This window comes from bacterium (assembly GCA_035295165.1).
Taxonomy (GTDB): Bacteria; Sysuimicrobiota; Sysuimicrobiia; order Sysuimicrobiales; family Segetimicrobiaceae; genus JAJPIA01.
Genome location: DATGJN010000031.1, coordinates 1 through 40,708, shown reverse-complemented (window position 1 = coordinate 40,708; position 40,708 = coordinate 1). Strand labels below are relative to the sequence as shown.

Below are 40,708 nucleotides of genomic sequence, written 5' to 3'. Positions count from 1 at the left end.
ACAGCCGTGACGTGCGGCGGGCGATCTCGGGCGGCACGGTGGTCACATGCGACGAACAGGATCGCATTCACGACGACGGCCTGGTCGTCTGGCAGGGCGGCCGGATCATCTATGTGGGACGCCGCGACGGGTACACGCGGTCGCCAGACGAGCAGTGGCTCGACGCCTCCGGACACTACGTCCTGCCCGGACTGATCAATCTCCCTCTGTGACAGAGGTTTCCATCCGCTAAATCGATGGCGTCTATAGCACAGTCTCCACGGGCAGTTCTTTAGTAGTCTGGAGGATCATGTTCAGATCGGGCGGTTCTGATCGGGGGGTGGGACATGCCGTCGGACGACACGTTCACCGACGAACAGCGTGCGGGCGCTGAGTATCGAGGTGGACATGCTCGGTTGCTGGCAGGGCCAGGCACTGGCAAGACTCAGGTAATGACGCATCGCGCACAAATCCTCGTGCGAGACGCAGGAATCAACCCCGAAGAAATCCTAATCCTGACTTTCACGCGCGCCGCTGCAGCTGAGTTGCGCTCACGGCTGCGTAACAATCTTGGGGCCGACGTACCCCTGCCTCGAGTCTCAACGCTGCATGGCTTTGCGCTCCGGCAGCTACTCAGGAACTCCGAGCACGCCGCGGTCCCGCAGCCGATTCGTATCGCCGACGACTACGAACAGAGGTGGGTGATCGAAGAAGATCTCGCGCAAATTCTTGAACTCAAGATCCGCGATGTCCAGCACCTCTTCCATCTGCTCTCGAACGACTGGGAGTCACTGAGGGCCGATGTCCCGGAGTGGGGTGCCGCGTTTGAGCGAGACCATCCCCGGTTCCTGGGCGCGTGGCGGGAGCATCGCGCAGTGTTCGGTTACACGCTACGCGGTGAGCTCGTCTATCAGCTCAAGAACGCGCTCGAACAGCGTGATATCCGGATCGATCGGCCAACGGAGTTGCTGGTAGATGAGTATCAAGATCTTAATGCTTGCGATCAAGCTATCGTCCGCCGACTGGCGGCGATGGGCGCACACGTATATTCGGCAGGCGACGATGACCAAAGCATCTATGGATTTCGGTTCGCAGATCCTACGGGAATACGAAGATTCACGGAGGACTTCGAGGGAGCCGCTCCCTTGACACTGCGCGTCTGTCACCGATGTGCGCGCAACATCCTTCGCGCGGCGCTTCACGTCGCGCGACAAGACCCCGACCGCCTTGAAAAAGAGCTCGTGCCCCGAGAAGGTGCGGAGGAAGGCGACGTGCGCTTGTACCGTTTTTCAGATAATAGTCAGGAGACGCGAGCCACCGTTACGTTATGCGAGAGGCTGATCGCAAACGGCGTCAGACCCCGCGACATTCTGATTTTGTTTCGGTCGGACCGTAATGGCGTGTTTTCGGAGCCGATCCGTGAAGCTCTGGCAGCCCGCGGCATCCCCGTGCTCACGAAAACGGATCCTCTCGCTGCCCTTAACAGCCCAAAACATCCCGGTCGCCAGTTCGTTGCCACGTTGCGTCTGATTAGCGATCCCACAGATAGCCTCGGCTGGCGGACGTTGTTGAAAGAACGGCCGAACGGCATCGGAGACGAGACGCTGATGCGAATGTACCAATACGCCCGCACACAGGGACGACGCTTTGGACAGGTACTCGATGAAATTGGTCCAGTTGTGAGATCGAAGGCGGGAGCCGTCGCGACGGAAGTGGCTACAATCAGAACGTTGGTGATGGGCCTTCCCCACCTCTCGGGAGAGAGTGATGATCTTGGCGCCGCCTTGACGGAGATCGCGGCATCAACAATCGATGACGCAAACATGCGGGAGGAAGTCCTCACGATCTTTCGGACGCTTGTCAGTGAAACAGAACCTGACTCATTGGACACCCTACTCAAAGTCCTTGGCACGTCGCTAGGCGAGGACACTGAACGTGACGCCCCAGTTTCCGATGCAGTGTCCCTCATGACTATGCACCAAGCGAAGGGACTCACGGCGGAAGCTGTATTCATCGTCGCCGCCGAGAACGAATCGGTACCTGGACACGCGGAGACGAAGGCGGAAGCAGATGACGCGCGACGACTGCTCTATGTTTCAATGACCCGCGCCCGACGATTCCTGTACATGACATTCTGCAATGATCGACGAGGCCCGCAAGCCTACACCGGGCCGACGTCAGGCAAGACAACGCGACATCTTACACCATTCCTCACGGATCTGCCAAACGTACCGATTGCATTGTGGCACGATGACTGATGCTCCCAGAGTACAATGGCAGCGGGCAAGGGAGGCGATTGCGGCAAACGTCTCGGCACCAGTCCGCGTGTCGGCGCGCACCTCATCCGTGAGACACGCGCCGAGAAACGGTGGTCGTCAACATGGGGAGAGATGATGCGTCGTCTGCCGCTTGCGTTGCTTACCGCCTTGTACCTGGTTCTTGTCGGAGACGCGCCCAGGCGAGCCCGTTCTGTTTCGCCAGCGACTGGCAGGCCGGGATCTAAGAGTCGAAGTAGCATACACTCATGCGCGCCTTCGCCCGATACAGTCGACATGGACTACTCAGGCGCCAAATCATGGCTGTCCTGCTCAACATTCCCTTCGAGGCGGTCGAGATCATCGTGGAACCTGACGGGTCGTCCGGTGGTGGAGCGATCGTCTATGGACCGGAAGGCTCACGGAGATTCCGGGGCAGCCGAGGGGACTCCGCGTTCGTGGATGGGCTCGACGCGCATCTCCGAGTCTATCTGGCCGGGAAGATCGCCGAGGATCTCGCCGCGGAGCAGCAGGCAGCGGGACCGAGGACACCTCCCCCTTCGTGGCTCGCGGGGATGGAGGGCGATCGCCAGAACATTGTGCGGATGCTCGATGCCCTGCATCCGCGCGACGAGGCGGCCCAGCATTGCCGCTGTGACGTCGCCATCGCTTCGTGCCGCGACCAACTGCGCGCCTTCTGGTCGGCGGTCGAGGCGGTTGCGACGGCCTTAGTCCAGCAGCGCCGCGTGATCTCCAGCCAGGTCCGCGCAATCGTCCGTGCTCGGGGCGGTAAATCCTAGCGTCCACCCGCTCGACAGAACGCACGCCCACTGCGCTCAGGCTCGCGCGCTCGGCCCCCGCCGCGGGATGGGCAGATCGGGACGAAAAATCGGGTCAAGGACGCCTGCGTGCGCACACCGTGTCAAGGTTCCCTCTCCCACGCCCTCACCTTCCCCGCCCGCGCATCTCATGCCATGACGAGATCAACGAGAGCGGGTCCGGACGTGTACACACACAAACCTGTCAAAATCTCAACACGAGCCAGACAACCCCACACCCCCTCCTAAGGTTCCCCCGCAATGTTATCATGACCGCGATCAATTTGCACCGGAGGTGTCGCATGAGCGTGCCCACCCATTCGTTAGGGGACACAGCCATCGAGGAGTGCACGCGCGTGCACCGCGAGCCGCGCCGGGAGCGCAAGAACCGGATCGAACGGAAGGTGGTCGAGCTGCTCGAAACACAGGGCTGGCGGCTCGCTTTCCGAGGCTGGTCGGACTTCTGCGGCTGGTGGAGCGTCAAGGGCGGCCGGTTCGCCTGCTTCGTCGTCCGCGCCAAACGCTCGCACCGGCTCAGACGTGAGCAAAAGCGGATCCTCTACACCCTTGCCAAGTTAGGGATCGACTGTTACCTCGTCGACCTCGACGAGGACGACGACGGCACGGCCCGGATTGTCTACGAGAAACTCGGCCCCCGCTCCGAGCATCTCGATTAGGGCTAACCACCCGGGTAGAATCGTCGGGTTCGACCACGGAGGGGTAGGCGTCGGGTGTTCACGGTAGCACTAGAACATTCCGCGTACGATCCCGCCGTCGACTTGAGTCGTCGTCCCCGTTATAAACTCCGCCGCATCGGACACGAGAAACGCGACCAGGTTTGCGACGTCCGTTGGCTGTCCCATCCTGCCAAGCGGAACTCTACTAATGCGCCTGGCCATCGCCTCCTCAAAACTGATGCCCTGGCGCGCCGCACCTTGTCGCGTAAGCTCATTGCTGGTTTCCGTGAGAATGGAGCCGGGGCACACGTTGTTAACTCGGATGCCAAGCGGTGCAAGCTCATCGGCAAGCGTCTTGGCTAGTCCCAACAGCCCCATGCGCACTGAATTTGCCAAGAGCACCCCTTCGAGCGGCTGTTTGACACTAATGCTCAGGATGTTGACGATCGCGCCCGCTCCAGCCGCCTTCAGGTACGGCAGCGCGGCACGTGTGACGCGCACGTTGCTGAGAAATCCCAGCTCAAAATAGTGTTGATAGTCCGCGTCAGAGAGGTCCGCGAATCTACCGTGTCGAGGCCCGCCCGATAGGTTCACCAAGGTGTTTAGCCCGCCCAATGCTTCCACCGACTCGGAGACAAAGGACTCAATCACCGCGCCGCGACACAGGTCCACCGTCTGACAGAACGGGCGCACGCCACCTCGCGCCTCGATCGCGTCGGCGACCTCTCCAAGCAAGTCTGTGGAACGGGCGCAGATCGCTAGCTGCGCCCCTAGCGACGCAAGGGTCTCGGCAATCGCGCGTCCCAGCCCCTTGCTGGCGCCAGTGACGATTACCTTCCTATCGCGCAGGCTCACGACCACGCTTGCTCCCTCCTAATGTCGCGCCCTCGTAGGATCCACGCCCCGTATGATCGCCCGGCCGCCGGCGACACCGCACCACGCAGCCTCAGTGAACCCTGTACTTTTCCACCTTGGCCCAATCCACTTCGATTCCAAGACCGGGGGTCTCAGTCAGTTCGATCGTTGCGGCGTAGGCGTCGACCGGTTCGATCACAACATCGTCTACCGCCCGAGCTAGCGGAGAGCCATGGCATCCTCTTACCAGGTTGGGCACGACAGCGGCAAGCTGGTGCACCGCGGACAGCCCAATCCCTGACGGAGTGGAACTTCCGGATTGAACGCCCAGGCCCGCGGCTTCGCACACAACCATGATCTGCCGGCTCATCGTGATGCCCCCGAGCATTGGCACCTTTACGTGGACGGCATCGGCGGCGCCGAGCTCAGCGATGCGGAGCACGTCCGCAGCGTGACCGACGCTCTCCTCTAGCATGATCCCCACGGGCGCGCTGTTTCGCAGCCGCGCAAGATCCGCGAGCTGATGGCGAGGCAGAGGCTGTTCCACCCAGTCGACCCCGAGCTCCTTGAATTGCGGAAGGGCCTCCATCGCGGACTTGAACGTGTAGGCTTCGGTCAGATCAAGCTTCAGGCTGATCCCTGGGCCACAGGCCTCCCTGACCGCACGCACGGCCGTGACGTCTCGGCGCCAACCAGACGGATGTCCGCATTTGACTTCTATCTGCCGGCAGCCCTTCCTGACAGCCTGCAGAGCAAACTCGGCCGCCGCCCGCGGCTCCATGAAACCGATCCCGAATCCGGGCCCTTCGACATCGATGCGCGTACGTAGGGCTCCGCCAAGCAATCGCCATAGCGGGAGCCGAAGGGCCTTTCCGACGACATCATAGAGAGCGAGGTCGATGCCGGCCTTCGCAGAATAGTGACCGTTCACAATCTGGTTCATCTTCTGCCAGATCACCGCAATGTCGAACGGGTTCATGCCGATCAATACTGGCGCGAGATAGTGTCGGAGCACGTCTGCGTGCGCTTCGCGTACGGTCGAGTTCCACTTGGGTTCACTGACCGCCTCGCCGACGCCATCGATGCCCTCGTCGGTACGGATCCGCACTATTACGTTGTCCAACGCCGAGAGGGTCAGCGTCGCGATGTGGTGGAGCTCACGATTGGGGATCTGGTAAGGGATGACTTCCACGTCCACAATGCGCATTACCCGACACTCTCCTCATGCGCGGTCAGCGTTAAGTGGCTTTCGAGTTCGGTGGCAATACCGGACACGATCTGTGCAACGAGCCACCCTGTCACCGGCGCAAAAGCGAGCCCGTCGCCCCCGTGCCCACACGCCAATACGAGGCCCGCCGGCTTGCGCACGCGTGCAACGATGGGCCGTTTCAGGAGGCTGTACGGGCGCAACCCGACCGTCTGCGCATTTATAGGCAGGGTCGCTACCCCCGGCATGTATCGGGCCACCTCGTCCAGTAGCCGCTCACGGGCACGCACGGTCGGTGTACAGTCAAACTCCGCCCACTCTCTTGTGGAGCCGATCTTGATGCGTCCGTCGGGTTCTTGCCCGACGACCAACCCCGCGGAAAACCCGTCTGCGCTGGTCCCGGAGTCGACTTTGTTCATCAGATACCGGCCGGACAGCACGCGCCCGCGAAGACAGGGGCCAACGGGATCGGTAAACAGGAGTTCTCCCTTCTGCGGTCGCATCGGCACGCTTACCCCAAGCTTGGCGACAAGCTGTCGGGTCCACGGGCCGGCGGCTATCACCGCCTCATCGCAGGGTGTGTCGCCGAACGGAGTGCGCACCGCCCTGATGCCGTCCGCGGCGACGTCGAAGCCAACGACGGACGTCCCAGTGTGGAAAACCGCACCGAGCCGCGTCGCTCCCGCTGCGATGGCCTGACAGGTCTCGCGAGGTGGAGCTTCCGCGTCCTGGGGCGCATACGTCGCCCCCTGGACATCGTCGGCTACACCGGCAATCCGCGATGCGACTTCGGCTTTGGTGAGGAGATCGATATGAACGTCCTGCGCCTGAAGCCACGCCACCCGATCGAGTAGGAACCGTTCCTCCTCCGCATCTCGAAAGAGGACATAGCTGCCGTCGACCCGGTAAGGGATCTCGAGATCGCGTTTCAGTTCCCCGAACAGCGCTTTGCTTCGCAGATTCAGCTCCAACAGAAACGGCGAGCCCTTGGTCTGATCGAGCACCGCCGAGCCGGACGCGGCCGTGGTTTCCCCACCGATCTCTCCGGTGTCGAACACCGTGACCCTATGTCCGGCGCGTGCCAGGTAATATGCACATGCCGCACCGACGATCCCAGCGCCGACGACCACCACCCGGCGACCGCTGCGCGACATCAGAGCCCTCGCACTGCGCCCGACGCCCGTCCGCGAGGTGTTACGCTGGGCCGGACGGCGGCAGGCCGATCGGCCTTTTGCGCAGCGCGCCGTGCCTCGCGCGTGAGACCCGGCCGGTTGCTCACCCACCGATCCCAGTAGCGGTTCATGTCGTCCGCAACTCTCTGCAAATGGTCGACCATGGCCTGGCGGGCGGCCCACGGATCGTGCGCGCGGATCGCCGTCAGAATGGCCTGGTGATCCACGATGCGCCGACTTCCGACGGCCGTGCGCATCGCGGCCGTGAGCAGATTGTAGCGCTGGTGATCCCGCAGTAGGCGCACCAGCGAAAACAGCACCCGATTCTGCGATGCCCTGGCGATTTCGTGGTGAAAGGAAACGTCCTCCGCGAGACCCAACTCCCCACGATTGATGCTGGCGGCGTGCTTCGCCAACAGTTCGTCCATCTTGCGGATAGCAGAGGCCGACGCGTGCACCGCGGCGAGCGCCGCGATCTCTCCCTCGATCACACGGCGCGCCGACAGAAACTCTAGCAAGTGCGCCCGGTCGCCGCGTCGCAGTAGGTTGAGCAACGCATCGCCTGAACTCTGCAAGCGCGCGTCGGCGTTGAGCTGCCCCAACAAGGCGAGCCCGCGACTGGTGAGCACGCGTCCTTCAACACCATGCCGTTCCACCAGCCCCTCGAATTGAAGTTCTTGTAACCTTCGCCCGACCGTAGGGATGCTGACGGAGAGACCGCGCCTCCGCAGCGCAAAGTTGATGGCACCTTGGCCAATCGGCCGGGGGCTGGCGGCGATGACCTGGAGAATCGCCTGATTGAGTTTCGCCGAGCGGCGGTCCAGCATCGGTGAACTCCGTGCGAGGCTCATGATTCGCCGGCACCCGCGAACGTTTGCACCAACGCTCGGGTGAGCTCGCGAACGTCGCTCGCCACAGCCCGTGGCCGTTCGCCGCCCTTCTCCTCCACGGCCTTCATGACCGCCTGCTTGAGAATCCACCGCAACGCCACCGGGTACGCCGCGATCGCTTCGATCAACGCGGAGTAGGCCGCATCGCCCCACGTTTCTTCGAACGCCGCCCGTTCGTCCCCATAGTTGAAGGCTTGCACGCTAAACCGCGCCTCGTCCCGGAGCGAGGCCCGCAACCGCTCGGTCGCGTCCTCGTCGACCCGGCCGTCGACCACGATGACGCCGTAGTTGTCTCGGGCTACCTCTGCGGACACGAGGCCAGCTGACACATCCGACAGCACGGCGTCAGAGCGCCGTTCAAGCGGGCTCCCGAACCCTCCTCCGCCTTGCGAGCGGAAGGTGACCGTATCCTGAGAATTTAACAACAGCTCGTCAATCATGTGAATCCGCCGCTCGCCCGGGGTATCCTGGTTTACGATCGCGATGCCCAACGAGCCCGGGAACCCTCCCAGCCGCCCCCACGGTCGGAACCGACTTCGCTCCTGGCCGCGCGCGGTCAGGATGGTCTCGGGAGCAAAGACGCGAATTCGTAGCTCGTTCCCGCAGCCGCCCCGGTACTGCCCCACGCCCCCGGAATCTGGTCGCAACCCGTAGCGCTCGACAAGAATCGGCATCTCCGTCTCGATCGTCTCTGAGGGAATGTTGCGAAGAAATCCCCCGCCAAAGTCGTTGCCGTCGATGCCGTCCTTCCAGGGGCGCGCCCCCGATCCACCGGTAATTGGCTGTACGACACCGACCTTGCGGACGCCGGTTTTCACGTCAAGCGTTGAAAGCAGCACGATACAAACCTGCCCAGCGCCCGCGACGGGTAGCTTGTCCGGGGACGCCTGGCTCAACGTCGCGAGCGTGACATCGAGCACGCGGTTCATCGTCGCCGCGCGCACACCGCACGCTGCCCCTGCCTCGGGATTCAACAGGTTACCCGTCGGAATCTGTTGACGCATCGGTCGGACCAACCCGCTATTGTACGGCAATCCGGGGTCCAGGGTGTGGAAGAATCGTGTAATGGTCGGGCTCAGCATAAAGTGACCCGGAGCGTTGAAGCTCGGCATGTTGATCGCACCGCGCACTTGGTGATCGGTCCCCGTGAAATCAAGATGCAGCTCGTCCCCCTGCACGGTCATCCGCAGTCGAATGCGGATCGGCCGGTCAGAAAAACCGTCGCTCTCCATGTAGTCCCAGGCTTCGTACGTGCCGTCGGGGATCTCACGGATCAGCTCGCGACTCCTCCGCTCCGCATAGTCCAAGACCTGCCCGATCCCTTTGGACACGGCGTCTAGTCCGTACCGGTCGACGAGCTCGTGCACACGCCGCTCTGCCGTGTTCAGCCCGGCAAACATCGCCCGGAAATCGCCCCAGTTCTGGTCCGGGATCCGGCAGTTGTCCAGAATCAGATCGAGCAGCTGTTGGTTCAGCTGGCCGCGCTCGACCAACTTGATCGGGCGAAGCCGCAGGCCTTCTTGGTAGACGTCATAACACGCCGGCGTCACACTCCCAGGCACCTTGCCGCCCACGTCACTAAAGTGAATGAAGGTCGACACGAAACATAGGAGTTGTCCTCCGGCAAAAATGGGTTTCACCAAGTAGATGTCCGCCAGGTGCGTCACCATGCCTTTAGTCGAATATGGGTCGTTGGTGACCACCACATCGCCTTCTTGCCAATTCTCAATCGCCTCGACCACGGCCCGACACGGCATGCCGACACCCAAGGCGACCGCGACCTTCAAGGGCATGGCGAAGACCTCACCCTCAGGCGTGAAGAGCACGGCGCCGAAGTCCTGGGTTTCCTTGACGAAGACGGTGTACCCTGTCCGAAAAATCACCGACGCCGTCTCGTCGATGATGGCCTGCACCCGATTGCGAAACACCTCGAGAAATACCCCGTCACGGGCCATGCGTCCATTACCTCCTTCGCAATCCGCAGATCGATTCGAGGTGCCCCGCCGCCCGCGCAGTCGTGCGCGCAATCACGGAGAGAACCTGAGCTCGGTCGAACGCACCAAGTCGTGCAGCACCTCGTCCACTTGAGCGCGGCTGTCGACGCCCCCACCTTCGCGACTGTGCAGGCGCTCGACAAGCTGGGCACGCAGAAACCCACGCATGGGAACCGGATACTGTGCGAGCGATTGGATGATGAGCGTCTGGAGCTTGTCCGGCCACCGCCGCTCGTATGTCTCGCGTTCCTCGCCAATGTCGAACTCGTCGACGTGCCGCACCCGCGCGGCCCGCTCGAGCTGCGTCGCGTGACCATCGACACGCCCGTCGTGCATCACCACGCCATAGTCTGCAAGTGCCGCCCGCTCGGACACGAGTTCGGCCTCCACGTCAAACAGCACCCGCGCGGGATCGCGCTCGAGTGGGTCGCCGTATCCGCCGCCGCCCGGCGTCATAAACTCGACCACGTCGCCGGGTTGCAGGAGGAGCTCGTCAATCTTTCCTAGTTGGACTGGCTCGCCGCCCGCTCGCCGGAGCGCGACTTCGAACAGTGTGCCCGGTCTTCCGCCAAGACGCCCCCAGGGCCGGAACAGCTGTCGCTCCATTCCCCGCGCCGTCATCACCGTGTCCGGGGTGAAGATGCGGACGAACAGTTCGGATCCGCAGCCACCGCGATACCGCCCCGCGCCGCCGGACCCCGGCCGAAGGCCGTAGCGCTCGACCAGCACAGGCATATCGGTCTCGAGGACCTCGGTGGGGATGTTCACAGTGAACCCGTTGTGAAAGTCGATTCCGTCAATGCCGTCTTTCGTCGGCCGCGCCCCCGAACCACCCACGAGCGGCTGAACGACGCCAACCTTGATCTTTCCGGCGGCGGCATCCGGCGTCATGAGGAGCACGATACAGCCCTGACCGGCGCCCGCCGATGGGATCATGTCCGGCGCGGCCTGCGCCAACGTGGCCATCGTGACATCCAAGACCCTGCACATCGTCGCAGCGCGGACGCCGGTTGCCGCGGGCTCCACGGGATTCAGCAGGCTGCCGACCGGCGCGTGGCAGCATATCGGACGTACCAAGCCGCTATTGAAGGGAATGTCCGGACGCAGCGTGCGAAAGAACCGCACGAACGAGTTCACCAGCTGGTAATGGCGCTTCTCCCCGCAGGTGGGGAGGTTGAACGCCGCCCGTACCTGATGAGCGGTCCCGCTGAAGTCGACCTCGATCCGATCCTCCTTGACCTCCATGCGGGCGCGAATGCGAATCATCTCTTGGCGCCCGGTATCCGCCTCAAGGTAGTCCCACGACTCGTAGACTCCGTCCGGAATGGCGCGGATGAGCTCGCGTGCCTGCGCTTCGGCGTAATCGAGTAGGTCTGAAATCCCGTTCTCCAGGGCCGCTGACCCGTATCGTCCCACCAGTTCTGCGACGCGTTCCTGCGCGATCTGCAACGCCGCCAGCAGGGCCCTGAGGTCTCCCCAGTTTTGATCCGGGATCCGGCAGTTACGGAGCAGCAGCGACACGATGTCCTTGTTCAATGCGCCTGCCCGAAACAGCTTGAGGGGCGGAATCCGCAGGCCCTCTTGAAAAATGTCATAGCTCGTGGGGGAGATGCTCCCGGGAACCTTACCGCCCACATCGGATGAGTGGATGAACGCAAGTGCGTGGCACAGACACCGCCCGTCCACGAAAATCGGCCTGATCAGAAAGATGTCCGTTAGGTGTGTGGACATGCCGTTCGTCGAATACGGATCGTTGGTGATGATGATGTCGCCCGGTTCGAGATCATCGACGGCGGACACGGCACGGTGCACCGGGCGACCGATGCCGAGCGTGGTGCCGATGTTGACCGGAGCCGCGAATACCTCGCCGGCGCAACTCGCGAGGGCCGTCGCAAAGTCCTGGGTCTCCTTCACAAAGACCGTATAGCCCGTCCGGGCCACGACCGACGCCATCTCTTCGGCGATGGATTGGACGCGGTGCTTGAGCACCTCGAGGAAGACCCGATCGGTACCCATTCAGACGCTCGTTCCGATCAAGTTGCCGTGGCGGTCGGCGGTGACCACGAACCCCGGGGGCACAAACGTGGTCGTATCGTACTGCTCGACGATCGCCGGCCCTTCGAACGAAGCGTCCGGTGCGAGGTCGCTGCGATCGAAGACCCGCGCCACCCATGGTTTGTGATCGAACTGGATCTCCCGCGACGCGGTCGATCCCTTGCGCCCCCCTGGTCGATACGATTGACGGTCCCAAGACAGACGAGGCTTGGGTACCACGCCCACCACCGTGCTACGAATGTTGACCAGCTCAACGGTCGCATCGGCGTCCGAATACCCGTAGATCGCGAGATACCGGGCATGAAACGCCTCGAGGACCTCGCGCAGGTCGCCGATTTTCGAGGGCAGCGCGACGTTGATCTCGAACGCCTGGCCAAGATAACGCATGTCCGCCGTGCGCAGGAGATAGTGTTGAGCTGTCAGCTCGCCGCCGCGCACCTCTGAGAGGAACCAACTCTTGGCGCGTTTCTCGAGTTCGAGAAACTCCCCTTCCAACTGGTCGGCCGTGGTCTCATGTGTGTTGCGATAGACCGTCTTCACGAAATCGCTCCGGATGTCGGCGACCACACCGCCGAGTGCACACAACGTCCCGGGGCTGGGCGGAATGATCACCTGACGCACGCCGAGTTCCCGCGCCAGCATGAAGATGTGCGTCGGTCCCGCGCCGCCATGGGCCAACAGGGTGAAATCTCGCGGATCGAACCCTTTTCGCGCCATCAGGGGGGAGAACTGCGCGTACATCTTGGCCGTCGTCACCTCGAGGATGCTCTCCGCCGTACTGACCGGGCTGAGCTCCAACTGGACTCCCAACCGGGTCAGCGCACGATGGGCGAGATCCGGCTGCAGCGGCATCTCCCCGCCAAGGAATCTCGACGGATCGATCAAGCCGAGCGTCACGTACGCGTCCGTGACGGTAGGGTGCTGCCCGCCCCGCCCGTAGCACGCTGGTCCGGGTTCGGAGCCAGCGCTCTGCGGGCCGACTTTCAACACCTGTGCCGAGTCTACCCACGCAATCGATCCGCCGCCGGCGCCGATCGACGAGATGTCGACCGCCGTCATGATGACCGGAAAGTCTCCCACCTGATTTTCGGTCGAGAATTCAACCTCGCGGTTGATCACCGCCACGTCGGCGCTGGTGCCACCCATATCAAGGGTGATCAGGCGTTCGAACCCAGCAAGCTTCCCGATATAAGCGGCGCCAATGACCCCGGCCGCGGGGCCGGAGAGGAGGGTCGACGCCGCCGAAAGGGCGGCGGTGTCGGCGGTCATCATGCCGCCGTTTGACCGCGTGACGAAGAACTTGGTCGTTAACCCCTTATCGCGCAAGCCCTGCTGCAATCGGGCCAAATACCCTTCCATCCTGCGGCCGATGTACGCGGTGAACACCGTCACGAGCGCCCGCTCATATTCCCGTTGCTGCGACAGCACTTCGTGGGACGCCGACGCAAACAGTTGCGGGAACTCCTCCCGGATGAGCGCCACCGCTTGCCGCTCGTGCTCTGCGTTCTTGTAGGAATGCAAGAAGCACACCGCGATGGCTTGGATTCCCTGGCCCACGAGGCGTTGCACCGCGGCCCGAACCTCGGCCGGATCGAGCTTCGCATAGACTCTTCCGTCGCCGAGCAGTCGCTCACCGATCTCGGCGACCCATTTCCGAGGGACCAGCGGGATCGCCTTGTCGCCGTAGAAGTTGGTTGTGCTCGGTAGGCGCAAGCGGCCGATCTCCAGCACATCCCGGAATCCTTTCGTCACGAGGAGACCCGTGGGAACGCCCGATCGCTCGATGATCGTGTTCGTTGCGAGCGTCGTCCCGTGAACGAACTGACGGACCGAGGACACCGGGACGCCTCCACGACGGCAAATCGCGTCGATGCCTTGGAGGATGGCAGTGGCCGGCTCGGCCGGCGTGGTCGGCAGCTTGAGCGTGTGTACGCGACCGTCGTGCTCGTCCACCAGGGTCAAGTCTGTAAACGTCCCTCCCACATCGACGCCTAACCGATAACTCTTATCCACCCTCTCGCCTCCTCGTGCTGCCGGACGTGCGCCGCCCCGCCGCGCGTGCATTCATTGAGCCCCGAAGCGGTACATGAGGTGCGCCAGCATCAGAACCGTCTCCCGAAAGTCGCTCAGCCGCAGGCTCTCGTCGGGAGCGTGCGAACGAGACTTCCAGTACCCGGCCCCAATGCTCACGACCGGCACCTTGAGCAGCGGCGCCAGATCATGACGTGGGCCCGTGCCGGCGGACGTGGGAGACACGATCACCGTCCGTCCGGTCGATTCCTCGACGACCTCTTGAGACAATCGCACGAACGGGTCCGAGAGATCGGTGCGCCAAGGGAACTCGGCGGCGAGCACGGTCAGCGAGATGTCCGTGTATCCGAGGACGTCCAGGTGTTTTCGCACGCTGCGCGCCACCTCGTGTGGATCCTGATCCGGGACGAGGCGAAAGTCGACTTTCGCATGCGCCGCGCGCGGAAGAACGGTTTTTTGCCCTTCCTGAGTGTACCCGCCCCAGATTCCGCAGATCGTGCACGTGGGCGCGAAAAACAGTTGCCGAACCGCGTTCGGTCCATCGACTTCCCCGAGCAGTCGTGCCGGTTCGAACTGGCGGCGGACATCCTCCACAACATCCAGCGGAATCCGCTGGACCGCCTCCGTCTCCTCAGCGGTGGGGCGCCGAACACGATCGTAGTGCCCCGGGATGAGCACCGTGCCGCGCTCGTCTTTGAACGTATGCAACGCGTGGACCAAGCGAAAGGGAGCCCCTTCCACCAACGCCCCAAACATGGAGTGAAGATCGACGTGGCCGACGCAAGCCTCGAGTTCAAGGTAGCAGATGCCCTTGCATCCGCACACCATGTGCAACCGCTCGGTCGAGTCCCGCTCCGCGTACTCCCACACGCACGCATCGGCCGCCAAGAGCTTCGCGTGGGCGCGCACCACGGCACCGAAATTGACACTTCCGATCTCTTCCTCACCCTCGATGACAAACTTGATCCGGCAGGGGAGTCCCCCATCAACTGCCGTGATGGCCCGGATCGCAGCGATGCGAGTGAGCAGATCCCCCTTGTTGTCGGCGACGCCCCGCCCCAGCAGCAACCCATCACGCTGGGTCAGGTCGAAGGGTGGAACCGTCCACTCGTCAACCGGGTCGGCCGGTTGCACGTCGTAGTGGTCGTAGAAGAGCAGTGTCTTGGCTGACCGTCCGGCAAATTCAGCGGCGACGACGGGGTTCGCGCCGCCATGCTCTAACACGGTCACGGCTCCCCCGGCTGCACGCAAGAGAGCCGCCACGGCTTCGGCGGCCTCACGGATCCCTCTCCGCTGCGCCGCCACGGACGGGATAGCAACCAGCCGCCGAAGATCTTCGAGCGTGGTAGGCAGATCACGATCCACGTGTGCTTCGAGTGTCGCTCTTGCGGTCACCGTTCACCTCCGATCCGTCGGTCTCCACGAAGTGGCGTATGGGCACTGCGCACTGCGCCTCAAGCGGTCGCGCCCGAGTCCGGCTCCGGCTCTCTGTTCCCCAGCACCTGCGGCAATTCGCGGGGTTTCAGCAGCACGACGAGCATCACCGCAACCGCAAGCGCAATCACAATCAGGAAGACGGACAGCGCAGCGATGACCGGGTCCTGATAGTGCTCGAGGTAATAGAACATCGCCACGGGGAGCACGATGTTGTGGGTCTTCACAAGGAAAATGGAGGTCTCGACTTCGTCCCAGGAGGTGATGAACGCAAAGAATGCGCTGACAATGAGTCCGGTCCGGATTTGGGGGAGCACGACACGAAAGAATGTTTCCACGGGCGTCGCGCCCAGGTCCATCGCCGCCTCCTCCAACACGCGGTCGGCGCCGATCAGGCTCGCGGAAAGCACGGAGATCACGAACGGCAGTGCGACCATGACGTGTGCCATAACCACGCTGTCCAGGCCCCCGAAACGATGCAGGAGCACGACGTAGATAAGTATCCCGACCCCGAGGGCAATCCGCGGCACGATCAACGGCGCAAGAAACATCGCCCGAACCAGCTCCCGCCCGAAGAACCGATACCGCACGAGCGCCAACGCGGCAAGGGTGCCCACCATCAGACTGACGGCCATGGTCGCTAGGGCGACGATCAGCGAGTTCAGAGCCGCATGAGTCAGATCGTCTTGGTGAAATAACTTTACAAACCACTTCGTGGAAAGCCCCGGCGGGGGAAAGACACCGTACGGCGCGCTGCTGAACGCGTACACAACAATCAACGCGATCGGTGCCAGCACGAAGAGAAGCACGAGTGCCAACCAGAGGAACTGCGCCGTCGCGACATAGTCCACCGCCCTTGGTCTCATGTCCGGGACACATCCGCACGCTCGTAGATCTGTCGCGTCAACCGATTGGTGAGGATCAGGATGGACACGATCAGCCCGAGCGTGATGAAAACCACGACCGACGCAAATGACAGATTAACGCCCTCGACGTCTCGGAAAATCAGACCACTTAACACTTGCACCCTGCCGCCTCCCATAAAAAACGGCGTCACGAACGCGCTGATGGTGAGAGTGAAAACGATCTGACAGCCGCTGATGATGCCTGGGAGTGTGAGCGGAAGCGTGACCCGTCGGAACGTGACCCAACGACTCGCGCCCAGATCGCCCGCAGCCTGCTTCAAGTCCGGGTCCAGCTGAGTCATCACGCTAAGAATGGGAAAGACCATGAACGGCAGCAGAATGTGGACCATCGCAATCAGAATGCCGGTCATGTTGAAAATAAGCGAAACAGGATCGCGCACGATCCCTAGTCGCAGCAGCGCAAAATTGAGCAGCCCCTGTTTGGACAGAAGTAACAGCCACCCGTAAGTGCGCACAACCACACTCACCAGGATAGGAGACACCAGTACGACATAAATCATCACGAGAATGCCCGGGCGGCGGATGCGTGTGATTGCCTGCGCGACCGGGTACCCTACGATGAGCGTCAGCCCGGTGACCAGCAAGGCCAGCGTGAGCGTTGTCCGGACGACGTGCCAGTAGAACTCATCCGTCACGAACTTCTGCCATCCGGCGAGCGTGAACCGCGGCGTCTCGCTCAGGAACGGATACACGCTGAGCACCAGCAAGACCGCCATGGCGACCCAGAAAATCCCGAGAGTCAGGGTCATGGCCGGCATCAGCAGCGGCACCTGTACGAACCGCTGTCGGAGATGTCGCAGGTGGCGGGATCCTCCAGCCGTCGTCACCGCGGTGCCCTTGCCCTACTCGCGAAGCAGCACGGCGCTCTCGCGCGCCCAACCGATCTGCAATTTCGCCCCAGGGCTCAACCCGTCCGCCTGGTCGCTGTGAACCTCCGCCGTCACGACGCACGACGCGGCGATCCGCACCCGACACCGGATGATCGCCCCCATGAAGATGACTTCCTGCACCGTCCCCTCCCAGCGATTAGGATAGTAGTCAGCTGCGCGCCCGATCTTGACGTGTTCCGGGCGGATGGACAGCGCAAGTGCCGTGCCAGAACTGGCCGGTGCATCGGCAGCACCCACGAGCACGCGAAGAGAGTGACAGTCTACCCGGAGCATTCCGTCGGCCTCCGCACCGATGACACGCGCTTCGAGCACGTTCGCTTCACCGATAAACGTTGCGACGAAGCGGGTCCGTGGTCGGGCATAGATCTCGTAGCTGGTACCGATCTGTTCCACTCGGCCGCCGCGCATCACCGCGATCCGATCGGACATTACTAAAGCCTCGCCTTGATCATGCGTGACATATATGAAAGTCGTACCGAGCCGGTGTTGTAGCGCCTTCAACTCGCTCTGCATCTGAAGGCGTAGCTTGAGATCAAGAGCGCCGAGCGGTTCATCCAACAACAGAACCGCAGGTTCGTTGATAAGGGCGCGCGCGATGGCAACCCGCTGTTTCTGTCCTCCCGACAGATGTCGGATACTCCGGTCTCCCAAACCTACGAGATCGACGAGTCCCAGGACCGCCGCCACCTTGCGGTGGACATCCCGCGCGGGGGTACGCCGGACACGCAACCCGAACGCGATGTTTTCGAACACGCTGAGATGAGGGAACAGCGCCAGTTGTTGAAACACCATGTTCGTCGACCGGCGGTACGGAGGAACACCGGTGGCCATGCACCCGCGAAGAAAGACATCACCCTCCGAAGGGAACTCAAATCCACCGATGATGCGAAGCGTCGTCGTCTTTCCGCAGCCCGACGGGCCGAGGATGGAAAAAAACTCTCCTCTACGGATTTGCAAGGATACGTGATCTACCGCGAGCACGGCGCCAAACCGCTTTGTCAGGTCGCGCACCTCAACGTCTATCTCCGCCGGCATGCTCGGACGGGCGGGCGACACACCCCCGCGAGAGGATGGCTCGGTCAAACCAGGTCCCGTCGGGCCGTGCTCAATGCATCTTGGCGACGACTTCCTTGTCCCATCGCTCTCGCCACATGGTGTCGCTCGCCGCGACGGTAACCCAGTCGAGCTGAATCGCCCGGGCGGCTTCCTTCGGATCGAAGATGCTGAGGCCACGCAGGCTCGGAGGCGCGATGTTCTTGATTGTGGTTGGCGCGTGGTAGGTCTCCGCGGCCCATCGCGACAACCATCTGTCCGACAGCATCACGTTGATCACGTCCTCGGCGATGCGTTTCTGCGCCGGGGTAACGCCCTTGACGATGACGAAGTACAAGGGAATCGCGATCCCGCCCTCTTTAGGGATGACAAATTCGATCGGCGCTCCCTGTTGCTTCCAGACCTCCACGTTGGCGCCGTCCTGCGCGGCAAGCCAAGCATCTCCGTTGACCAACATGTTCCGCAAGTCGTCGTTTCCGTTGTAGAAGGCGGCAAACTGATCGGCGTGTTCCGACCAGAGTTTGAACCCCGGGTCGATGTTCTTTTCGCTTCCGCCGTTCATGCGTGCCGCCATCACCAATCCGTTGTAGTACCAGAGATATTTGATCGTGGTAACCTTGCCTTTGAAGCGCGGGTTCCACAGGTCCGCCCACGACGTCGGCGGCTCCTTGACGAACCGCGTGCTGTACGCCAGCCCCACCGGCGAGAGACAAAACGCCACGCCGCGATCACCCGGCCGCCGGTACGCCGGTAGGATGTTCTTCAAGTTCGGGACGTTGGCGGGGTCGAGGCTTTCCCACAAACCGTCGCGGTCGCCCTGGGTTGTCCACTGGACGTTCTGATAACCAAAATGCACCAGCGGTTGATTGGGGGTCAGCTTGTACGCGCTGAGCATCTTCGGGTAGATCTCGTAGTTCTGCCCCTCGAGCACCTCGATCGTGACATCGGGATGGCTTTCGTTGTAGGAGCGGGCGACTTCGTGCGCGACGGCGGGCAAGGTGCCGCCCGACCAGACAAACATCGTGAGTTGCTGGTGGGGCGCCGCCGACGTCTGGCGCAGGCCGATCGTAGCCCCCGCAATCTGTGCCAGGGCAAACACGCCAAGTCCGGCGGCGGACCGAAGCACCTCTCGCCGCGTTACGGAATTCGTCAGCCTCCTAGCCACAAGGCAACCCTCCCGACGGTTGGCGTAATGAGATCACGGTACACCACGGCCCGACCAAGATGACGTATGAGACACGACTCCCATGTTGCCGCTTTAATGTCGATCACGAAGCCGATCTCCTGTAGAGGAACGGGCGCCTCCGATCGATAATCAATCATCTGTGATGATCGACATCGTAACAAGTCTCACTAGACGTGTCAATGATTTTGCCCCGCGCGGCGTCGCGCCACGCCGAGCCCGATGGGGCCGATTCGATCTCCGTGCGCATCCTCGGCCCCGGTGCACGACCATTGGATGGGGAAAGCACACCAAGAACGTTTTGCGCTTCTCCTACATCACCCTGAAGGTGACCCATGAGCTACCTTAGCCGGGGTGTGTTTCAGGACCGACTCACACGCATTCGGGCAGCGCTCGACGATGCCGATCTCGCGGCTCTCGTCGTCGTTACGCCGGAAAACTTCCTGTACGTCTCCGGATACTTTCTCGATGTACAACCGTGGGAACGTCCGGTCGCCGCGATCCTGCCGCGAGACACCGATCCGTTCTTGATCATGCACGAGCTATCCACCAACGGTGTCCGCCACGCGAAGGATCACGCGTCGATGTGGATTCCCGACGTCCAGTTCTACGTGGAACACCACCGGATGGAGCAACGCACGTACGTGACGCCGCAGTGGCCACAAATGGTGGCGGATCTCTTGCGGAAGAAGGGCATCCAGCGCGGACGCGTCGGCGTAGATCGTCTCGGCGGACCGATCAGCAGCGTACCAGAACTGCTACCGGCGATTCACTTGGTACCGGCTGCTGGAATCCTGAACGAGATGAGGCTCGTCAAGTGCGAGGAGGAACTCGTCCTGATACGGCAGGCCGCGGAGCTGAGCGACTGGGGACAGACGCGGTACCGCGAGCACCTGGCGCCGGGGCGCGCACTTGCAGAAATCGACACGCTCGTTGCGCATGAGATGGCGAAGGAGGCGATTCGACGTTACCCCGAGTATAAGGTGGAGATTCGAGTGTTCGGCCGAACCGGGGCCCGTTCCGCCTGTCCGCATGGCATCGCCGGAGACTATGGCCAGGTTATTGAGGCCGGCGATGGACTCATCAATATCATCCTTCCGCAGCTCAACGGATACGTCTGCGAAAACGAGCGCACGTTTTTTGTTGGCAGGCCGAACCGCGCACAGGCCAGGGCGTTCGAGGCGATGGTCGACGCACAAGCGGCCGCGACTCTCGCATTTGTGGCCGGATACCCGACAAGCGAGGCAGACGCTGCCGCGACCCGGGTCCTGGAACAACGCGGGTTCGGCCACGCGATCTTCCACCGTACCGGGCACGGCATAGGCCTCGCTGGCCACGAGTACCCCGATGACATCGCCTTTAACCACCGCCCCTTGGCGGAGCATCAGGTCTTCAGTTGCGAACCGGCAGTCTACCTGTACGGTCTCGGTGGCTTCCGACATGACGACACCATCATAGTGGGAAAGACCGCGGCAGAGGTCACGACCACCTTCCCCCGAGACCTGGAAGCCGTGACCGTAGCAATCGCCCCATGACCATCGAGATTCACGCCACGAGGTGATCCCGTGACGCTGCCGGTCGTCTGTCTGTTCGCAACGGGCGGCACCATCGCGTCCACAACCGCCGACGGGGGGCGCGGATACCGCCCCGCACTCAGGGCCGATGAACTGCTGAATCGCATCCCCGAACATTCGCAGATCACCCGTCTAGAGATCATCGATTTTAGCCGTGTGGCAAGCGAGGATTTGACGCCCACGATGGCCCTGGAGTTGTGCGGGCAAGTGAACATCGCGATGCGCCGCGCAGAGGTGGCCGCAGCGGTTGTTACGCATGGGACCGGCACCCTGGAAGACACCTGTTTCCTCGCGGATCTTTTCATCCGGGGTGACAAGCCGTTCATTGGTACGGGGGCGATGTTCAGCGCCTCCGCCTCCAACTGGGATGGCGGACGCAACTTACTCGATTCACTCCTGGCCGCCGTAGCACCCGCCTCTCGTGGAAAGGGCGTCTTGCTGTGCATGAACGGCGAGCTACACGCGGCGCGAGACGCAGTGAAAATGCACGCTTCCAGCCCCAGCGCTTTCGAGTCTCCGGGCAGCGGCCCAATCGGTTGTGTGGACGATGGACAGGTCGTCTACTACCGGTCGCCGACACGACGGTATGCCTTCCCATCCGAATCAATCGACCTCCGCGTAGAAGTCGTGAAAATCGTGCAGGGATCCGAAGACCGTCTGCTACGCGCCGCCCTCGCACTCGGGATCCGTGGCTTGGTAATCGAAGGTCTCGGAGGACGTGGCACCGTTCCTGCGTGGCTGATACCGGCAATCCGGGAAGCACGCGCGCAAGGCGTGGTCGTAGTCTTGTGCACGCGTTCCCCGCGAGGACGAGTCGCATTCACCACGTCGGCGAGAATGGTCGAATTGGGTGATATCGGCGTGATTTCCGGAGGCGATCTGCCCGCCCACAAGGCACGACTGCTGCTGATGGCGGCACTCGCGCAAACGAGTGACGAGAACAGCGTTCGAACGATCTTTTCGAACGTCGCGCCGTAGACGCAAGAACTCGTCCCATGCCCTGGGGGTGAAAAACGTCCCCAAGCGCAGCCTGTGGTCTCAGACCTGCCTTAGCTCTCAAGATAATGGGCCTGATTTTCTCTCCTGGAGCCCCTGGTGGAAGGAGTGGTGGATTTTTGGGGCCCACCAGTTTGCGAGGAGGGAATCCGCCTTGGATGAGCTACCCGGGGTGGGGGATCGGGTTCATCCGTGGAGGGCCGCGGCTGCGGGAGCGGCACGCCGGCGACCGGACCGAGCGCGGCGATTCGAGCCCACCGTCCGCGATCGCGTACCGCGCGGGACCGGTGCTGCCGCCGTGAATGATGCTGCTGAGATCAAGGTATGGGTGGAGCTGCGGCTCGGAGAAATCCTGACGGAGACCGTGAAGCATGGCGGACACAACAAGAAAGCAGAGTCGGGCCACACGACTCTGCCCAAGGACATCTCTCGTGACCAGTCATCGACTTGGCAGAGACTTGCGTCGGTTGGGGAGCGCGAAGTCGGACGGCGCCGAAGCGGACGGGCGAGGATGGTGCGGTAGGTATCCAGATACCGGGTCAAAGGTTCGACGCGGAAATCCTCGCCCGCCACGGCGAGCAGACGGGGCAAGGCGGGTATCGTAGCAGCGATCCGTGAACCCGGCGGGCCACGTTCACCCGTCCAGCGGGGCTGATAGGCTGCGGTTAGGCTGTACACGGCGGTTCAGGCGAACCGGCGATCGCGCGCAAACCCTTGAAAACATTGGTGGAGACGACGGGATTCGAACCCGTGACCCCCTGCTTGCAAAGCAAGCCGCATCCCCCTCTTCTCCGGACCGTATCTGACGCGGCCTGCCGACGCGCGACCCCTTGCTTCGCACAATCCACCTCCTCTCTCCATCTATTTAAGACAGGCGCGGTTTCGTCCAGTTGGTGAGAGTTCCCTTCAAATGGATGGGACGTCCCCCGAGGTTCGGCCTCGAAAGGTCAGCAGGAGATTTTCCGCCCAGGTGGTAGTAAGGTCGGGACAAAACAGCCTCGACGGTGTTGCCGCAGCCAGGGCGTTCACCGGAGGTCGCTCAACGCGGATCGGGAGAGAAGGCCCGCGCGAGTACGGCTGGACCCGACGAAAAGGCTGATAGTCGGGACCGTTCAACGGGACGCATTTAGGAGCAGGCTTCACCGGAGGGGTCAACGGAGTTGGCCCGGTGTCACCGGAGGCGGCTCCGTGCGGTAGCCAGCGCGGACTGAGGGTCTCTTGATGGGGCGCCACCCCGTCAAGGGGCCTTTTTGCTTTCTTGGGGTTCTGCACAAGCGCAAAAGGAGGGTGAGCCGATGAATCACGACGACTCCGCGCAAGGCACCGCTGAACAGGAGGCAACCCCACAGGAGATCACGCGGGCCGCACAGTTTGCGGAGGAGACCCGAAAAGCAACGGTGCTGTTCCATGACCCCGACGATCTCGGCTATGCGGTATGTCCACTCGGCGAACGCACCTCGGCAAACTACGCGATCACGTCTACGGCGTTCGAACGCTGGCTCGTATCGCGGTACCTGGACCTCTACAAAGTCGTGCCGAGTGAAGCCGAGGTACGCAGAGTCGTGCGCCTCTGCGACGCCCTCGCACTTCACCAAGGCCCGCGCAAACAGGTGCACCTGCGGATCGCGGAAACACCGCGCGCAATCTATCTCGACCTCTGCGATAAGCGGTGGCGGGCGGTCAAAATCGAAGCAACTGGATGGCGTGTCGTCACTTTGCCGAGGGTGCACTTCCGCCGTGCGCAGGGTATGTTGCCGCTGCCCGTACCGAGGCGGGGCGGTGATTTAACCGACCTACGGCGGCTCCTCAACTTCACACAGCCACACGAATGGACCCTCGCCATGTCCTGGGAGTTCGCCACCGTACAGAACCACGCGTCGTTCCCCGTGCTCTGTCTCCACGGCGAACCAGGTAGCGGCAAGACAACGGCAGGCCTCATGCTTCGAAACCTCGTCGATCCCAACACCGCTCAACTAGCGGCGCCGCCGACAACAACGCGGGATGTGATGATTCGGGCGCACAACGCCTGGATCGTCGGCTGGGACAACCTCAGCGAGATCTCCGTGAAACTCTCCGACACGATCTGCCGGCTTGCGACCGGCGCCGGTTTTGCGAAGCGGCGGCTATACACAGATACCGATGAAACCGTATTTACCTACCGCCGGCCAGTGCTGCTCACCTCGATTACGGACGTGGCGACACGCGGCGACTTGCTCGACCGGGCGATCATGCTGCACCTCGCGACGATTCCGAAAGAGCAGCGCCGCAGCGAGTCCGAGTTACTGGACCAATATCGGACACTCCGCCCCGCGCTGCTAGGCGCGATGTTGACGGTGATCGCGGGTGCGCTGCGCGATCTCCCCGACATTCGACTCGACGAACTGCCTCGCATGGCCGACTACTTCCGCTGGGTGATCGCCGCCGCGCGGAGCATGGGGTGGACCCGTGAGGCAGTTACGGACGCCGAGACAAAAAACCGCGCGGAGATTAATGCGATGGCCCTGGAAGCGTCGATCCTTACATCACCCCTCGTCACGCTCCTCGAACAAGCCGAGCGCGGCGCGTATAAGGGGCAGACCCGTGGATTGCGCACGGACAATCAGGGCGTTCTCTTCTGCCCTGCCACCCTGCTGCGCGATACGCTTCGCAAGATGGTCGACGAGGCCGACCGCAGTCATAAGGTCCTGAAGTCGCTCCGCGCAATGCACGACGAGATCGTGCGGATCCAAGGCAACCTCCGCAAGATTGGTGTCATCGTCGAGCGCAATCGCACGTCGAAGGAGCGCGGGTATCGCATCCGGCGCGGGCGATCAGCGTGACGCTTGTGACGCTTGTGACACATGGGTTCGCCACGAGAAGTTGTGCCGCGAAAGACTATCGGCCCGTTAAGGTCCCGCGCACAGCAGTGTCACAAGTGTCACAACCGTCATGGGCGGAAGTGCCACGTGGCAGTCTGACGACCGCTCGATCAGCGGACCGGCGCAGGGGGCATCAGCAGTTTCAAAACAAAGCCTAGCGGTGTGGTACAATCACGCCCGCACACCGCTCGGGGAGGATAACATGGGCGCGAATGTCAACAATCGTTCATTCCAGATCTCATCCGTGATCCTATTCGTGGGTTTCATTTTAACGGCACTCAGGAACTGGGATACGGGGTGGATCATTGCGGCCGCTACGCTTGTTCTCGCCGTGATCGCCTATACGCAACTTCGGGGGCTGCAAAACACGGCAACGGGGGATTTCGTGTTCCGCTTCAACGAGGCGTTCTACTTCTCGGACAAGGACAAGAAGCAAAACCAACAACTGATCGAGGCGTTAGACAAGACGCCGCCTGACGCGATCTTCGCCCAAGACGCCATCGGGCACACCTCTCCGCACGACCGCGCGTTTTGGGATGCTGTCACCGCCTTTCGCCGAAAGGAACACGCGGAAGGCGACGGCAAGTTCGACGCCTACCATGTCGATAGTTACCTTGGGTATCTTGACGCGCTCGGCACGTACTGGCAGGAGGGAATGCTGGACTTCGACGTGATCTCGGACGTGTTCGGTCATTACGCGCTCATTGCGTTCCGAAATGGCGAGATCACCGCGTATGTTGATTGGTGCCGAGCCGAGTACCAGAATACGGAGTACTATCGCCCCGCCCAAGATTTCTATGACGAGGATAAGAGAGTGTCCGAGAAGCACAAGCCCTCCTAAGCGGTGGGTGTAGACGATCACCGAGATGACTCGTTTCTCGCCGCGCACGTCAGCCGCTGCGCTCACCGCTATGCTCGTCGCGGAGCCTCCAAATCTGATGCAGACTCCGCTTGAATATTGACGGAATCGAGCGGTTTTCACCACAAGTTATGCTTGTATATTCACCAAGCGCCGGGGAGCGTCACGGCGCGGCTTGCATGCGCTTGTACGATTCGCACCACGGCGTCTGCTTCGCGGGCGGCAGATTCCCGTTCCCTTGGTACAGACAACTTAGAGAACGATCACCGCGATGCTACAGAGAACACACACTCTCGTGGAACAGCAAGAGCGCTCCGGTCGATTCCGCACGGGTTCCTGTCGGGATTCCAGCGCCCACGCTCTCGACATGCAATCCACACCCCTCGGGGAAACCTTTTAATGGATGGACTCAAATCGAAGAGCCCCTCAGATCGCTCCGAGAGGCTTCGACTATGGCGACTCTTGCGATTTTGGAGAGGGTTTGAACCGCGAATCTCCGAACGCTTACGCTGTCTCCGTTACGCTCAAGAGTTGCCGCACCGAGTTATGCCGCCATGCTCCGTTCTGTCGCGTCGGCACGTTCTGTTCCCTGAGATAGTTCGCGATCTGCCAGAGGGTGCGACCTTCCGCCCGCTGCCGTTTGACCTCGGCGATGATTGCGAGTTCTTCAGGGATCGGTACCAGCCGGTGATCGACCATCTTGAACCCGAACGGCGGTCTCCCGACAGGTTCGCCGCGTGATTTCTTGTGCTGCAAGGCTTGACTGGTCCGCTCGCTGATGAGGTTCCGCTCCAACTCCGCAAACGCGGCACTGATCGTGAGGAACATCCGGCCCATCGCCGACGCCGTATTGAGCGTCATCCCGCCCATATCGACCAGGTGTAGCGCGATTCCGGCAGTATCCCACTCCTTCGTCTGGGTGAGACAGTCGGCGGCGTCTCTGAACAGCCGATCCAACTTGAGTGCGACAACGTGTCGGACGTCCTGTTCCCAAAGCGCCGCGAGCACTTGCTTCCCGCCAGGACGATCCTTGAGCGGAATCGATGCCGAGACGCCCTCTTCGCGGATGATCACAACCAGTTCGAGGTTCATCATCGCGGCATAGGCTTCGATGCGCGCCGTTTGGACATCGAGACTGATCCCGTCGTTGGTTTGATCGGCAGTAGAGACTCTTACATAGCCTATCGCTCTCATGCCTCGCTCCCCCTTGTCCGTTCTGCTGCTACTTCACACACTACGCCATCTGCTGAGATGGTCAAGAAGCGAACGGTTGTCGTCCATCTTGCCTACCAGTAGGCACGAAAACGAACGCTGCGCTGCCTCAAAACGGGAGGATACCTTCTTCCTCGTCCCGCCTCTCAGGATCGCTCCTAGGGCATCCTAGGCCCCATCCTGGGGCTGCTGTACGCGAGTCGGAAGCACTGTCGCACACCACAGCGATGAAGTGATCGCGGGCGGTGATCTCAGTTCCTTGGTGAGAGACCACGTCGAGTAGAGACGATGAGACGGAGGGTGCCGGGGGGGTGTCTGACTTTTCAGGATGCGGCGAGGGGGCTGGCTGCTCCCATAGTCCATTCAACTTACGAGCAAAATCGTAAAACCATTTGTTGTGTGTGTATCGTTCTCGTCTCACCAAGAAGAGCGGGAATCAGCCCGCCCGCGACACGCCTTGCGGCTTTTCGGATCTCCACTCGATCACGAGCGCTTCCGGGTTGCTCGAACCGAACTGTCTCAGCCAGTTGCGAACGACGGGCGGCCACTCGGTCGTTAGTTCGCTGACAAGTCTTCCGACATGGTACACTTCGCCGCGACGACCTGGAACCTGGATGCGTCCGTGTGGTGTTGGTATTTGGTTGCTCAGAAACCACTCCTGCACACCCTCCTCAAGAGGCATTTGGTTTTCATCACGATACAGCATCACGGGCGCGCGCGGTGGCATCATTGTCGTCATATCCCGATCCTCCCTCGTCAAGCCTAGTGTCGCTTCCGCCGTTTCGCCACCCAGGGCACCTCGAACACAGATTCCCAGGGCTCCAGAATCGTTGGCATCATTGCTTTGCGTTCGAGCAAGAGTTCGGCGTATTTGTTGTTGACGCGGACCACCGCGTTGATGGCTAACCGCAGGTCGCGGAAGGTCGGGGAGGTCGGCGGAGGCGTGCCGTGATGGGCCACGTACGCATTTGCCCAATTCACAATCTTCTGCGTCCTGTCTCGAAGGTATCGCTGGTCATCGAGAACAGTCTGCTTGGTCAGGTGCGGGTTTTTCCGCCCCGCAATCCGGTCAAAGGTTTTTTCGGCGACATCGCGCAGGTCTGGATTCCACTCAGAGACGAACCAGACGCGCGTGATTTCCGACGAACGATCTTGTATCGCGATCAGCAAGCGCATCAGCGACCGCGTGCCGCGCGTCGTATCTACCATGCGCCGGACCGCGATTGCTCCCCACGTCGCATGTACATGCCGGAGCGTGCTGTGCACAACCTCGCCATACCGGGTTAACAGGTGCGTTTTCGCGCGCTTCTTCCCAACCAACTGAATCATGCGCCGAAGCACCGTGCCGGTCACGAAGAGATTGAGGAGTTCGCGATCACGCATCTCACGATGGTATGCCTTCCACTCCAGAACACGTTGAGGTGTTGATGATCCGGATGGTGCGCTCACGGGCGAATCAACTTCCCGCCCAGAGTGTGCGCCGCGTTCGTCGTCAGCAGCAAGACCCCGACGCCAGCGATCACGAGGACGACCACCATCCGTGGGGTCATCGTGATCGAGAACGAGTGCGACGCACTCTGCATCGCGACCTGTACGGAAGGCGTGGTGATGGAGTAGGATGGCGTCACGATCTGCGCGGCTACGTCCTGGTTAACGTTGACGAAGACGGTGCTCGGATCGGCCGTGTGTGACTTCGAGGACGTGATCGCGGGATTGTCGGACCGACAGTCGCCCGTCACCGCGCACCCGACATCCTCGCCGCTGGTCGGCTCAAACACGGTCGGGAGAGTCACCGTGGCACCCGCAATCACGACGGTGCCGACAACGAACGCCCGACGCAACCCCGTGACCCGTTCCGCTATCGATTTGTCCACTTTATCCACAGTTTATAAGAACACTAGTACCATGTCCAGCGCCTGAACGAGCCGGTTGAAGGAGCAATCGACGGGAATGTGGAATGTCACTCGACGGTGTGGGGTATTGGATAATCCCTGAGCGATAGATAGAGTTTTGCCGTGCTCACATAATAGGCCGGTGTTGAGTTCTTGAGCGCCTGCGCGTCCGAGTCTCTAAGCCGCCAGCGAGGGAGGGTAGTGATGGCCGATAGGATTGATTGGGAAGGCGCGTCTGGGAAGAAGTACGGCTATTGGATCTATCTGATCGGGAGTGACTTCAAGGACCAACCAGGTAACTACATCTACGCGAAGCAGACGAGGCCGGGCTGGTGGGCAGCAATCTACATTGGTCAAACGTCTAGCCTGCAAGATCGGCTCGCGGATCACGAACGGGAGGCTTGTGCGAAACGCAACGGTGCAACGCACATCCACGCCCACACATCCGGCGACGAGAACACGAGACGCGCTGAAGAAAACGATCTGATCGAAAAGTGGGACCCTGTGTGTAACCGTCAGTGATCGCTGGACTGACCCCAGACGGTGATCCTTGAGTAAATCCACCGAGCGCAGGCGGCCAGGCATTCTAATCACCGGGGCGTGCGCGCTTGCACTTACCCTACTCGTTCAGGTGTCCGGATTCTTCGGGCACCGACACCGCGAACTGCCGCACGTCGACCATCACCCTGCGATCAAACGCGTATTGGCGATTCCCGGGATTCTCCGAGCGCGATGGGAGAAGGTTTTTGCTGCCCGTCTTCCGCTACTGGGGCGGTTGTTCGTGAAGGCGCAGAAGGAACTAGAGAGTGGTCTATCGTTCGCAGGCAAGTTGGCCAGGAAGGTGATCCGGCGCGATCCTGGCTCGTAGACGTTTCGCGGCGTTCGACCCCGACGGCGCGCTGTTGGACGATGTGGTCACTCCGGTTTGTCCGGCGGGTCGGCATCCGCTGCGCTACCGCTCGGGGGGACCACCTCTTCAGGGCGCGTGAGTTCGCGCTTCTCTCGTCCCTTCCGCGCGAGAATCACCTGTCTCGCGGCCTCAGTTAACCGGCTCACCTCAACCGGCGACAGCGCCTCAACCGGGCCGGTGATCCCCTGTCGCTTGAGCCAGGCCATCGCCCGTGCTTTCGTGTCGCCCTTCGCGCTTGATGCGCCCGAAACGAAGGTCAAGAAGTCTTCGATTTTCAAATAGCCACCTTCCGCCGAGCGCAGGAAGCCGGGGAAATCGCGGGGGGCGTGTTCCTGTTCGGACACGACAGTCACACCTTTCGGGAGATCGCAGAATCGCCAGCGCCAACGTCTTCCCCCAACGTCTTCCCATTGTTCGGTGTTGGGGTCCTGCCGAACAAACGCCCAGTTAAGTGTGCGCGCGGGTTGAGCGCATAACTTGCCGCACGAGATCTCATTTGAGGCCCGTCCGATAGTCTAGCCAGGAGTCCCTGCGGGTATAGGGAAGCAATGTGAGAAGTGCGCTGAAGAGGGGGAGACTATGCGCCGTACGGTCTCCGGATGTATTGCCGTACTGTTTCTTGCCTCGGGATGTCTGCTGTCGATTCCGACTGCGAAGGCGCAAGATGTAGAAGTAGTCGTCGCGAATGCCAAATCTAGCGTGGCCGTGATCCTTGCAAAAGGGCCTAAGGGCGTGTTTTCAGGCACCGGATTTTTCATTGGCAATGGACTAGTGCTAACGGCTAATCACGTGGTGCAAGGAGCGACACAAATCGCTCTGAAATTTCCCGAGTATCCAGCAGTACAGGCGCGACTTGTGCGAAGCAGTCAAGCGAATGATGTCGCGGTTTTGAGCATACCTAACCTACCGGTACGTCCTCTGTCGCTCGGTGACATTAACAGAACGCACGAGGGCGAAACGGTTGTTGTTATTGGATTTCCGCGTATCGAAGATTTGGGCACGGCAACTGCGACGGTTACGGTGGGCATTGTTAGCGCGATCCGAGCGAACCTCCTGCAGATTCAGGCTCCGGTGAGTCCTGGGAACAGCGGCGGGCCGGTATTCAATCTTCAGGGAGATGTGATCGGTATTGTGCGCGGCACACTGCGCGGTGAACAACAGGGCATTAACTTCGCCGCTGCAATAAACTCCGCTCGCTTACTCCTTGGGGGCACTGCTCTTGCGCCCCTTCCTGCTGCGTCTTCACCAATCCCGCCTCCGCCGATTCCGCCTTCACCGAACTTGCCGCAACCCACCGTTCCCACGGGATCGCCCGCCTGGTCTGGAACATGGAAGAGTGCGGTAACCGGCAGGAGCGGAGTCTTTGTTGCGAATTTCATCGTGACGAATGAAGAGGTATATGGTGGGCGAACAGTTACAGGAAGTATGGGAATGGGCGGATGCTTTGGGAATCTTTCAATATCGGGTACGGACTCGACAGGCATAGGTTACGGTCAACCACATGACATCGTGAGCGGTATTGCACAAGGGAATGGGGGCAGTGTCGTCGCCACATTCAAGTTCTCCATTTTCTCGCAGGCCACGATGGTGGGATCCTACAATATGACAGGAGCCGGTACTCCTTGCGATGGCGATCACGGGAGCATCCTTGCGACTTTTAGGTGACTACGAATCTTCCGAGAGTAGGATTGCGTAGCGTCGATTGTGACGGGACGCTGGCGGCGCGACGACGGACACGGAAATCTACCGCAAGCAACTGCGGACAAGAGTCATCAGTGGACTGAGGTGCCCCGAGAGTGTCAAGTTGCCGAGTGCGTCCGCACGGTTTTGGCCATGATGAACCGCGGGGGCCCGCGAGAACGCCGATGCGACCTCCGAAAACTCACCTAGCACCACCCGTCAGAATCGCTTCTGAGGCGTCTGCGTGTCCCGTAGAGGCCGGGGTCCCCGTGGGGAGGTGACGAAACCGCCCCGAAAAGTGCCGTTTCAACCAATCTACTCGAGACATCGTGAGCAACCTCTTATTTTCCCAGGGTTTGCGAAGGTCACGCTGTTAGTACCGGCCAGTCTTTCTAAGTTCCGCGAGAAGTGCCCCCTTGAGCACCGCTCTCGCGGCACGATCCATGTCGTTCAACGAAAAGTGTTCGGGCGGCGTGCCTGCGGCGAGGAGCGCCGCTGTCTTCTCGGCTTCAACCCGTGTCGCGTCCCCCTGCTTCCGTTGATGACGAGACTTCACGATGCCGCCCGGCTTCGAGAGCATCACACTCGCCCGCCGGTTCTCTCGCTCCGAGTCGGCCAAAAACTGCGCTTTGTACGCTCGATACTCGTTGGGACTCATTGCCTTCACGTCCTTGATGTCCATCAGCGCTCCTCCTGTGCCATCTTGGCCTTGAGCGCCGCAATGCGCGCATACGACCGCTCCTTCTTAGCAGCGGCACGTCGGGCATGCTCTCGCTCGATGATCGCCGCGTCTTCCAGCAGTTGAGCGTCTCGCTGGTCGCGTGCTCGCAAGCGTCTTGCCTCTTCGACCGGATATCCCGCAGCGATTACCCTACGGTATCGAGCGCCGCAGTTGTTACAGACCAGCGCGCACAATGCGGCGTCTTCGACCGCCTCGACCGGGACGTTGGTGCCCCTGAGCGCCTGCACGTCGAGCGGATCGAAAATGTGCTGACCCATTTCGTACGATCTGACGCCACCGGTCGGTATTGCGCAACGGATGGGCGCTGGAACACGCCAAATCGGGGTGCGATGATCCACAGTGCACGTCTCCGGATCAAGATCGTGCAGACTGCGGCACGCCGAACACCACCAGTAGCAGTCTTGCTCGCTCTGTTTCACGACGGGCACAGTGGCGGTCCCGAAGAGAGCGACAAGGCTATCGGACAGCACTTCGCCCGCCTTGAACGAACGGACTCGTCCGTGGTCGCCGAACACGTAACTAAAGTTGTCGAGGGCAACGTACAGGGTCTCCATCGCCATATCACCTCTTTGTCTCAATGTTCCGCCGCGACCGCGATCATGACGCACCGACCAAATGCCGAGTGAGTTCGCGCACCTTCCAGTGCCGGAGCGCAAGACAAAGTTGAGCATTGTACCCCTCGACTCGAAACGGTTGCCCGTGCTCCGCGAACGCATCGAGCCGAGCGATCCACCGCTTGCGTCCGTTGCGCGTCACGACAATGACCCATTCCGCGCCGAGATCGCGTGCGTCACTGATCGTCTCAACATCGAACGCAAAGCCCGCCTCCATCACGAGCGGTGGCCCGAACACATGCCGCATGTCGCCGAGCCGCTCCAAGTAGACCTCGCGGTGCTTGTTCATCTTGACGATCCCGGCAACACGCCCTTCGATGGTGTAAAGTGTTGTCGGGAACCCCCGCGCGACAGGAACACGAAGCCGACCTCCCGAAACGCTCATCTGCAACACCGTCCGTCCCGATCACCGAGGCACCCGCCGCCAAGCAGTGGTCCTCGGTGGTCGTGTGTTTTGCGCCTTACGTTGCCGCCGTGATTGCGCCGCTTACAGATAGAGTTGGTCCTGCGACGCTCACCGTCGTGATCGTCGGGTGCACGTCACCGTTGACCAAGTAGGGAAACTTGAGCGTGACCGTCCCGCCCGACGCAGAGGCCGTGATCCCCTTCGCGCCGAGTCCCGTATCGTTGGAGAGTGCCGACGCCACCGCTGTCGCAACAGCCGCCGAGTTGGCTTCACTCCCGAGGCAGACGTACGAGACCACGCGCTTGCTAATAGTCGGGTGCGTCACCGTGACTTCAAGAATGTGGCCCGCTGTGACCGTTGCACCCGAAATCGTGAACTGGGCTTGGATCATCTCGTCACCTCGCTCCAATGACGGACTCGTTCAAAGGCGCGAACCGCCTTCTCCCCGGCTTCACGGGTAGCCGACGGTGTTGTCGCCGGAACACCTCCAACGCCTCGGGCGTGAAGAGCCGATCCCCTCTCGGCCTCGCGATGATGCAGGGGACGTGTCCTTGGTCTACGAGGGTCTTGAGCGTGTCGATTGAACACCCAAGGGACTTGGCCGCTGCCGTGAGCGTCAACAACTCCATGACTTCCATCGTCGCCTCCCCTGCAAGAGTGCCCTTACTCTAAATATACGGTCGGGCACCACGGCCAATCGTGAAAGGCAACGTTGGAGGGAAAGTCAAAACGGAGATTTGAGTCTAGGTTACCGATTCAACCTGCGCCAAAACCTTATCCAGTTAGGCGACGTGCCGCTCGCGATACGCGCGCATCCGGCAGGCTGTAGAGCAGTAGGACTCCATGCGCTTGCGGGGTGAACGGGTTTCGCAGCCCCTCACGGGTTTGCCCGATAGTAGTCTGCGAAAAAGGACTCTAACAGTGTATCGAGTTCTTCCCGAACCTGAGTTGACGCTTCATCGCGCGGTCCAGTGAGCAGGGCGCCATTCTCCCACACCGATGCCAAAGCGAATGCATGCGTTGAGGGCGCTTGGCCTATGTGATCCTCTCCGATTCTAAGATCCACGGGTCGATACAGTTCCAATGATAGGATCGCTGCAAATGAGTAGCCTTGAGACAGCATAGTTAGGTGGACATACAGATACGGTTCAGCGGTGTTGTCGTATTTCAGGACTGGTGCTTTGCTCTTGAGAGCGACGAAAGTCTGATTCATCAACATCTCGTGCGTGATCCCCAAATCTTGAGCATCCTTGTCCAATGCCTCAATCAGTATATCTACACTTCTAAGCCCCCGCAGGTAGGCCGGAAGGCTTGCCTGTGCCGGGACCGTCAAGAATAGCGATAAGACAGCAAACCCTAGGATGCGTAGCGACCGTGCCAATCTCATGATCGGCCCCCGACTACAGCGGCATTCTAGTTAACGACAAACGATGTTCGCACCCGCGTAATGTTATTGCTTCCGCACTCGATCACAATAGGCCACTCACCAGGAGTCGTACGTGTGCCGACCATCCACGTCCAGGTCACCATTCCGTGCGCATCTGCGACCGTCGGCACTAGTCCCGCCGCCTTACTGGGTCCGCTCTTGTAGATCACGGCGATGGAACAAGAGGTTTGCGGGCTTGTCTGAACGGTGACCATGCCGATGCTTCCGTGTGCCACCGGCGACCGAACCGAAATGATCTTGACCGGAGGAAAGCCCGATTGAGCGACCGCTGGGAGCGCGGTCGCTAGAATAAGACATACGGCGAGCGCCACGTTCTGAAGGCGTCTCATCTTGCCCCTCCCCTCTTGGCACCATCCTGCGTTTACGTTCTATGCCCCGACCGAAAAGCATTCAGCGCCTCCCTTGTAGACGAGACCGTCACGGCAACACTCGGCAATCTCGGGCCTTGACGAAAAATGTTTCTCAAGGATACGATTGCGGCAAGGCGGCTTCGTCCGCAGGGGATCGCACCCCGCTCGCAAGAGCAACCGAGTTAGACCCTCAAGACCATCGGGGGCCATCGGGACGCAACAACGTCTCGATGGTCCTTTGCTTTTTTTCGAGGAGGAGGTGGACGGACATGACCGGCAAGGCGCGCACCGCCGACGAGCGGCTGATTCCAAACAAGGCGCTGTTGTCCTTTCCCGAGATCAAGCACTTGTTTCCAGACCCAAGTCTGAGCGGCAAATACAAGCGATTTCAGCAGTTGCCGCCGACGGTGCGGGTGAGGATGGGCAAGCGGCACTTTGCCCGACGCACGGCGCTGCTGCGGTGGCTGCGCGGCGACCTCAGCGACGGAGGAACGCAGAACTAGCCACTTTAGACAGCCGTCGGCCCGAGGCGGGGAACCTTGGGGGCCGAGGCGACAGGAGGGATTACAAGTGTATAGTACCTCATCGACGCGGATTCTTCCTATCACACCTGGAACAACTTTGACCACGGTCGAACAGCACGGCGCGGTGCTACACAACCATTACGGCATCGCGATCATCCCGACGATCCCCGGCACGAAGCATCCGGTCGTGAAGTGGGAAAAGGAGTACGGCTGGCAGACGAAGCCGCAGACCGTTGACCAGTTCAACGAGATGCGTCGCCGCTTCCCGCGCATGACGTTCTCGACCGCATGTGGCGAGGGATCGGCGTTCCTCGCGAGCGTGGAGACCGACTGTCGGAAGGGCGAAGAGCACCTCGACAAGATCATGCACGAGCAGCACCTTCGTCCCCTCACCGAAACGCTGCAAGGGCGTCGAGGCAATCACCGCGTCATTCAAATGGACGGACCCTATCGCGGACAGAACATCGGCTCCTTCGTCGATGCGGAGGGCAAGCGTCATCACCTCATCGAGATCAAAGGCCAGGGGCAACTTCTCGCGTTGTCGGGAAAGACGCTGCTGACTCCGCGTCTGGTCTATGCCGCACCCGATGAGTGGAATGCGTTGCTTCGTAATCCATCAAAGAAAAATGAACACGCTCAGAGAGCGGCGATCTCTCAACTTAGGAGGTTTCCCCTGAAAGGGGAGATCGGGCACCCCCTCTCTCAACTAGGGAGGTTTTCTCCTGATGACCTCAGAGAGATACCTGCTGACGAGAGAGTTCGGTATATCTGGTCACATGAAGAGGTGCGGGAACGCTACGCCGAGAGCGTTGGGATCACCTACGGCCAATGTATGCGGTGTCCCATCCACGAGGAGTGGCATCCCTCTGTCTCGTTCTCCTACGCAGAAGGTGGTCTCGTGTGGATGAATGACTGGCACGAACGCGGGAGACGGCGCGGCATCACCGTCGGCGAATATGACGTGTACCGGCGCACCGGCATCGCTGTCCACCTCCCTCGCGTGTCGCAAGCCGTGCTGAACATCCGAGTGCTCGTGGACCTCGGGGTACTCGAACCCGCCGACATCCCGCTGGCGCGGTGTCTGCCGACCGACGTCCCACCGTACATCGGGACCGCGCTCGAAGGGTTCCGTTTTCTTCAGGCGTGCAAGTGGGCGATCTATCCGCCGTCGGGGTCAACCTACACGCGCCGGTTCATTCAGTGGTGGACCGGATTGAGCGAATGGCGGGCGCGGACGGCGTGGGAATATCTGACCGAGCACAAGTACCTGGTGCAGATTGACGTCGATCCCGAAGGCAACCCGGTCTACATTCACGCGCAGGACGGGCACTAAGGCGGATATCTCCTATGAGGGACTTTTTCACAACTCTGGGAGGGATACTCACATGGCAACAGATCGCAGGAGCGACAGGAGCGCGGCTCGTCAGGAGCCAGGCAAGCGGCTCAACACGAGCACCGCGAAGCCCAAGATGGACGGGGTTGGGAGCGGCAACGTCGTCGTGAACCGCACGGCGGCACAACACGGCTCCCGTCAAGAGAGGAGCGCCGCCGTTCACGCGGACGAGATGGATTTCTGCGGCGGGCCGTCGGAGACGAAGTGATGGCGACGAGACGCGGCAAGACCCGACTTCCGAACGAAGCGACCACACCACTTTGGGATCGGCGCGCGAGTAATGAGCAGGGAATGGAACGTGCCGACAGGCGAGCCGCACAAGCCATGACAGATGCGAGCGGCAACGGCGGCAAGATGGCCGCGAAAGGTCCCGCAGGCACACGGAGCGCGGTCGATGGAGGCGTTGAACCCAAATGAGCACCGAGGCTATCGCGACCGACTTCACCGTGGAGCGATCCATCTACCTGTCGAACCGGATGCGCCTGTTGACGCAGTTTCCACCGGCCTCGTATGTCCTCGTGGCGCATGGTCGCTTGTTCGGCCTCTTCCCAAGTGTCGCCGATGCTGACGAACATGCCGTGGGTCAGCGATGCACCGCGTGGCTGGTGAAGCAACTGGGCGATACGGCGTTCGAGCACGAAGGGCACAACCCGTAGCGCAGCGGCAAGCCGATTCCCGGCGGCGGCGGCTCAACACGGCCCGAGTCTCCCATAGGTTCGTCCGGCACCGCCGCCGGGAAGACCCGAGACCGCGCGTTCCTGCCCGTGCGGTGCGGGGACCCGACACCCGTTGGAACTCCTGCCCAGCGGGTGTTCGGGTGTCTGAAAGGAGCGATTCGTGCCACTCGATAGGCTTGACCTACATCGCGCTTATGCGGAACCGGACGAACATCCCATCCCCGCTGATTTGCGGACGCTTCCTCCCATTCCAAGTGAGCCGCTTTCGAACGACGTGTCCGCCGACGTCTTGATCCAGATACTCGACATTGCGCTGCTGTGCGCGGTCGATGATACGTGCTGGTGGACGGGATTAGGAAGCCTCGCCGAACTCTCGAAACTTGTCGCGATTCCCGACGCGCTGTCGGCGGTGTGGGAAGACGTACCAGCGGTATCTCGGGCTGCGGATTTGTGCTTGCGGCTCACCTCGTGCCATCTCCGGTTGACCGGGAACGCGCCCAACACGATGAACTACATATCGGAATGGATCAGGAAACCGCGTACGGTCGGATCACTCGCAACCCTTCTGCTGGCAGAGATTCACGACGTCATCGAGGCGCGGACGGCTCCCGACGCGAGCGAGGTATGGAGGCGTCGGAAGAGGTACAAACCGCGCAGAACACCCGCGTCGTTTTCGAAACTGGTCGGTCGCGACGTCGCTGAGGCGCTCTTAGAGCACATGGACGACGCGCTGTAGCCTTCCGTCCATTCGTTACCGAAAACCTGCCCGTAGGCGCACGCAAGATCGAACCCCGCAGGTAGACAGCGCCCCGCCCCGATCCCCAGGTCTACGGGCAACGTCGCGTGGCTCAGGGCAGGCGCACTAGGGCGCATCGACGAATCAAGCGCCACGAGGGGGGCATCTGCATGCGGCGATTGGTCAGCCTGCTTGTGCTGGTGACTTGCTGCGCGGTGCCTGCGGGCGCGCAAACTCAATGGCTCATCATCCCCGGGAAGTCCTGGGGACCGATTGTCCTCGGGGAAACGCAGGAGCAGGTCCGTACAGTCCTCGGCGCTCCCCAACGTCAGGACGAGGGACAGATTGCGAGTGATTGGTACTACGCGAACGCAACCTTGGTGTTCAATCGGCGCGTGTCAACAAACCCGACCGACGTGTTCCAACTCTGGAGCATTGACATTGGGGATCGAAGCGCGGTGACGCGAGAAGGCGTCAAGATCGGCACTCCCCTTAGCCTCGTCCTGCGGACCTACGGCGATACGGCTGACAACACTAGGCTAGGGTCCGTGAGAGACTGCCTGGATGTGCTCATTCACGCCGACCGCAGCCGAGGCCAACCGAACTACGCATCCACGGTCACCCGGCTCAACTATCTGGATCGCGGGATCACGTTCGACCTGCTTGCATCTCGCACCGGCGAGCCGACGGTGGTTAACATCGGGGTGAGACCAGCCGGAGAGTGTCGTCCGTTGTTCTAGCGTCTTAGATAGGCACAGAAGAGGCCGCGCCGATCATCGACGCAGCCCCCCTTTTGCAAACTCGAACGGCATGTGGATGAAGTCGCGGACGCGACGCTAACTCCCTCAGAACTTCGCGCAATCGTACAGAGCAATATTATTCCCACCAAGTCCTTGCCCCGTCGTCCGGTCGTTCCAGGTCTCCGCAAAGTGTTCGCACACGGCGGATGAAAGGAATACCAAGCCTTGTGGGTGCCAATCGGCTGGGCGAAGACTGGGGTTCAGCATCAACGCATACGCTGTTGAAGGGCGGGAGACTGATTGCCCCTGTGATGCATTGGGCCGTACTGTCCAAGCGATCATCATCAAGAGTATCACCGCGACTATCCAACACACTGGATAGACCACTCGTTTCATTTTCCTCGCCCCCCTGTTGCCGCGTCTGTGCCATCCCCATTCTAGCGAATCCCTGATTCGATTGGTCATCATGGGAACCGCCAAACGAATCCGAGTAAACACATGTACGTCTGGACACGAGGCACGCGGCGCGCTACGTTAAGAGCCAAATGTCGCGGGGCCAAAAACATTGCGTCCACGGGAGGGAGTTGAGCGAACATGCTACTGGAAATGGCCGAGGCCGTAGCCATTGCGTTAGTCGCGTGGCTCAGCCAGGTTGCACTCACGTCGCTGTATCGTCGTCATCGTGAAGGGCTCATCCATTGTTGGCATATGATCCGGTGGACATACTTGCAACCCGATAAACAGCGGCGTGGCGTTGAAGAAATGTGCTGGTATGTGCGGCAGTACCCTGAAGTGCTCGAACGTCTTTGAGTACCACGGCGAGCAAAAAAGAAAGGGCCGCGCCCTGAATCGACGCGGCCCCCCTCTGTCCTCTCGTGACCTCAATCCACTAATCGCATCTTCTCCACCGCCGACGCTTCCTTGTGCGCGGCCTTCAGGTCCGTCGCGACCAGACTGCTGTATCGGAGCGTCGTCTGCAACGAGGAGTGCCCAAGCAACCGCCGTACTTGATCGAGCCCGACGCCGTGCCGCAGCCAGGACGTCGCCGCAAAATGTCGCAGCGCATGCGGCCCGACCTTCCTCGCCAGTTTGGCGCTGATCGAGAGCCGGTGCAGGGTGTGCACCAGATTCCGCTTCTGAATCGGGTTGCCGTTCTTGGCGCAGAACAGCGGGCTCTCGGGGTGCGGATACGGATGCACCGCGAGCCACTGCCGCAGCGCCCGAGCGGTGATCGGCCCGAAGACCACGGGCCGGTCCTTCGCACCCTTGCCGCCTCGGACCAGCGCCGTCCGTGCCGACACGTCCACGTGCTCGATCATGAGGTGTCGGAGTTCGCTCTGCCGTACCCCACTATCGGCGAGGAATAAGACAATGGCCCGCGCCCGCAGACCGATGAACCCGGTCGCCGGGCACCGCTTCAGGAGCGCCGCGACGTCCTCGGGACTCGGCACCGAGGGCAACGTGCGCGGCGTTTTCAACACGAACCCGTCCAGCGGATTCCGTCTCAGCACCCCGAGGGCAAGGCACCACCGCGTAAAGGTCTTCACGGTCCGATAGCATTGATGGAGGCTGTTCGGTGCGAGCCGCCGTTCCCGCAGGCGCGAGAAGAACCGCGTGACGCTCAAGACATCGAGCCGGTGCGTGTCGGGAATCTCTGCCGCGAGCGCGGAGAGCCAGCG

At 61.3% G+C, this 40,708-nt stretch carries 40 protein-coding genes and 1 tRNA gene; 17 read left to right on the top strand and 24 right to left on the bottom strand.

The window, feature by feature from the left end:
- The 4 genes from VKZ50_04645 to VKZ50_04630 form a co-directional block, all read left to right on the top strand.
- Positions 1–212: hypothetical protein (locus VKZ50_04645; protein ID HLJ59001.1), on the top strand; the 212-nt coding region annotated here is incomplete at its 5' end.
- Between the two features lie 114 nt (positions 213–326).
- Positions 327–2,237, top strand: a complete 1,911-nt coding sequence (locus VKZ50_04640) for an ATP-dependent helicase (GenBank protein HLJ59000.1) — start codon at positions 327–329, stop codon at positions 2,235–2,237.
- 317 nt (positions 2,238–2,554) lie between these two features.
- A complete protein-coding gene (locus tag VKZ50_04635) occupies positions 2,555–3,034 on the top strand; it encodes a hypothetical protein (GenBank protein ID HLJ58999.1) in 480 nt (159 codons plus the stop codon).
- Positions 3,035–3,354: 320 nt separating this feature from the next.
- Positions 3,355–3,729, top strand: coding sequence for a hypothetical protein (locus VKZ50_04630; protein ID HLJ58998.1), 375 nt, complete (start codon positions 3,355–3,357; stop codon positions 3,727–3,729).
- Positions 3,730–3,798: 69 nt separating this feature from the next.
- On the opposite strand, the gene VKZ50_04625 is transcribed toward VKZ50_04630, so the two are convergent.
- From VKZ50_04625 to VKZ50_04570, 12 genes are all read right to left on the bottom strand, one after another.
- Complete coding sequence (locus tag VKZ50_04625; protein HLJ58997.1) at positions 3,799–4,590, bottom strand: SDR family oxidoreductase; 792 nt, start codon at positions 4,588–4,590, stop codon at positions 3,799–3,801.
- An 85-nt stretch (positions 4,591–4,675) separates the two neighbouring features.
- Positions 4,676–5,791 (bottom strand): enolase C-terminal domain-like protein, encoded by a 1,116-nt coding sequence (locus tag VKZ50_04620; GenBank protein ID HLJ58996.1) that lies wholly within the window; start codon positions 5,789–5,791, stop codon positions 4,676–4,678.
- Positions 5,791–6,945, bottom strand: a complete 1,155-nt coding sequence (locus tag VKZ50_04615) for an FAD-dependent oxidoreductase (GenBank protein HLJ58995.1) — start codon at positions 6,943–6,945, stop codon at positions 5,791–5,793. Before VKZ50_04615 ends, VKZ50_04620 begins: the two co-directional genes overlap by 1 nt.
- Positions 6,945–7,790 carry an FCD domain-containing protein gene (locus tag VKZ50_04610; protein ID HLJ58994.1) on the bottom strand — a complete coding sequence of 282 codons (846 nt, stop codon included), beginning with the start codon at positions 7,788–7,790 and terminating at the stop codon, positions 6,945–6,947. The genes VKZ50_04615 and VKZ50_04610 overlap by 1 nt, the downstream gene beginning before the upstream one ends.
- 20 nt (positions 7,791–7,810) lie before the next feature.
- Positions 7,811–9,808: a hydantoinase B/oxoprolinase family protein gene (locus VKZ50_04605; GenBank protein ID HLJ58993.1), complete on the bottom strand. Its 1,998-nt coding sequence runs from the start codon at positions 9,806–9,808 to the stop codon at positions 7,811–7,813.
- 72 nt (positions 9,809–9,880) lie between these two features.
- On the bottom strand, positions 9,881–11,863 hold the full coding sequence (locus VKZ50_04600; protein HLJ58992.1) for a hydantoinase B/oxoprolinase family protein: 1,983 nt from the start codon (positions 11,861–11,863) through the stop codon (positions 9,881–9,883).
- Positions 11,864–13,915 carry a hydantoinase/oxoprolinase family protein gene (locus VKZ50_04595; protein ID HLJ58991.1) on the bottom strand — a complete coding sequence of 684 codons (2,052 nt, stop codon included), beginning with the start codon at positions 13,913–13,915 and terminating at the stop codon, positions 11,864–11,866. It lies immediately after the preceding gene.
- Between the two features lie 51 nt (positions 13,916–13,966).
- Complete coding sequence (locus VKZ50_04590; GenBank protein HLJ58990.1) at positions 13,967–15,328, bottom strand: M20/M25/M40 family metallo-hydrolase; 1,362 nt, start codon at positions 15,326–15,328, stop codon at positions 13,967–13,969.
- 59 nt (positions 15,329–15,387) lie between these two features.
- The gene (locus VKZ50_04585; protein ID HLJ58989.1) at positions 15,388–16,233 is read right to left on the bottom strand and encodes an ABC transporter permease; all 846 of its coding nucleotides are present in this window, start codon (positions 16,231–16,233) and stop codon (positions 15,388–15,390) included.
- A complete protein-coding gene (locus VKZ50_04580; GenBank protein HLJ58988.1) occupies positions 16,230–17,063 on the bottom strand; it encodes an ABC transporter permease in 834 nt (277 codons plus the stop codon). Before VKZ50_04580 ends, VKZ50_04585 begins: the two co-directional genes overlap by 4 nt.
- A gap of 72 nt (positions 17,064–17,135) precedes the next feature.
- A complete protein-coding gene (locus VKZ50_04575; protein HLJ58987.1) occupies positions 17,136–18,218 on the bottom strand; it encodes an ABC transporter ATP-binding protein in 1,083 nt (360 codons plus the stop codon).
- 70 nt (positions 18,219–18,288) lie between these two features.
- Positions 18,289–19,362 carry an extracellular solute-binding protein gene (locus VKZ50_04570; GenBank protein HLJ58986.1) on the bottom strand — a complete coding sequence of 358 codons (1,074 nt, stop codon included), beginning with the start codon at positions 19,360–19,362 and terminating at the stop codon, positions 18,289–18,291.
- Between the two features lie 392 nt (positions 19,363–19,754).
- On the opposite strand from VKZ50_04570, the gene VKZ50_04565 reads away from it, so the two are divergent.
- The 3 genes from VKZ50_04565 (at position 19,755) to VKZ50_04555 (ending at position 22,291) form a co-directional block, all read left to right on the top strand.
- On the top strand, positions 19,755–20,954 hold the full coding sequence (locus tag VKZ50_04565; protein ID HLJ58985.1) for a Xaa-Pro peptidase family protein: 1,200 nt from the start codon (positions 19,755–19,757) through the stop codon (positions 20,952–20,954).
- A gap of 30 nt (positions 20,955–20,984) precedes the next feature.
- Positions 20,985–21,971: an asparaginase gene (locus VKZ50_04560; GenBank protein HLJ58984.1), complete on the top strand. Its 987-nt coding sequence runs from the start codon at positions 20,985–20,987 to the stop codon at positions 21,969–21,971.
- Positions 21,972–22,147: 176 nt separating this feature from the next.
- On the top strand, positions 22,148–22,291 hold the full coding sequence (locus VKZ50_04555) for a hypothetical protein (GenBank protein ID HLJ58983.1): 144 nt from the start codon (positions 22,148–22,150) through the stop codon (positions 22,289–22,291).
- Positions 22,292–22,713: 422 nt separating this feature from the next.
- On the opposite strand, the gene VKZ50_04550 is transcribed toward VKZ50_04555, so the two are convergent.
- Positions 22,714–22,782: transfer RNA gene (locus tag VKZ50_04550), tRNA-Ser, on the bottom strand.
- Between the two features lie 502 nt (positions 22,783–23,284).
- Here VKZ50_04550 and VKZ50_04545 point away from each other — a divergent pair.
- Both VKZ50_04545 and VKZ50_04540 read left to right on the top strand, forming a co-directional pair.
- Positions 23,285–24,808 carry a hypothetical protein gene (locus tag VKZ50_04545; protein HLJ58982.1) on the top strand — a complete coding sequence of 508 codons (1,524 nt, stop codon included), beginning with the start codon at positions 23,285–23,287 and terminating at the stop codon, positions 24,806–24,808.
- 241 nt (positions 24,809–25,049) lie between these two features.
- Entirely contained in the window at positions 25,050–25,688 is a 639-nt protein-coding gene (locus VKZ50_04540; GenBank protein HLJ58981.1) for a hypothetical protein, read from the top strand.
- A gap of 522 nt (positions 25,689–26,210) precedes the next feature.
- Here the strand turns inward: VKZ50_04540 and VKZ50_04535 are convergent.
- The 4 genes from VKZ50_04535 to VKZ50_04520 form a co-directional block, all read right to left on the bottom strand.
- Positions 26,211–26,900 carry a recombinase family protein gene (locus VKZ50_04535; GenBank protein HLJ58980.1) on the bottom strand — a complete coding sequence of 230 codons (690 nt, stop codon included), beginning with the start codon at positions 26,898–26,900 and terminating at the stop codon, positions 26,211–26,213.
- A gap of 454 nt (positions 26,901–27,354) precedes the next feature.
- Positions 27,355–27,657 carry a hypothetical protein gene (locus tag VKZ50_04530; protein HLJ58979.1) on the bottom strand — a complete coding sequence of 101 codons (303 nt, stop codon included), beginning with the start codon at positions 27,655–27,657 and terminating at the stop codon, positions 27,355–27,357.
- 23 nt (positions 27,658–27,680) lie between these two features.
- Positions 27,681–28,301 carry a hypothetical protein gene (locus tag VKZ50_04525; GenBank protein HLJ58978.1) on the bottom strand — a complete coding sequence of 207 codons (621 nt, stop codon included), beginning with the start codon at positions 28,299–28,301 and terminating at the stop codon, positions 27,681–27,683.
- A gap of 62 nt (positions 28,302–28,363) precedes the next feature.
- Complete coding sequence (locus VKZ50_04520; protein HLJ58977.1) at positions 28,364–28,792, bottom strand: hypothetical protein; 429 nt, start codon at positions 28,790–28,792, stop codon at positions 28,364–28,366.
- A 222-nt stretch (positions 28,793–29,014) separates the two neighbouring features.
- Between VKZ50_04520 and VKZ50_04515 the strand changes: the two genes are divergently transcribed.
- Entirely contained in the window at positions 29,015–29,332 is a 318-nt protein-coding gene (locus VKZ50_04515) for a hypothetical protein (protein HLJ58976.1), read from the top strand.
- Positions 29,333–29,725: 393 nt separating this feature from the next.
- Here the strand turns inward: VKZ50_04515 and VKZ50_04510 are convergent, their stop codons facing one another.
- Entirely contained in the window at positions 29,726–30,064 is a 339-nt protein-coding gene (locus VKZ50_04510; GenBank protein ID HLJ58975.1) for a hypothetical protein, read from the bottom strand.
- A gap of 235 nt (positions 30,065–30,299) precedes the next feature.
- Between VKZ50_04510 and VKZ50_04505 the strand changes: the two genes are divergently transcribed.
- Positions 30,300–31,385, top strand: coding sequence for a trypsin-like peptidase domain-containing protein (locus VKZ50_04505; GenBank protein ID HLJ58974.1), 1,086 nt, complete (start codon positions 30,300–30,302; stop codon positions 31,383–31,385).
- A 388-nt stretch (positions 31,386–31,773) separates the two neighbouring features.
- Here the strand turns inward: VKZ50_04505 and VKZ50_04500 are convergent, their stop codons facing one another.
- From VKZ50_04500 to VKZ50_04480, 5 genes are all read right to left on the bottom strand, one after another.
- Positions 31,774–32,082, bottom strand: coding sequence for a hypothetical protein (locus tag VKZ50_04500; GenBank protein HLJ58973.1), 309 nt, complete (start codon positions 32,080–32,082; stop codon positions 31,774–31,776).
- Positions 32,082–32,696, bottom strand: a complete 615-nt coding sequence (locus VKZ50_04495; protein ID HLJ58972.1) for a hypothetical protein — start codon at positions 32,694–32,696, stop codon at positions 32,082–32,084. Before VKZ50_04495 ends, VKZ50_04500 begins: the two co-directional genes overlap by 1 nt.
- Positions 32,697–32,739: 43 nt before the next feature.
- Positions 32,740–33,045, bottom strand: a complete 306-nt coding sequence (locus tag VKZ50_04490) for a hypothetical protein (protein HLJ58971.1) — start codon at positions 33,043–33,045, stop codon at positions 32,740–32,742.
- 172 nt (positions 33,046–33,217) lie between these two features.
- Positions 33,218–33,553 (bottom strand): hypothetical protein, encoded by a 336-nt coding sequence (locus tag VKZ50_04485; protein ID HLJ58970.1) that lies wholly within the window; start codon positions 33,551–33,553, stop codon positions 33,218–33,220.
- Between the two features lie 4 nt (positions 33,554–33,557).
- Positions 33,558–33,800, bottom strand: a complete 243-nt coding sequence (locus VKZ50_04480; protein ID HLJ58969.1) for a helix-turn-helix domain-containing protein — start codon at positions 33,798–33,800, stop codon at positions 33,558–33,560.
- 1,428 nt (positions 33,801–35,228) lie between these two features.
- On the opposite strand from VKZ50_04480, the gene VKZ50_04475 reads away from it, so the two are divergent.
- From VKZ50_04475 to VKZ50_04450, 6 genes are all read left to right on the top strand, one after another.
- Positions 35,229–35,462, top strand: coding sequence for a hypothetical protein (locus tag VKZ50_04475; GenBank protein ID HLJ58968.1), 234 nt, complete (start codon positions 35,229–35,231; stop codon positions 35,460–35,462).
- A 118-nt stretch (positions 35,463–35,580) separates the two neighbouring features.
- Entirely contained in the window at positions 35,581–36,816 is a 1,236-nt protein-coding gene (locus VKZ50_04470; GenBank protein ID HLJ58967.1) for a bifunctional DNA primase/polymerase, read from the top strand.
- A gap of 52 nt (positions 36,817–36,868) precedes the next feature.
- Positions 36,869–37,084, top strand: coding sequence for a hypothetical protein (locus tag VKZ50_04465; GenBank protein ID HLJ58966.1), 216 nt, complete (start codon positions 36,869–36,871; stop codon positions 37,082–37,084).
- A 205-nt stretch (positions 37,085–37,289) separates the two neighbouring features.
- Positions 37,290–37,532, top strand: a complete 243-nt coding sequence (locus tag VKZ50_04460) for a hypothetical protein (GenBank protein HLJ58965.1) — start codon at positions 37,290–37,292, stop codon at positions 37,530–37,532.
- A gap of 295 nt (positions 37,533–37,827) precedes the next feature.
- Entirely contained in the window at positions 37,828–38,289 is a 462-nt protein-coding gene (locus VKZ50_04455; GenBank protein ID HLJ58964.1) for a hypothetical protein, read from the top strand.
- 170 nt (positions 38,290–38,459) lie between these two features.
- Positions 38,460–39,029 carry a hypothetical protein gene (locus VKZ50_04450; protein HLJ58963.1) on the top strand — a complete coding sequence of 190 codons (570 nt, stop codon included), beginning with the start codon at positions 38,460–38,462 and terminating at the stop codon, positions 39,027–39,029.
- Between the two features lie 881 nt (positions 39,030–39,910).
- On the opposite strand, the gene VKZ50_04445 is transcribed toward VKZ50_04450, so the two are convergent.
- Positions 39,911–40,708 (bottom strand): tyrosine-type recombinase/integrase (locus VKZ50_04445; protein HLJ58962.1); only part of this gene is annotated, 798 nt, incomplete at its 5' end.

Coding starts and splice junctions, on each gene's coding strand:
- VKZ50_04640 (HLJ59000.1), top strand. CDS start 327: ATGCCGTCGGACGACACGTTCACCGACGAACAGCGTGCGGGCGCTGAG.
- VKZ50_04635 (HLJ58999.1), top strand. CDS start 2,555: ATGGCTGTCCTGCTCAACATTCCCTTCGAGGCGGTCGAGATCATCGTG.
- VKZ50_04630 (HLJ58998.1), top strand. CDS start 3,355: ATGAGCGTGCCCACCCATTCGTTAGGGGACACAGCCATCGAGGAGTGC.
- VKZ50_04620 (HLJ58996.1), bottom strand. CDS start 5,791: ATGCGCATTGTGGACGTGGAAGTCATCCCTTACCAGATCCCCAATCGT.
- VKZ50_04615 (HLJ58995.1), bottom strand. CDS start 6,945: ATGTCGCGCAGCGGTCGCCGGGTGGTGGTCGTCGGCGCTGGGATCGTC.
- VKZ50_04610 (HLJ58994.1), bottom strand. CDS start 7,790: ATGCTGGACCGCCGCTCGGCGAAACTCAATCAGGCGATTCTCCAGGTC.
- VKZ50_04605 (HLJ58993.1), bottom strand. CDS start 9,808: ATGGCCCGTGACGGGGTATTTCTCGAGGTGTTTCGCAATCGGGTGCAG.
- VKZ50_04600 (HLJ58992.1), bottom strand. CDS start 11,863: ATGGGTACCGATCGGGTCTTCCTCGAGGTGCTCAAGCACCGCGTCCAA.
- VKZ50_04585 (HLJ58989.1), bottom strand. CDS start 16,233: ATGAGACCAAGGGCGGTGGACTATGTCGCGACGGCGCAGTTCCTCTGG.
- VKZ50_04575 (HLJ58987.1), bottom strand. CDS start 18,218: ATGCCGGCGGAGATAGACGTTGAGGTGCGCGACCTGACAAAGCGGTTT.
- VKZ50_04565 (HLJ58985.1), top strand. CDS start 19,755: ATGAGCTACCTTAGCCGGGGTGTGTTTCAGGACCGACTCACACGCATT.
- VKZ50_04555 (HLJ58983.1), top strand. CDS start 22,148: ATGAGCTACCCGGGGTGGGGGATCGGGTTCATCCGTGGAGGGCCGCGG.
- VKZ50_04545 (HLJ58982.1), top strand. CDS start 23,285: ATGAATCACGACGACTCCGCGCAAGGCACCGCTGAACAGGAGGCAACC.
- VKZ50_04540 (HLJ58981.1), top strand. CDS start 25,050: ATGGGCGCGAATGTCAACAATCGTTCATTCCAGATCTCATCCGTGATC.
- VKZ50_04535 (HLJ58980.1), bottom strand. CDS start 26,900: ATGAGAGCGATAGGCTATGTAAGAGTCTCTACTGCCGATCAAACCAAC.
- VKZ50_04530 (HLJ58979.1), bottom strand. CDS start 27,657: ATGACGACAATGATGCCACCGCGCGCGCCCGTGATGCTGTATCGTGAT.
- VKZ50_04525 (HLJ58978.1), bottom strand. CDS start 28,301: ATGCGTGATCGCGAACTCCTCAATCTCTTCGTGACCGGCACGGTGCTT.
- VKZ50_04515 (HLJ58976.1), top strand. CDS start 29,015: ATGGCCGATAGGATTGATTGGGAAGGCGCGTCTGGGAAGAAGTACGGC.
- VKZ50_04505 (HLJ58974.1), top strand. CDS start 30,300: ATGCGCCGTACGGTCTCCGGATGTATTGCCGTACTGTTTCTTGCCTCG.
- VKZ50_04500 (HLJ58973.1), bottom strand. CDS start 32,082: ATGGACATCAAGGACGTGAAGGCAATGAGTCCCAACGAGTATCGAGCG.
- VKZ50_04495 (HLJ58972.1), bottom strand. CDS start 32,696: ATGGAGACCCTGTACGTTGCCCTCGACAACTTTAGTTACGTGTTCGGC.
- VKZ50_04490 (HLJ58971.1), bottom strand. CDS start 33,045: ATGAACAAGCACCGCGAGGTCTACTTGGAGCGGCTCGGCGACATGCGG.
- VKZ50_04485 (HLJ58970.1), bottom strand. CDS start 33,553: ATGATCCAAGCCCAGTTCACGATTTCGGGTGCAACGGTCACAGCGGGC.
- VKZ50_04480 (HLJ58969.1), bottom strand. CDS start 33,800: ATGGAAGTCATGGAGTTGTTGACGCTCACGGCAGCGGCCAAGTCCCTT.
- VKZ50_04475 (HLJ58968.1), top strand. CDS start 35,229: ATGACCGGCAAGGCGCGCACCGCCGACGAGCGGCTGATTCCAAACAAG.
- VKZ50_04465 (HLJ58966.1), top strand. CDS start 36,869: ATGGCAACAGATCGCAGGAGCGACAGGAGCGCGGCTCGTCAGGAGCCA.
- VKZ50_04460 (HLJ58965.1), top strand. CDS start 37,290: ATGAGCACCGAGGCTATCGCGACCGACTTCACCGTGGAGCGATCCATC.
- VKZ50_04450 (HLJ58963.1), top strand. CDS start 38,460: ATGCGGCGATTGGTCAGCCTGCTTGTGCTGGTGACTTGCTGCGCGGTG.